The following is a 56,020-nucleotide window of genomic DNA, read 5'->3' as shown; positions in this document are numbered from 1 at the left end:
AGGGCCTCGGAGACGACCAGGCGGCGAATCTGCCCCGGCGTCGCCCCGGCCGTGCGCAACAACCCGAACTCGCGGCGGCGTTGAGCCACCGTGAAGGCGAAGGTCGACGCCACCACGAACACCGACACGAATCCCGTGACACCGCCCGCCGTGCCGAACAGGGCGTTCATCGCGGTGAGTTCCTCACTGTCCCGGTCGGGATCGGCATCGGCGTACCGGCGCGCGTCGCCGGTCAGGACCTGGACGCCGTCGCTGCCACGCACCGCCGTGCGTACGGCCACCGCTCCCGCGTCGACGACGAGTTGGACGCTGTGCGGTGCCAACTGCGCGGCGCGTGTGTCGGTGTAGAAGACGGCGTTCTCGAAGCCCAGCCCGGCCACGGTGCCGACGACCCGCACGGTGCCACCGTCGGTCCGCAGCCGGGTGCCCGGACGGAACCGGTCACCGGTGAGGACGACCTCGTCCGCGGCCTTCGGCGCGCGTCCCGCGTCCAGCCGGTACGGCGCGAAGGCGGCGATGGACCAGGGGTGGCCCACGAGATCGCCGACGCCGCCCCGGGCCCGTACGGCGAAGGAACGGTCCACGACGACGGTCCCGAGGTCCTTCAGCTTCGCGACGACATCGGCGGGCACGGCGCGCGGCCGCAAGAGCTTCCGGGTGCGGAGGCCGATCGCGGTGCGCACCCGCAGGGTGTCCATGCCCTTGACGACGACCGGTGCCGCGGCGAACCGCTCGGGCTTGCGGTCGGGTGCGTGCAGCGAGGACGCCAGGGCCAGCCCCATGACGGCGATCAGCGCCATGCCCAGGGAGAGGGCGACGAAGCTGCCGACGTAGGTGACCCAGCGGGTGCGCAGGGTGCGCAGGGCGGTGCTCAGCACGGCGCGGCCTCCAGCTTGGTCATGTGCGCGGCGATGTCCTCGGCGCCGGCACCGGTCAACTCGCCGTGGACACGGCCGTCGACGAGGAAGACGACACGGTCGGCACAGGAGGCGGCGAGCGGGTCGTGCGTGACCATGACGACCGTCTGCCCCTCGCGGTCCACCATGCCCCGCAGCAGGTCGAGCACCTCGCGACTCGTCCGCGAGTCGAGCGCGCCTGTTGGTTCGTCGCCGAAGAGCACCTCGGGTCGGGTGACCAGGGCCCGGGCCAGGGCGACGCGCTGCTGCTGGCCGCCGGACAGCTCCGTCGGCCGGTGCCGCGCCCGGTCGCCGAGTCCGACCTGTTCCAGCACTTCGCGGACCCGTGCCTTCGGCGGGCGGCGGCCGGCCAGTCGCAGCGGCAGGGCCACGTTCTGCGCGGCGGTGAGCGAGGGCAGCAGGTTGAACGCCTGGAACACGAAGCCGATCCGTTCACGGCGCAGCAGGGTCAGCTCGGTCTCGCTCAGCCCGGTCAACTCGGTCCCGCCGATGGTGACCGAACCCGACGTGGACCGGTCCAGCCCCGCGGCGCACTGCAGCAGGGTGGACTTGCCGGAGCCGGACGGCCCCATCACGGCGGTGAACGTCGCCTTCGGGAAGATGAGCGACACCCGGTCCAGGGCGGTGACGGACGTGGTGCCCGAGCTGAACTGCCGGGTCAACTCCCACAGTTGGACCGCGTCATTGCTCATGTGTTCCCCCACCGGTACCTGCTCCTCGGCTCGTCGGCTCGTCGATGTCTTCAGGACACCGTGGAAGCCCGTCGTGACGCACTACGGCCCGGACGAGACCTGGGGTAGGGCCAGGCCTACCCCCGATACGGACCCTGGACCGATGGCACCCGACCGGTGGAGCCGCTTACGGTCATGCCCATGCACCCTCGGAATGTGTGGCAGGCCATGTCCCGGCCGGGTTTCCTGCTGTCGGCCTGGCCCTGGCGGTCCGCCGCGTATCTCCTCACCGGCGCGATGACGGGCGCCGCCGCCCTGGTGGGGATCGTGACGGCGGCCGCGGTGTGCGGTGCGCTCGCCGTCGTCCTGGTGGGGCTGCCACTGCTCGTGCTGGTCGCTCTCGGCGGGATGCCGGTGGCCGTGGTGGAACGGTCCAGGCTGCGCCTGATCGACCGCGCCCCGGCGTCCGGGCGACACCGGGTGCCGACCGCGCCGGGATTGTGGGCGTGGCTGTCCACCCGGCTGCGCGAACAGGCGACCTGGCGGGAGCTCGGGTACGCGCTGCTGTTCGCGGGGCTGCTGTGGCCGGTCGACGCCTTGGCGGTCACGGTCGCCCTGCTCGTCCCGCTGTCCATGGTCGCCACCCCGTTGCTGCTGGCGACGGTCGGCGACGGCCACGAGGTGAAGGTGCTCAAGCAGTGGACGGTGACCACCTGGCCGACCGCTTTCGGCGTCGCCGTACTGGGCCTGCTCCTGCTGTGCCTGTGCGCCTATGTGCTCGGCGTCACGGCGGGCGCCCGCGCCGCGCTGACCCGGTTGCTGATCGCCTCCCGGGAGGGCGAGTTGGGCGCCAAAGTGGTCGAACTGGCCCGCTCCCGCGTCCGGTTGGTCGATGCCTTCGAGGCGGAGCGACGCCGTATCGAACGCGATCTGCACGACGGCGCCCAACAGCGCCTGGTGGCCCTGACGATGGCCCTCGGGCTGGCCCGTCTCGATACCCCGCCCGGCCCGCTCGCCGACCGGCTCACCACGGCCCATGAGGAGGCGGGCAAGGCGCTCGCGGAACTGCGCGAGCTCATCCACGGCATCCACCCCAGGATCCTCACGGACTACGGCCTTCAAGCCGCGGTCGGCGACGCCGCCGACAGGTGCGCGGTCCATGTCGACGTCGACCTCGAACTGGCGGGCCGGCCGACCCGGGCGGTCGAGTCCGCCGCGTACTTCGTGGTCTGCGAGGCGCTGGCCAACGTCGCGAAACACAGCGGGGCCACCCGTGCGCGGGTGAGCGGCGGTCATCGCGACGGACGGCTGTTTCTCGACGTGCGCGACGACGGACGCGGTGGCGCGGACGCCTCGCAGGGCAGCGGCCTCACCGGTCTCGCGGACCGGGTGTCAGTCCTGGATGGCAGACTTGCCCTGACCAGTCCGCCGGGTGGACCGACACTGCTGCACGTGGAGTTCCCTTGCGAGTTGACCGAGCCGGCCGCCCGCTCCGCGTAGTGCTGGCCGAGGACAGCGTGCTGCTGCGGGAAGGAATCGTCGGCCTGCTCGTTCGCTACGGTCACGAGGTGGCGTCGGCCGTCGGGGACGCGCGGGCACTGATCGCCGCGGTCGAGGAACACGCCCCCGACATCGTGGTGACGGACGTCCGTATGCCGCCCGGTTTCCAGGACGAGGGGCTGCACGCGGCAGTGCGGCTGCGGGAGAAGCGCCCCGCGCTCCCGGTCCTGGTCCTCAGTCAGTACGTGCAACGGACGTACGCCGCCGAGCTGTTGGACTCCGGCGACGGATCGGGCGTCGGCTATCTGCTCAAGGACCGGGTCGGCCAGGTCGAGGAGTTCATGGAGGCGCTGCACGAGGTGGCGGACGGCGGCACGCTGGTCGACCCCGAGGTGGTACGCCAGTTGCTGCGCCGCCAGCGCGATCCGCTGGAGCAACTCACCCCGCGCGAGCGCGAGGTGCTGGCACTGATCGCCGAGGGCAGGTCCAACGGCGCGATCGCCGCGGAGCTGGTGGTTTCCGAGGCCGCGATCGGCAAGCACATCGGCAACATCCTCACCAAGCTGGACCTGCCCCCGACGGCCGGCACCCACCGCAGGGTCCTGGCCGTCCTCACCTATCTGCGGGCTTGAGAGTGCGGGCGGTCGTGCCGGATCACGGACCGCCGTGTCCTCTGAACCCCCCGCGCAACCGCGCCTCCGCCCCAGGATCCGCTCGCGGATGCAGGTCCAGCGCGGCCAAGGCGGCACCGAGCAACGGCGGCTCCGTGCACACCACCGGCCGGACCCCCGGCACCGCCTCCGTGAGCCTGCGTTCGACGTCGTCCAGGAGCGCCTTGTGGCCGGCGGCCAACACGCTTCCGCCCAGGACGACTTCGGGGTCCGGGGTGACGGCGAGTTGGAGGCGGCACAGGACCGTGACCGCCATTCTCGCGATCTCCGCCGCGAGGCGTTCGACCAGCTCAGTCGCGATCTCGTCGCCCTCGTCGCCGGCCGCGAAGACCGCCGGGCAGAGTTCGCTGAGGCGGAGGGCGGCGAGGTCGCCTTTGTGCAGGGCGGCCGTGACGTCGGCGACCGTCGCCAGGCCGAAGTGGTCAATCACCGCCGTGAGGAGGGCAGTTCGCGGTCCGCGTCCGTCCTCCGCCCGCGCCGCGTGCCACAGCGCCGACGTCCCTACGTCGATACCGCCGCCCCAGTCCCCCGAGATCCCGCCCAGCGCGGCGAAGCCGGTGGTGCGGCCGTCGGGGGCCACGCCGACGCAGTTGATGCCGGTGCCGCAGACCACGCCGACGCCCCAGGGGCGGCTGGCGCCGGCGCGCAGGACGGCGTAGGAGTCGTTGTCGACGCGCTGGGTGACCGCCCAGCGGCGGGCGCCGACAGCCTCGCGCAACGCCTTGATCTCGTACGGCAGATCGGCCCCGGCGAGAAAGGCCGTGATGCCGTCCACCTCGACGTCGGCCGCCACGCCCGCCGACGCCATCGCCTCGGCGCGCAAGGCCGCGAGTACGTCCATCGCCGCGTCCACGCCCACCGCCTGCGGGCGGAATCCGCCGCCCCTCGCGCGGCCCAGGATCGTGCCGTCCGTCCTCAACACGGCAACGTCCGTCTTCGAGTTGCCGCCGTCGACGGCGAGCAGCAGGCCCGCCTTCATCAGGCCCACCAGAGGTGTTCGCGGTTGGCGGCGACGAGCTTCGCCGCCAACTCCTCGGCCGTCTTGACCTGTCCGACGAGGGGATGCGCCAGCAACGCCGTCGCGACCCGGTCGACCCCGCCGTGCAGGGCTGCTTCCAGGGCGAGTTCCTCGTAGGCCGTCACATGCGCGATCAGTCCGGCGAACAGCGGCTCTACGGCCGTGACGGGCAACGGAGTTGCACCCTGCGCGTCGATGCGCGACGGGACCTCGATGACGGCGTCGTCGGGGAGGAAGGGCAGCGTGCCGTTGTTGCGGACGTTGGCGACGTGGACGTCACCGGTGTCGGCGGTGAGGGCGTGCACCAGCTGGACGGCGGCCTCGGAGTAGTAGGCGCCGCCGCGCTTGTCCAGCAGGGCGGGCTTCTCCGTCAGGCCCGGGTCGGCGTACATCTTCAGCAAGTCGCCCTCCATCTCGGCCACTTGCTGGGCGCGGGAGGGTTGGCTCAGCTGCTCGCGCAGGACCTCGTCGTGGGCGTAGTAGTAGCGCAGGTAGTAGGAGGGGACGACGCCCAGCCTGCGGACGACGTCCAGCGGCATGCGCAGCCGGTCGGCGAGGGCCTGCCCGTGTTCGTCGAAGATGCGCGGGAGGACGTCGACGCCGTCGAGCCGCACCGCCCGTTCCCAGGTGAGGTGGTTGAGGCCGACGTGGTCCAGGGCGACGCGTTCGTGGTCGACGCCGAGCCAGTCGGCGAAGGTGCGCTGGAAGCCGATGGCGACGTTGCAGAGGCCGACTGCCTTGTGGCCGGCGTCCAGTAGGGCGCGGGTGACGATGCCGACCGGGTTGGTGAAGTCGACGATCCAGGCGTTCGGGGCGCGCTTGGCGACCCGTTCGGCGAGGTCGAGGACGACGGGGACGGTGCGCAGCGCCTTGGCCAACCCGCCCGCGCCGGTGGTCTCTTGGCCGATGCAGCCGCACTCGTGCGGGAAGGTCTCGTCGACGTGCCGGGCGGCCTGGCCGCCGATGCGGAGCTGGAAGAGGACGGCGTCGGTGCCGTCGATGCCGACGTCCGGGTCGGCGGTGGTGGTGACTTTGGCGGAGCTGCCCTGGCGGGCCAGGATGCGGCGCGCGAACGGGGCGATGACGTCGAGCCGGTCCGGGTCGGGGTCGACCAGGGCGATCTCGGTGACGGGAAGCCCCAACCGGGCGAATCCGTCGATGAGTTCGGGGGTGTACGTGGATCCGCCACCGACAACGGTGATCTTCAACCTTTGACTCCTGTCAGTGTGACGCCCTCGATGAAGGCCTTTTGCGCGAAGAAGAAGACGATGATCACCGGCGCCATCGCGATGAGGGTCGCCGCCATGGTGAGGTTCCACTGCACCGCATGGGAGGTCTTGAACGTGGCCAGGCCCAGGGCCAACGTCCAGTGGGCGGGCGTCTCGCCGGTGTAGATGAGCGGGCCGTAGTAGTCGTTCCAGGCGTTGAAGAAGGAGAAGAGGCCGACGGCGACGAGCGCGGGGCGCATCATCGGCAGCACCACCCGGGTGAGGACCCGGAGTTCGCCGCAGCCGTCGATGCGGGCCGCGTTGAGGTAGTCCTCGGGGACGGTGAGCAGGAACTGGCGGAGCAGGAACACCGAGAAGGCGTCCCCGAAGAGGGACGGGAGCACCAACGGCCAGATGGTGCCGGTGAGATGGAGCCGGGCCCACATCAAGTACATGGGGATGACGAGGACTTGGGGCGGCAGCATCATCATCGTGATGACACAGAGGAATGCCGTGTTGCGGCCCTTGAAGCGGAATCGGGCCAGCGCGTACGCGATGGGGACGCTGGAGAGCAGGGTGGTGGCGGTGGCGGCGACGGCGTAGATCACCGTGTTGGTGAGCCAGGTGCCGATCGGCGCGGTGCTGAAGACCGTGCGGTAGTTGGACCACTGCCAGTGGTGGGGCCAGAGGCTGGTGGTGAGGGACTGGCCGTCGGTCATGACCGAGGTCAGGAAGATGAACACGATCGGGCCGATGAAGGCGCAGGCCAGGCCGACGGCGATGGCGTGTTCGGCGATCCAGATCAGGGTCCTGCGGCGGCCGGCCCGGCCGCGCGCGGCACGGTGGGGCGAGGCGGCGCGGGTCTGCCGGGCGGGTGCCGGGGCGTAGGTCGTCGTCATCGTGGTGACTCCTCGGTGGCCAAGTCCCGCGCGGCGGTGGCGACTTGCCGATGGGCGGAGCGGTACGTCATCGCGGCGGCTCCTCGGTCCGGAGGATCTCGGCGTCGTACGTCATCGCGGGGACTCCTCTATGTCGAAGCCGGAGGCGCGGCGGAGCAGGACGACGGTGAAGGCCATCGCCACCACGAAGAGCACCACGGCCAGCGCGCAGGCGTAGCCCGCGTGGAACTGGTTGAAGCCGGCGATGTAGAGCTGCTGGGGGAAGGTGAGGGTGGAGCCGTCCGGATAGCCGGGCGCGGCCTGGATGTTGCCGTTGGCGACCTGGGAGGCGACCATCGCCTGGGTGAAGTACTGGAGTCCGGCGATGACCCCGGTGACGGTCGCGAACAGCACGACCGGGGAGATCGTCGGCAGGGTGACGTAGCGGAAGCGGTGCCAGGGGCCGGCGCCGTCCAGTTCGGCGGCCTCGTAGAGTTCGGCGGGGACTTCCAGCAGGGCCGCCAGGAAGATGACCATCATCATGCCGCTGCCCCACAGGGCGAGCAGGGTCAGGGCCGGTTTGGACCAGTCCGGCGAGTTGAACCAGAGCGGGCCGTGGATGCCGAGCAGGCCCAGGATCCGGTTCACCGGGCCGGAATTGGGGTTGAACATGCAGACGAAGGCGACGGTCGCGGCGACCGGCGGGGCCAGCGCGGGCAGATAGAACAGGGTGCGGAACAGGCTCGCACCGGCCTTGAGCCGGGCGGTGACCATGGCCACGCCGAGGGCGAAGAGCACCTGCGCCGGGACCATGATCACCACCAGCCAGGCGGTGTTGCGGACGGCGTGCCAGATCAGCGGGTCGCCGTCCAGCAGGTAGCGGTAGTTGCGCAGCCCCACGAACTGGGCCTGGGAGATCATGTTCGAGTTGGTGAAGGACAGCCAGACCGTCATCACCAGCGGGTAGATCAGGAAGACCGCGAAGCCGACCAGGCCGGGGGCCAGGAAGAGCAGGACGCGCAGCCGGTTGCGGCGCATCCGCGCTTTCAACGGAGCCGTGACGAGCGGGAGTTGGGTGATCTGGTGGGCGGTGGCCATGACGGTCACTGACCCAGCTTGAGCGCGGCGTTGTTCTGCTTGTCGACAGCGGTCAGGCTGGCCTTCAGGTCGGGTACGCCGCCGCTCTGCCACTTCTCCACGAAGTGACCGAAGTTGGTGAGATAGGCGCCGCCGTCGCCGCTCGCCGGAGTGGTGGTGGTGAGCGGATTCTTGTAGACCTCAAGGAACGGCGCGAAGTTGGGATCCTTGGAGAGGCCGAGCGAGGGCGAGTCCAGTGCGGCCGTGGTGGTGGGGACGTTGCCGATCGCGTCGGCCAGCGAGGTGAGCGCGTCAGTGTCGGTGGTGAGGAATTTGATCAACTTCCAGGCCGCGCCCGGGTGTTTGGCGCCGCGCGGCATGCCGATGACGTTCCCGCCGACGTAACCGGCGCCGTACAGCTCGGACTTGCCGTCGGCGGCGGGCACCGCGGCGGTGCCGTACTCGATGTCGGCCTTGTCGTTCTTGATGAAGGCGTTGCGCCACTCGCCGTCGACCATCATGGCCAACTTGCCGGTCTCGAAGGCGTTCTGGGCGGAGAACTCGTCGCCCATGCCCGCCTTGAAGGTGACGAGCTTCTTCGCGCCGAACCAGTCGACGAGGCTCTTCTGCCAGGTCAGTGCCTGGGCGAAGGCGGGGTCGGCGCCGACGTTGGACTGGCCGTCGGCGGTGAGCCACTTGCCGCCCCAGCTGGGGACGAGGTGCTCGGTGAGCATCTCGTAGGCGCCGAGGTAGGGCATGAAGCCGGCGGTCTTGATCGAACCGTCCGCGTTGAAGGTGGTCAACTTCTTGGCGTCCGCGGCCAGTTCGGACATCGTCCTGGGTGGGGACGTTATCCCGGCCTTCGCGAACAGCTTCTTGTTGTAGTACAGGCCGAAGGTGTCGGCGAGCCACGGCATCGTGCAGCGCTTGCCGTCGAAGGCGGTGTACGACTGGACGGCCTTCGGGATCTGGTTCAGGTCCACGTGGTCCGCCTCGATGTCCGGGGTGAGGTCCTGGAAGGCACCGCTGGAACACCAGCCGCCGACGTTCGCGGCGTTGAACGAGGAGGCCACGTCGGGGGCGGTGCCGCCGCGGATGGCCTGGTTGACCTTGTCGTCGGTCTGGGCGGCGATGGCCTTGACGGTGATGTACGGGTATTTCTTGTGGAACTTGGCCAGCACCGCGTCGACCGAGGCGATCTCGTGCGGGGAGCTGAGACCGTGCCAGAAGGTGATGGTGACCGGGGTGGTGTCGTCGGCGCCGGTGTCCGCCTTCGACGTGGTGCCGCCGGTGGTGCATGCTGCGGCCAGCAGCGCCGTTACCGCGAGCAGCGACGCGGCGACGGTACGGCGGGCGGTACGGGACTCGGACATGGAACCTCCGGCAACTTTGCTTACCACTTATTGACCAGTGGGCACATGTTGGGGCACCATTTGGGCACTGTCAAGCAAGCTTTCCCGAAGAAAAATGACCACCGGTATGGAAAGTTGGTAGGAATGGTCAGCGGTGAGAGCCGTTGGGAGAAGCGGGAACGCATCCGCGCCCACCTCCTCGACCTGGTCGAGGAGACCGGCCCCGGACGTCCCCTCCCGGGCGAGCGGCAGTTGTGCGAGGAACTCGGGGTCTCCCGCCCCACCCTGCGCGCGGTGGTCGACGACTTCGTCCGTGACGGTCTGCTGGTGCGGGAGCACGGGCGCGGTGTCTTCGTGGCCCGCGCCAAGGTCGCCCAGCACCTCAGCGGTTCCGCCCCCGGGCAGGCACCGGGCCTGGGCGTCGGCGGCGTGGACGGCACGTGGGTGAGCCGCACCCTGGACTTCAAGACCGTCGCCGCGGGACCGCGGATCGGCCGCCGGCTGGGCATCGCGCCCAGCGAGCAGATCCTGCGGATCACCCGGCTGCGGACGGTCGACGGCGACCCGATGTGCGTGGAGACCCTGCACGTGCCGCACGCGCTGGTCCCCGGACTGACCGCCCGCGACCTGGAGACCGACTCCTTCTACCGCATGCTCGGCCGGCGCTACGAGATCCTGCTGACCGACGCCACGCAGAGCATCGAACCGACCGTGGTCGACGAGTGGGAGGCCGAACTCCTCGGCGTCTCCGTGCACACGCCCGCCCTGCTCTTCGAACGCGCGGCGCGGGACGCTGCGGGCCGGGTCGTCGAGTTCACCCGCTCCGTCTACCGGGGCGACCGCTACCGCATCTTCACCAGGCTGTCGTTGGCGGCCCGGCCCGACGGCGGACGCGTCGTCGACGGCTCCTGGTCGGCGGCCACCACCGTCCCCGGCGCCGACACCCTGGTCTTCGACCCCTACTGGACCAACTAGCCACCCTCACCCACCAGTTCACCGCGCCGGCCCGCCGGCCGACGCGGCGATCCCGCACGCCCTCCCCACCCGAAAGACACGCCCCTCCTCACCAGAAAGGACCGCTCATGTTCCGTCACGCACTCACCGTGACCGGAGTCGTGGCCTCCACGGTCACCTCGCTGCTCGCCTGTACGGCCTCGGTCCCAGCCGGCGCCGCCTCCTCCGCCACTTCGGGCGTCCAGCTCCAGACCTGGCTCTACCCCGGGTCGACCGGCGACTCCACCTGCACCGCCAAGAGCGAGTACGCCGACAACAGGGTGAAGAACGGCGCCCTCAACCCCGAGTACTGGTCGGTCCAGAGCAACGGCTCGGCGAAACTGGAGACCACTGCCGACGGCAGCTGCAACACCTACAGCGCGGCCAACGTCGCCGACCTCAAGGCGCACTCGGCGTACCAGTACCCGACGCTCTCCGGCATGACCACCGCCGACGTCCATGCCCTGGTCAGCACCAACAGCGCCCGTACGGCGGCCGTCACCAAGGTCACCTCCCTCGTCAGCGACGCCGGGCTCAGCGGCGTCGACGTCGACCTGGAGGACTACTGGTCCTGGAGCACCGCCGACTTCACCAACTACAAGACGTTCCTGAAGCAGTTGGCCACCGCCCTGCACGCCAAGGGCAAGCGCCTCCAGGTCGACGCACCCGCGATGACCGAGGACGCCTCGTTCTACGACTACGCGGCCGTGGCCGCCACCGGCGCCGACGACGTGGTGATCATGGCGTACGACGAGGAGTTCGACACCGCGTCCGGCGCCCGCTGCCTGCCCATCAGCCCGTACGACTGGCTGAAGAAGGTCACCCAGTACGCGCAGAGCAAGATCCCCGACCCCAACCGCCTGATCATCGGCGTGCCCTCCTACGGCTACAGCGCGCCCGACCCGTGCGACCTCAACTCCGTGACGGGCAACATCCAGTTCAGCGACATGAAGAAGAGCCCCGGCTTCTCCAGCGACCCGGCGACCACAGAGAGCCGTCGCGACGCCTCCTCCGGCGAGATCCGCTGGGTCTCCGGCGGCGTCCTCTACGACTACGTCGACAGCGTCGCCATGGACCGCAAGCTCGCCGTCCTCAAGGGCCTCGGCGTCACCAAGGTCTCGGTGTGGTCGCTGGGCGGCGGGAACCCCTGGTTCTCCAACTGACCCATCTGGTACGGCTACCGCACTGATGCGGCGGGCACCCTCCGATTCGGGTGCCCGCAGCATCAACTCCCCTTACCTTGCTGGCGTGTTGAGCAAGTGGTCGCGAGAGGCGGCAACCTCGGCACGCAGCTCGGAAAGATTCACGTCGAGCACCTGACCATCCCACTTCCGCGGCTGCCCGTTGACGAACACGGCGGTGATGTTGCGCGCGTCGGAGCCCAACACCAGTGTCCCGACCGGGTCGTTGAGCGGCATGTTGTTGAGGTCCTCGGCCTGTACGACCAACAGGTCCGCCTTCTTGCCGACGGTGAGGGAGCCTGTGACCTCGCCGAGGCCGTTGGTCCGGGCGCCCTGGAGCGTGGCGAAGTCGAGGACGTCGTGCGCGGTGATGCGAGAGGGCTCGCCCCCGGTGCCGTAGGCCGCGTTGACCGCGCGCATCCGCTGGATCGCGAGCAGGACCCGCATCTGGGTGAACAGGTCGCTGGCGAGGGCGACTTCGACGTCGATGCTCAGGCCGGGGCGGATGCCGACAGCAAGGGCCTCGTCCACCGCGGGGATCGCCGTCTCCAGACCGATCTGCGCGTCCGAGGTGGGCGCGAGGGCCACCGTCGTACCGGACTCCCCCATCGCCTTCCACGCCTCGACGGTCAGTCCCGTGGAGTGGATCAGGGTGACGTCGGGGCCGAGGATGCGCCGAAGACCGCGTCGACGCTTACACCGATGCCCAAGTCGGCTGCCGTACGGGCGAGTTCGGGGCCGTAGGCGAGGGCGGGTCCCGCGATCTCGTCGGTGGCCAGGGTCGCCAGGCGCAGCGTGAGGAGCTGGTCGTCGCTGCTGAAGTACTGGCCCTTGAGGCGGTTCAGGTCGGCCGGCCACTGACGGTCCCAGCCCCCGAAGTGCGGGCCCATGGAGGCGTGGACGCCGCGGATGCCGGTGTCGCGGAGTGCCTCGATCGCCGCGTCGGAGTGCTCGCGGGTACGGGAGTTGTGCGAGAAGTCGAGCATGGTGGTGATGCCGCTGTCGAGCGCGGTGAGCGCCGCGAGTCTGGTGCCGACGTACATGTCCTCGGGCCGGTACACGGTGGCGTAACCGGCGAGCGTGGCCATCACATAGCCGCCGAGGTCGTCGACGTCGGGCATGATCCGGCGCAACTGGGCTTCCCAGGCATGCCGGTGGGTGTCGACGAGCCCGGGCGCGAGGATCGTGCCGGAGGCGTCGACGACCACCGCGCCCTCCGCCGCCAGGTTCGGCCCGATCGCGGCGACCGAGTCACCCTCGACGAGCAAGTCGCCCTGCGCCGTGCCCAGTTCGTGGTCCATGGTGACGATGGTCGCGCCGGTGAACAGGATGCGCCGCCTCGGGTCGGTGGACTGACGGCGCAACTGGTCGAGAAGGCCTGCGCTGGTGGTGTCGTTGGCGTTCATGAGAGTCCCTTTCGGATGACGTCGTAACGCGTCGTGACGTCGGTTATGTCGGGTGGCGTGTGGTGGTCCAAGATTCGATCCGCGTCCGCACGGCGACCAGGCCGCCGTTTCCCCAGGTGCGCCGCACCCAGGACGGCGTTCGCTCCCCTACCGCCTACGGCCGCCCCAGCCGGATCTCCTCCACGTCGAGGACCTCCTGCACGGCCCGCAGGACGATGTCGTCGATACGGCCGCTGTCCCGCAGGTCGGTGAGGGCGTCGCGTTTGACCTGGAGCAGGGCGAGTTGGAGACGCCGGGCGCTCTCGCGGCGGTGCGTGGAACCGGGTGCGGGGGTTGTGCGGTCCTCGATGTCCTGGACCATGCGCGAGGTGTCCTCCTCCGCGACCCCGAACCGCTCGGCCAGCGCGGGCAAGGCGTCCAGCGCGGCGCTGCTCAACCGGCAGCGGGCCAGGGTGAGTTCGGCGCTCTTGTCCTCGTCGGCCGGGAAGCGGGCCCGGCGGACCATGGCCGGCAGGGTGGGCCCGAGGAACGTGAGGGTGACGACGATGACGACCGCGGTGATGAACACGACGGCGTCGCGCTGCCCGACGATGCGCCCCTCGACGGTCGTGGCGGGCACGGTCAGCGCGGCGGCCAGCGAGATGGCGCCGCGCATCCCCGCCCAGGCCAGCGGCAGCCGCTGCGGGGCGGTGATCCGGCGGTCCCGCTGCTGCGGTCGCCGGTCCAGGAGCCGCACCAGATAGGGCACCGAGTAGAACCAGAGCAGCCGGGTCCCGAGCACCGCGACACTCACCGCGAGGGCGGCGACCGTCGCCTGCAGGAGAGAAACGGAGGTCAACGCCCGCACCGCAGCCGGTAGTTGGATGCCGACGAGGACGAACAGGGCGCCGTTCAGCAGATAACTCGCCACCTCCCAGAAGGCGACGGCCTGGATGCGGGCCTCGGACCCGATGACCCGCGGCCCGAACCAGGCGGACACCAGACCGCAGACGACGACCGCCAACACACCGGACACATGCAGGAGTTCGGCCGGCAGATAGGCGAGGAACGGCGTCGCGACGCTCAGCACGCTGTGCAACAGCGGTTCGGGAAGCCGACGCCTGACCGGGACGAGGAGCAGTGCGACCGCCGCGCCGATCAGGATGCCTCCGGCGTAGGACGCGACGAAGGCGAGTGCCGTGCCGGACCAGGAGAAGGGGTGTTCGCCGGTGACGACGTCGATGGTCACGGCGAGCAGGACCAGCGCGGTCCCGTCGTTGAGGAGGCTCTCGGTGCGCAGCACGGTGAGGATGCGGCGCGGCATGGCCTTGGCGACCGCGGCGACGGCCGCCGCGTCCGTCGGAGCGAGCACGGCACCGAGGACGAAGGCGATCGGCCGGCCGTAGCCCAGCGCGTGGGCCACGACGGCGACCGCGACGGCGGTGGCGAGGACCAGCCCGGTGGACTGGAGCGCGATGCTGCGGAAGTTGTCGCGGATCTCCCGCACCGAGGAGGTCAGCGCCTCCCAGTACAGCAGCGCGGGCAGGAAGAGGAACAGGACGACGTCCGGGGACAGCGCGAACGACGAGAAGGAGGGTGTCAGCCCCACGAGACACCCGACGGCGAGCAGCAGCAGGGGTTCGCTCAGGCCTGTGCGCCGCGACAGCCAGCCCATGAGCAGGACGGCGGCCGCGACGACGACGATCAGTTCGAGGCTGTCCATGGCCGTACCGGGTTACGCCCGGTATAGGACGAGGTGCTCGTGGAAGAGCACGCCGTCCCGGACGTCACCGGTGGCGGTGAAGCCGGTGTCGTCGACGTAGTCGATGTGGTTGCCGGTGACGGTGTAGCTGCCGGTATAGGCACTCTGCCGGTTCCCGCGGGCCTCGTCGTAGCGGCCGTCGGGGAGGAGTTCCTGCCGGATGTGCCCGTCGGCCGTGACCCACATGCCGACGAAGGGGTGCGGTGCTGCGTTCGTGTTCATGGCTCCACGGTCGCGTTCCCGCACACGGGTAACCAGGCCACGCCTCTCCTGGGTGTCCGGCACCCACCTTCAGATCGTCACTCAGGAAGGGCGGCTCTCCGAGGCGGGCGGGACCGGTCCAACGGCGGCGTCGAAAGCGTGGGTCACCTCGGGGGCGGTGCCGGGCAGGAGCAGGGCGCGGGCGCGGTCCTCGAAGCCCCGGTCGGTCGTGGTGAGCCGGTTGTGGTGCTGGGCGAGGTGCTCGGACCAGGTGCTGACGAGGTAGTTCTCGATGAACCGGCCGGGTTCGTTGCCGTCCTGGAAGAGGCCCCACGTGATGGCGCCGGTGCGGCGGCGGGAGTGGGCCACACGGTTCATGGCGTCGATGAACGCCGCGCTGTCGTCCGGTGCGACGCGATACTCGACGGAGACCAGCACCGGGCCGTCGGAGGGGCCGGGCACGAAGACCAGCGGCGGGGTCGGCCAGTGGTCGGAGAGGGTCGGATCGATGCCTTCCATGCCGTAGAGCCGCCATCGGTAGAGGCTGAGCGCGCTCAGCACCATGACGGCGGCGCCGATGAGGAGGGCGGTGGTCAGGCCCAGTCCTTGCACCAGGGCGCCCCACACGGGGGCGGCTACGGCCTGGCCGCCCTGGAAGACGAGCAGGTAGACGGCGAGGCCGCGGGCCCGGACCCAGCCGGGGAGGCGGGTCTGCATCGCCGCGTTGAGGGTGGACAGGACGCCGATCCAGGCCACCCCGGCGGGCAGCAGCACGAGCACCGCGAGCCAGGTGACGTGCACGGTGGCGAGGACCAGCAGGACGAGGGCGAACACGATGGCGCCGGCGCCCAAGATGCCGTTGATACCGAGGTGTTGGCGCAGCCACGGCAGTGCGAACGCGCCTGCCACCGCGCCGACACCGACCGCGCCGAGCAGCAGGCCGTAACCGCCCGAGCCCAGCCCGAGGGAGTCGGCGGCGATGAGCGGGAGCAGGGACCACAGGGCAGCCGCGCCGGGGATGAACAGGGCGGTGCGCAGCAGGACGCGGCGGATGCCTGGAGCGTTCCAGACGTAGCGGCGGCCCGCGTACACCGCGGTCAGGAGCCGTTCCTGCCGGTCGGCGGGGAAGGTGGTCTTCGGGCGGTGCCACAGCACCAGTACGGCGGCGATCCCGAGGAACGACACCGCGTTGAAGCCGAACACCCAGCCCGCGCCGGCCGCCGCTACCACGACACCGCCGAGCGCCGGACCGACCGCCCGCGCGAGGTTCATGTTCACCGCGCCCAGCGCGGACGCCTGCCCCAACTGCTCCCGCTCCACCAGCTCCGGCTGGATGGCCTGCCACGACGGCCCCATCAAGGCGGTCCCGCAGCCGAGAAGGAAGGTCAGGACCAGCAGGGGTACGGCGGACAGCTCGTCCGCGAAGGCCAGCACGGTCAACACCGCGGACACGGCGAACATCGCGAACTGCGCGACCAGCAGCAGCCCTCGTCGGTCGAACCGGTCCGCGAGCACACCCGAGGGAAACGCCAGCAGCACGATCGGCAGACTCGACGCCGTCTGGACCAGCGTCACCATGGTCGCCCCGTGCCCGAGCAGCAGCCACTGCGCGCCGACGGTCTGCATCCAGGTGCCGATGTTCGACACGAACTGGGCGATCCACAGCGCCCGGAACACCGGCCGGCCCAACGGCGCCCAAGCCGAGGCGGACCGCGCGCTGCTCCCCGTCGTCGTACTCGCGCTCATGCTGCTGCTCCCGGAGCGAGGTGTGCGGTCGGTCGAGAAGAAGGTACGGCAGCTCAGTGCGGGTCGGGCCACCAAGCCGCCGTAAATCCGGACCCGCCAGTGGACCGGTCCAGCAGTCGGTCAGAAGCAGCCGTCGAGCGGGTCGAGCGCGCCGCCGACCTGGTGCGGCACCTGCGGTACGCGCTCGAAGTCGCCGCGCCGGTCGCGCCAGGCGCGCTGCTCCTCCGAGTCGGCGGCGGCGTCGACGAAGGCTCGGGCCTGCCGGGCGCCCGATGCCTCTGACGCCCCGGTCAGCCCTGTTGCCCCGGCCCTCGCCTGGAATCCGCCGAAGCGGGCCACCGGGCTCCAGGCCGGGATGATCTCCGGGAGTGGGGCGGCGATGTTCTCGTAGTCGCCGACCGCGTGCACGACCTTGCCGCCGGCCACGGTGAGCAGGGCCTCGATACGGTCGATGTCCTCGTCGGCGACGGAGAAGTAGTCGGCGGAGAGCACGGCCAAGTCGCCGTACTTGCCCTCGGTGATGGTGCCCTTCACGTCGGCCTCGCCGGTGAGGTGGGCGCCCGCGGTGGTGTACATCTCCAGGGCTGTGGAACGGTCCACGCGGTTCTCGGCCGGGTAGAGGAGCGTGTCGCCGATGGTGCGGCCGGTGACCAGCCACGACAGGGACAACCACGGGTTATAGCTGGAGACGCGGGTGGCGTCGGTACCGGCGGCGACCAGCAGACCGGTGTCGCGCATGGCGCGGATCGGGGGCGCGGTCGCGGCGCGCTCGGCGCCGTAGCGGTCGATGAAGGCCTTGCCCTGGAACATCATGCGGTTCTGGACGGAGACGGCGCCGCCGAGGGCCTTGATCCGCTCCAGGCTGCTCCGGCTGACGGTCTCGGCGTGGTCGAACAACCACCTCGTCCCGTCCGGGAATCCGCCGTCCGCGGCGATCTTCTCGAAGACGTCGAGGTCCTGGCGGATCGTCTCGTCGTAGGTGGCGTGGAGGCGGAAGCCCCAGCCGTTGTCGAGCAGCAGCCGGGCCGCCGCGTCGAGGTCTTCCCTTGCGCGGGCGGTGAGTTGGGGGCGGGGCTCGGCGAAGTTCTCGAAGTCGGCCGGGGACCAGGCGAGGTTCTCGCCGGCGCCGTTGCAGCGCAGCCATTCGTCTCCGTCGCCGGGGCTGACCATGCCGATCCAGCGGCGCAGGTCGTCGAGTTCCTGCCCGGCGGTCTGCGGGAACAGGTGGTAGGCGATCCGGACCGTCAACTCCCCGCGCTCCGCAAGCTCGGTGACGGCCGCGTAGTTGTCGGGGAAGTTCTGGAAACCGCCTGCCGCGTCGATGGCGCTGGTGATGCCGAAGCGGTTCAGCTCGCGCAAGTAGTGCCGGGTGGAGCCGAGTTGGTCCTCGGAGGCGAGGATCGGGCCCTTGGCGAGGGTGGAGTAGAGCAGTCCGGCGGCGGGCGCGGCCAGCAGCACGCCGGTGGGGTTGCCCGCGAAGTCGCGGACGATCTCGCCGCCGGGCGGATTCGGCGAGTCCCGCGTGAAGCCGACGGCCTCCAGCGCGGCCCGGTTGAGGATCGCCGACTGGTACAAGTGCAGGACGAACACAGGGGTGTCGGGCGCGGCGGCGTTCAACTCGGACACGGTCGGCAGCCGCTTCTCCGCGAACTGCTCCCCCGTCCAGCCGCCAACCACCCGTACCCACTGCCCTGTTGGCGTGCGCTCGGCCTGCTCCCGCAGCATGCGCAGGGCGGTGCGCAACGACCGTACGCCGTCCCAGCGCAGTTCGAGCAGATAGTTCAACCCGCCCCGGATGACGTGCAGATGGGAGTCGTTGAGGCCGGGGATCACTCGCCGGCCGAGTGCGTCCACGACGCGAGTGGCGGGGCCGATGTGCGGGGCGACGGTCGCGTCATCTCCCACGGCCGTGAAGACACCGTCGGTGATGGCCACGGCGGACGCGGCGGGGCGGGCGGGGTCGCCGGTGTGGATACGACCGTTGCGGACGACGAGTTGCGCGGGGTGCTGGACCCCGTCGTAGGGGCGTATGCCACCTACGGGCATGGTGCCCGCGAGCATGGTGCTGCTGGACATGGAGGCTCCTCGGAACAGGTGAGGCGAGGGGAGGTGGAGGGCGGTCGTCCGGCGACACCCCAGACGCTAGGTCTGCGACAATGGATCGGTCCAACACATGGTTCTGCTTGCATCGATCTCCGAGGCAGCTGGATGGAAAGACGGGCGCGGGATGGACCTGAGGCACCTGAAGTACTTCCTCGCCGTCGCCGAGACCCGCAACTTCACGCAGGCGGCGGCCAGTTGCTATGTCGCACAGTCCGCCCTGAGCCAGCAGATCGCCCGGCTGGAGAAGGACGTGGGCGCCCAGTTGTTCAGCCGCACCAGCCGTTCCGTACGACTGACGGCCGCCGGGGAGCTCCTCGAACCGCTGGCCCGCCGCATCCTCGCCGACGTCGACAACGCCCGGGCCGCGCTCGACGCGCTCTCCGGGCTGCGGCGCGGGCGGCTGCGCCTCGGCCTCGTCCAGACGCGGGCCTCCTCGGTCGACCTGGTCGAGGTGATGGCCGACTACCACGCCCGCTACCCGGGCATCGACTTCCATGTCACCAACGCGCCCAGCGCGGAGATGGCCGCCGCGGTCCTGGCCGGGGACCTCGACATCGCGATCGTCGGCCTCGGCCCGCGGCAGATCCCGGACGGGCTCGACCACGAGGTCCTGGCGGCCGACCCGCTGGTCCTGATCGTGCCCGCCGACCACGCGCTGGCCGACAGCGGTGACGTCGTCGACCTCGGCGACCTGCCGGAGAGCCACCAGCTCATCCAGTTCACCCGGGGCAGCGGTCTGCGCCGCCAGGTGGAGGCCGCGTTCGCGCGCGCCGGGGTGGAACCGGGCCAGCACTTCCAGGTCGGCCAGATCCAGGACATGATCCGGCTGGCGGCACGGGGCATCGGCGTGACGGTCGTACCGCGGTCGTCGGTGTTCGACGACCCGGCGCCGGGCGCGAGCCTCCGGGACGCCCTGCCGTACGGCGCCCGCGCACTCCGCATCGCGGACGAGGCGGCGGTGCACACCATCTGCGCGGTCCACGACAGCAAGCGGCTGTCGCCGGCCGCGGCGGCGTTCCTCGACGTGGTCGAGCGGCACGCGATCAGGGACCGGGCCGATGGACCGGTCCAAGAAACCGATCGATCGGTTCAGGAAGCTGATCGATCTATTTAGGAGATCGCTGCACCCGCATCCATATGTTGGACGTACCGCTCCCGTGGCGCGACGCTCGGAAGAGAGAACGGAACCGGAAGAGGAAGCCGGGAGACCGGGTGACGTCCACCGAATGGGAGCAATGCCATGTCTGCCGTACTGCGCGACGCGTGGACCACGGTCGTCCCCGACATGGAGGACCGGCACGGCCCGCTCCCTCCCCTGATGCTCGCGCTCACGGTGGTGACCGGGCTCGTGGACGCCTTCAGCTACCTCGTCCTGGGCCATGTCTTCGTCGCCAACATGACCGGCAACGTCGTCTTCTCCGGCTTCGCGATCGCCGGCGCGGCGGGCTTCTCCCTGGCCGCCTCGCTCGCCGCACTGGCCGCGTTCGCCCTCGGCGCCCTGCTCGGCGGCCGGCTCGCGCACGGGGCCGGCGCCCACCGAGGACGGGTCCTGCACCTGGCACTGCTGCTGGAGACGACCCTGGTCCTGGCGGCGTACGTCGTAGCCCAGGTCGCCGACATCTCCCACGTGACCACGGCCGTCCAGTACTCGTTGATCGCCCTCCTCGGCCTGGCGATGGGCGTGCAGAACGCCACCGCCCGCGCCCTGGCCGTACCCGACCTGACCACGACCGTGCTGACGCTCACCATCACCGGAGTCGCTGCGGACAGCCGTCTCGCGGGCGGCAAGGGCAGCAAGGTCGGCCGCCGCGTGCTCTCGGCCGGAGCGATGTTCGCCGGCGGTCTGGCCGGAGCCGTCACGGTCGAGCACGGCGGCCGCGCCCTGCCCCTGCTGTTCGCCGCGGTGCTGCTGGTGGCGGCCTCCGTCACCGCGTTCGTCCTGACCCGCTCCGACGCCTCGTGGACGAAACCGCTGTGACCAGAGCCGTCGTGAAGGAACCCGCTGCGAAGGACGCGTCCGCAAGTCTCCGGTGGCGGCGCACACTTCACTCCGCGATCCTCGAACTCGCCCTGACCGCCCTCATGTTGTTCGTCGTGGCCACCACGGTCCGCTGGCTGATGGGCACCATCGACCCGGCTGACGGCGGCTGGTGGAACACCCCGGAGGGCAGACTCCTCGCGGTGGCCCCCCTCTCCGGCTACACGGTCACCGCCGTCATGCTCTCCCCCTGGGGCCGGCTGACCGGTGGCCACATCAACCCGGCGATCACCCTCGCGATGTGGCGCTACGGCCGTACCCCGGGCCGCGATGTCGCGCCGTACATCGCCGGTCAACTGAACGGATCGCTGCTCGGCATCGCGGCCGGACGACTGGTCTGGGGCCCGGCGTTCGCCTCCCCGGTCGTGGACTTCGCCGTCATCCGCCCTGCGCCCGGCTGGAGTTGGGCCTCCGTCGGCCTGATCGAGACCGCCACGATGTTCGTCATCGTCGCCGTCGCCGGAATCGCCGTCTCCAGCCGCCGACTCGGCCCGTTCACCCCGTGGGCGGTCGGCACGATGATCGCCGCCCAGATCATCGCGTTCGGCACTCTGTCGGGCGGAATCGCAAACCCCGCGCGGGAGTTCGGGCCGGCGGTGTTCGCGGGGGCGCCCTCCCTCCTGCCCGTCTATCTGCTCGCCCCGCCGCTCGGGGCGCTCGGGGCGACGGTCGTGATCAACCGGGTCCACGCCCGCCGCACGACAACGCCGGCACAGGCACCGGCCGCGAAGGAACCGGCGTCGGCTCCCCACCCGTAGCCGAAGGTCTCACGGCCGGGCCGCGCTCTTCCCTGGCGGAAGCGGCACGGTCACAATGGACGGCCTGTGCCGGCGGATCCGCGCCCTGGGAGGTCCCGTATGGCGTCGCAACCCGTGCCCCGGCCGAAGGCCGGGCCGGTGGATCGTGGGGCCGGGCCGCTTCCTGTTCCGGGACGCGCCGCGGAGGTGGACGCTCCGGTGCACGACGCCGCGACGCTCGGGTTGGTCGACCTGCCCGGCCGCGAGTACTGGTGGCGTGAGCTGAGCACGGCGGCCCGCGACCGGATGGTGACCCGGGTCGGTCCGATCGTCGAGTGGTGGGCGTACTGCCACCCCACGGACCACGAACGCCCGTACGCGGTGGTGTTCGGTGAGCGGGGCCTCGCGGTGGCCACGCCGACCGTCAACGACCGGGGCGGGCCCGCGCAGTCGATCACGGTCCTGCCGTTCGTACCGTCGTCGTTGCGGCACGCGGTGGTCGTGCAGAAGCCGAGACGGCCGCGCTCCGGCCGTCCCGCGTTGCCGGGCGGCGACGAGCAGCGGGAGTACGACGAGGAACTGCCGCTGCCGGCGCGCTTACGCGGATTTCTCGGCAATCTGCCCGTGGAGGCGCAGGCACGGTTGCAGCGGCCGTTCATCAACGGCGACACGTTCACCCAAGGGAACTGCTTCTACTCCGGCTACGACGACGAGTTGGACGTCTGGTGCTACCTGGCCGGGCGGCGGTGGGTGACCTTCGTGTCGGGGCACGGCTCGGGTCTGTCCGGTCCCGCGCACCGCGCGTCGTGGCGGCTGATCTGCCGGCAGGCCGAGGTCGCGGCGCGGTGACCGCGGCGGACGAACCGGACTTCTACGGTGTGCTCGGCATCCCGGCCGGTGCCACCAGGGCCGAGATCGTGCGCGCGTTCCGCCGACGGGCCCTGACCCACCATCCCGACCGCGGCGGCGACGCGAAAGCCTTCCAGGACGCGCGCCGGGCCTACGAGACACTGTCCGACCCGGTACGGCGCAAGGCGTACGACCGTCGCCGCGCGGCGCCGCCACGTGACGCGCCCGGCACCACCACCGAACCGCCGCCGGCAGCCGACCCCTTCGAGTGGGCCTCCGGTGCCGGCCCGAGCACCGGCGCCGGCCCGGGCCCCGTCCGTGACCAGGGGATGTACGCCGGTTCCTTCCCGGCGCACGATCCCGACTCCTCGTGGCGGCGGGCCGACCGGTTCGCCTGGTGGAAACCCGTCGACGAACCGCGGCCGAAGCGACGCCGGCGCTGACCCGCTTCGGTCACCGGCAGTCCGCTGCCACGATCCCGGAGCCCTTCCCCTCCGCCGGTACCAACAGCATCTGTCCCACGGTGAGATCGGTCCTCCTTCCCATGTCGTTGCGTTCCTGCAGGTCCTCGACGGTCGTGCCGTACTCGCAGGCGAGGGCGGACAGCGTGTCACCGCGTACGACGAAATGGATGCGGAAGTAGAGGGAGGGCGTCGGCCGCAGGATGGGCTCGGTGAAGACCGGCAGGGGCAGCCGCGCGGTGTAGCCCGGCGTCGGCAGGGCATCGGTGTAGCTGGGCCACGGCGTGTACCGCGAGGCCGCCGCCGTCGGCAGCCCGGGGCGGTAGGACTGCCCGTAGGGCTGGGAGGAGTCGGAGCCGAGCAGGGCGATCCCCCACACCATCCCCGTCACGATCACGGCGCCCATGGTCACCTTGGCGACCTTGCGCTGCCGCGCGAGTTCTTCGACGACCAGGTCCGGCGCGCTCCTGGTGCTCCTCCGGGCGGTTGTCCGTCCGGCCGGTGCGGCCACGGTACGCAGGGCCAGTACGACCGGCGCCTCGATGTCCAGTCCGAGGCGCGCGAGTTCGCCGCGCAGGGCCGGTACCGCCGTCTTGTCGCGTGCGGCGGCCGCGACGAGGTCGTCCAGGCGTCCGCGCGGGTCCTGGAGGCAGTCCAGGAGGTAGCCCTGGGTCCAGCTGAGCACCCAGCGCGCGCGGCCCGCGCCGGCCAGTGCCTGTCCGGTCAGCGCGTACAGGGCCTCGGCGAGCTGCTCCTCGGGCTCGGGTGCGTCGGTGAGACGGCGTATCAGCTGTGTCTGCTCTCCGCGTTCCAGCAGGCCGAGCACGGTGGCGAGAGTCGGGCGCGCGATCGCACGGGAGTCGCTCGCCGCGTCGAGCAGCAGGCTCGCGAGTTCGATGGCGAACGCCTCGGCGGCCAGGTCGGCCCACTCCGTCCGGGGCAGCGCTGTCGCCGAGTGCCCGAACTCGCCGAGCATCCTGCGCTGCACCCGGGGCACCGGGGACGGGTCGGCGACCAGCGGGCCCTCCTCGACGAGCGTCCCCCGGGGCCCGGCGGGCATCGCCTCGATCAGGGCAAGCCGTCGGGCCAGCGGTGGATGGGAGTCCAGCGGGGAACGGCCCGACTCGACCGGATGCGCGCGCAGTTCGGCCATCCGCTCGCGCACCAGCGGATCGCCCACCATGGCGGTGAACGCCTCGAACACGTCCTCGGGCACGAACCCGAGCCGCTGCACGGGCCGTAGATACCGGCTCTCGAACCCGGCCCAGGTGATGCCGAGCGCGTGGACGGCGCGCAGTGCCTGGGCGGTCACCTCGGGACCGACCGCGGCGGCCGCCTCCGCGTCCGCCTCCAACTCCTGGCGTCGGCGCACCGCCAGCGACAGGCGCAGATACACCCAGGCATAGGCGCCGATCGCCGCCTGGAACAGCCATGCGTACCCGATGCGGGCCTCGTCCGACCGCGCGGTCATCCGCAGCCGGAACAGGGTGGAGCGCAGCGACGCGGCCCCTCTGTAGGTGATCGCGCCGAACTGGGTGTGCCGGCCCGCGTAGTGCCCGAGTTCATGGCAGAGCACGGCCCGCAGCTCCACGGGCTTCAGCCAGAGGAGCAGCGGCACACCCAGGTTCATGGTCCGCTCACCGACCGCGAACCCGAGCAGCCGCGCGTCCTCCGACACCGACGCGTTGGCCTGCGACGTCAGGTGGATCCGGCTGGGCGGCCGGGTGCGCAACTGCCCGGCCAGCTCCTCGACCAGCCGCCACAGGCCGGGCGCGTCGGTGCGGCGCAGGAGAACCGCGTCGGGCGGGGGCTCCTCCGTGCGGCTCACCGTGGCTATCCCGTACACCAGGGCGGAGGCCGCCGGGATGCTGCTGCCCACGACGAGCGCCCAGTTGCCGCCCTGTGAAGGGAGTTCGACGATCCCCCACAGCATGAAGCAGACGAGTGCCGCGTCGGCCGCGAGGAGGGTGAACGCCACGACGTAGAACCCGGCGAGCATCCCCACGGCGAACAGCCCGCGCAACCACGCCAGGACAGTCGTCACCGGCTCTCTCCCCGTCTGCGGTCCAGCGCGGCCCGCGCCCGGGTGAGCGCCTCCGGGTCCGCCTCGACGGCCGCCCGCAGCCATGCCTCCGCGGTGCGCAGGGCCATGACGACGGGGTCACGGCCGAGGCCGATCCGGCTCGCGTCCATGCGGCCCGGCCGGGCCGGCTGCGGGCCGGACATGAACGGGTCGTGCCTGCTCGTGTCGTCCGCGGCCATGTCCAGCGCCTCCTTGAGCGTCCGGCGCGCCTTGGAGACGTTCGCGGCGACGCCGCCGCGCGTCATCCGCAGCGTCTTGGCGATCTCGTTCTGGGACCAGCCGTGCAGACAGAACAGCACCATCGTGACCCGCTGCCGCGGCGGCAGGGCGGCCAGCAGCCGCAGCGCCTCGCGCGCCTCCGCGCTCTGTTCGGGGCTCGCCCGGACCGGCACCGGCACATCCGGCAGCCGGTCCTGACCCGTTCTGCGCCTGCGCTGGGTCTTCCACAGCCGCTGGACCGAGACCCGGTACACCCACGCCTCGGGCAGCTCGTACCCGGCGATGCGGTCCCAGGCCCGGTAGGCCTCCAGGAACGCCTCCTGGGTGACGTCCTCGGCGTCCTCGCGGCTGCCGCAGAGCATGATCACCTGTGCCAGGACACGTCCGTACGCGCACGCGAAGAAGGTCTCGAAGTCCCGTTGCCCCGGGGCCTGTTCGGTGCTCACCGGTGCTCCGCCCCGGCCCGCTCGACGGCCGCCGCCGAGCGCGCGACCAGCGTCTCGCCGTCGGCGCGCGTGACCTCGACCGTGCCGCCGGGCCCGGCCGCCCGCACGACCGTGGCCAGCGCGTGCGCCCGCGCACGCTCCCGCACCGGCTGCGTCCACAGCGCCGCCAGCGCGTACACCAACTGTGCACAGGCCGGCACCACGACCACCACCACAGGTTCGACAACCATGTCAGGGTCCCTTCCACAGGATCACAGCAGCGACACCCTGATACAGCCGTCAGTGCCCAACTGGTTTACCCGGTACGGGAATTCCGGGACCTGGACCCATGACGGCGGCACCGTCGAGCTCGTACGGCCGTCGACCGGTGCCGCGTTGTCGCGGCCGGGCGCACAGGCACTTCCCGCACCCCCTTCCGTGACGCGGAAGAGCTCTTGCGGCGCCGTGGCGCCCTTCCGGACGATGTCGCCATCACCCAACGACGGGAGCCGCAACGATGCCGCACACCACCGCCTTCGCCAGGAACCAGTGGTACGTCGCCGCCTACAGCCACGAGGTCGGCCGCGACCTGCTCGGCCGGACGATCCTCGGCGAACCCCTCGTCTTCTACCGCACCGAGGACGACGGCACCGCCGTGGCGCTGCACGACCGGTGTGTGCACCGGCGGTTCCCGCTCTCCGAGAGCCGCCTCGACGGGGACCGGATCGTGTGCGGGTACCACGGCTTCACCTACGACACGACGGGCACCTGCGTGTACGTGCCGGGGCAGAAACGCATCCCCCGCACCGCTCGCGTCGCCTCGTACCCGGTGGTCGAGCAGGACGCGCTGGTCTGGGTGTGGATCGGCGACCCGGCGCTCGCGGACCCGCAGGTCATCCCCCGCGCCCCGCACCTCGCCTCCCCCGACTGGGTCACCGTCAGCGGCATGGAACCGATCGACGCCGACTACGGCCTCCTCGTCGACAACCTCCTCGACCTCTCCCACGAGACGTATCTGCACGGCGGTTACATCGGCTCCCCCGAGGTCGCCGAGACGCCGATCACCACCGAGGTCGACGAGGGCGCCGGCGTCGTACGGGTGAGCCGGCACATGGACGACGCCGAGTGCCCGCCGTTCTACGCCAGGTCCACCGGGATACAAGGGCGGATCACCCGCTGGCAGGACATCGAGTACCACGCGCCGTGCCTGTATCTCCTGCACAGCCGGATCGCCCCGGTCGGTGTCCTCCCCGAGGAGGACGGCAGCGACCCGAACGGTTTCCACACCGAGATCACCTACGCCATCACGCCCTCGTCGGACGGCAAGGTGTACGACTTCTGGGCGGTCTCGCGCGACTGGGCCACCGGCGACGCCGAGGTCACCGAGTTCCTGCGCGGCAACAACCACACGGTCGTCATGCAGGACGTCGACGCGCTCAACCTCCTTCAGAAGACGCTGGGTTCGGAGCGCGGCGGCTACCAGGAGCTGAGCATCAACATCGACACCGGCGGTCTCGCGGCCCGCCGTATCCTCGCCCGGCTGGTCGAGGAGGGCGCCAAGCCCGTGGAGAAGGTCCAGTGACCGCTCCGACCGGCGAGGTCTACCGCATCGACTGGCTGCCGGGGACGGACATCCTGCACGGCACCTGCCACTGCGGCCGCGAGCACACGTCGCAGGACCCGATCGAGATGTGGGAGTGGATGCTCGCCCACCCCCGCGGCCACGCCGTCGACGATGCGCAGGGAGCCGACGCATGACCACTTACGAGGCCGAACTCGTCGTGGAGGGAAGGGAGTTCGCAGCCGACGGTGTCCTCGCCCTCACCCTGCGCCACCCGCTCGGCGAGCAACTCCCCGCCTGGGAACCGGGCGCCCACATCGACGTCGTCCTCGGCCCCGACCTGGAGCGCCAGTACTCACTGTGCGGCGACCCGGCCGACCGTACGGCATGGCGGATCGCCGTGCTGCGGGAGCCGGACGGGCGGGGCGGATCGGCGTACGTGCACGGGCAGTTGGGGCAGGGCGACAAGGTGCGGGTACGCGGCCCGCGCAACCACTTCCGGCTGGAGCCCGCCCCCCGCTACCGCTTCGTCGCGGGCGGCATCGGCATCACACCCATCCTCCCGATGCTGGCCGCGGCCGAGGCGGCGGGCGCGGAGTGGAGCCTGCTCTACGGCGGCCGCACCCGCAACTCCCTGGCGTTCACGGAGGAGTTGAGCCGTTACGGCGACCGCGTCACCGTAGCTCCGCAGGACAAGGCCGGGCTGCTCGACCTGCCGTCGGTCCTGGACGACGTCCCGGACGGCACCCTCGTCTACTGCTGCGGTCCGGGGCCGCTGCTCGACGCGGTCGAGGCACGGTGCCCCGGCGGCATCCTGCGCGTCGAGCGGTTCCAGCCGAAGGCCCAAGTGGCGGGCGCCGACAGCGAGTTCGAGGTCGTGCTGGAGCAGAGCGGGAAGACGATCACCGTCCCGGTGGGCGTGTCCGTGCTCGACACCGTGCGCGCCGCCGGTGTCGAGGTGCTGTTCTCCTGCACCGAGGGCACCTGCGGGACCTGCGAGACCGATGTCCTCGAAGGCACCCCGGACCACCGCGACTCGGTGCTGAGCGAGGAGGAACGGGCGGCTGGCGAGACGATGCTCATCTGCGTCTCGCGCTGCCGGGGAAAGCGGCTCGTACTGGATCTGTGACGACGCATTCCGGATCTGTGACGACGCGGGCCGGATCCGTGATGACGCCGGACGACACGCCAACAGCGCACTTCGGTAACTGTCAACAATATTGTGAGCACTAGGCATTGACCTGGCCGCGACGGGGCCTTACGTTCCCGCTCAACACCAATTGAGCACCACTGTGCGGTGTGCGCACAGCCTGTCGGAACACCGTCGTCTGCACAGGAGTTGCCATGCGTCGTCTGCTCGTCGGCCTCGCGGCCGGATCCATGCTGGTCGCCGCGTCGGCCTGCGGTTCGTCCGGCAACGGAGCGTCGGACAACACGAGTTCGTCCACCGGCACCACCACGGTCAAGGTGGGGGTCATCCCCATCGTCGATGTCGCGCCGCTCTACCTCGGCCAGAAGGAGGGCTACTTCAGCAAGCACGGCCTGAAACTGTCGATGACGCTCGCGCAGGGCGGCGCGGCCATCGTGCCGGGTGTGGTCAGCGGCCAGTTCCAGTTCGGCTTCTCCAACATGACCTCCCTGATGCTCGCCGAGTCCAACAGCGTTCCCGTGAAGGCCATCGCCAACGGCGTCGCCTCAACGGGCGTCTCCGGCAAGGACTTCGGCGCCCTCGTCGTCAAGAAGGGCAGCACCCTCAAGTCGGCGAAGGAGCTGGAGGGCAAGAAGGTCGCGGTCAACACGCTGAAGAACATCAACGAGACGGCCGTACGCGAATCCGTCCGCAAGGCCGGCGGCGATCCCGACAAGGTCAAGTTCGTGGAGCTGGCCTTCGACCAGATGCCGGCCGCGCTCGACAAGGGCCAGATCGACGCCGCCATGGCCGTCGAACCCGCGCTCACCACCATGTTGAACCAGGGCGCCCAGCAGATCGCCTGGCCGCTGGTCGACGTCGCGCCGAACCTCACCGTCGCCATGTACTTCACGTCGACGGCGTACGCGACCAAGAACCCGGACGTGGTCAAGAAGTTCCAGGAGGCCACCGCCGAGTCGCTGGCCTATGCCGACGCGCACCCGGACGAGGTCCGGCAGATCGTCGCCACCTACACCAAGGTCCCCGCGAGCGTGCTGGCCAAGGTGATCCTGCCCAAGTGGCCCGCCGATCCCAACCGTTCGTCGATCGAGGCGCTGGAGAAGCTGAGCGTGACGGACGGTCTCTTCAAGACGGCCCCCGACCTGGACAAGCTGCTTCCGTGAAGGGACTGAACACCGCACTCGGTGCGGCCGGACTCGCGGCCTTCCTCGCGCTCGGCGAGGTCGTGCCGCGCGTCGGCATCGTCAAGGAAGCCTACTTCCCGCCGACCAGCAGGATCGCGTCCGCGTTCGGGGACGAACTCAAGGACGGTGCGTTCTGGTCGGCGCTCGGCGACACCCTCACCGGCTGGGCCCTGGGCCTGGCGATCGCCGTCGGGGCGGGCATCGTCGCGGGCGTCCTGCTCTCCGTCGTCCCGTACCTCCGCGAGGCGACCGCGTCGACGATCGAGTTCCTGCGCCCGATCCCGTCCGTCGCCCTCATCCCCCTGGCAGTGCTGTTGTACGGCACCGAACTGAAGTCGGTGCTGTTGCTCGTCGTCTACGCCTCCTTCTGGCAGATCCTGATCCAGGTCCTCTACGGCGTCCAGGACGTCGACCCGGTCGCCGAGGAGACGGCACGCTCGTACGGTCTCGGCACCTGGGCCCGGGTCCGCCACGTGCTGTGGCCGAGCGCGCTGCCGTACGTCATGACGGGCGTACGGCTGGCGGCGGCCGTCGCGCTGATCCTCACCATCACCGCCGAACTGGTCATCGGGGCACCGGGGTTGGGCAAGACCATCGCCATCGCGCAGGCCTCCCAGGCGGTGCCCGACATGTACGCCCTGATCGTGGTGACCGGTCTGCTGGGCCTGCTCATCAACGTGGGCGCGCGTACCGTGGAACGGCGGGCACTGGCCTGGCACCAGTCGGTGCGCGGGGAGGTGGCGGTGTGAGGCGGACTCTGCTCCGACTGCTGTTCGCGGTCGCGCTGCCGGCCGTACTGATCGCCCTGTGGTGGCTGGCGTCGGACGGCAGCACCAACGTGTACTGGCCACCCCTGCGCACAATCCTGAAGACCTTCCCCGACGTGTGGACCGGCGACCGCCTCAAGACGGACGTCCTGCCCAGCGTCCTTCGGCTCGCGGCCGGTTACGCCACGGCGGCCGTCGTCGGCGTCGCGCTCGGCACGGTCATCGGCTCGTACCGGCGGGTGCGCGCGGTGTGCGAACCGGTCCTGGAGTTCCTGCGGGCCGTACCGCCACCGGTGCTGGTCCCGGTCATCATGCTGTTCGCGGGCATCGGCGACACGATGAAGATCGTGGTCATCGCGAGCGGCTGCGTCTGGCCCGTCCTCCTCAACACCGTCGAGGGCGTCCGCGCGGTCGACCCGGTCATGAAGGAGACGGCCCTCTCCTACGGCGTCACGGGCGTCGCCCGGCTGCGCACGCTGGTGCTGCGTTCGGCGAGCCCGCAGATCTTCGCGGGGCTGCGCCAGGCGCTGTCCATCGGGATCATCCTCATGGTCATCAGCGAGATGTTCGCGGCCACCGACGGGCTGGGCTTCACCATCGTCCAGTTCCAACGCAGCTTCGCCATACCGGACATGTGGACGGGCATCCTCGTTCTCGGGATCCTGGGGTTCCTGCTCTCCGTCGTCTTCCAGGTGGTCGAGCGGCGGGTGCTCGGCTGGTACCACGGCCTGCGCGCGGCCTCCCGCCGGTCCTCGTGAAGCTCATGAAAGGGCGGTCCATGCACGCGCAACTTGACGTATCCGGCCTGCACAAGGTCTACGAGGGTTCCGGTCGCCGGGTGGAGGCGGTGCGGGACCTCACCTTCACCGTCGACGCCGGCGAACTCGTCTGTCTCGTCGGCCCGTCGGGCTGCGGCAAGACGACCCTGCTGAAGTGCATGGGCGGGCTGCTCACCCCGACCGCGGGCGAAGTCCTCCTGGGCGGAAGGAAGGTGAGCGGTCCGCCGCCCGGGATGGCGTTCGTGTTCCAGGAGTACGGGCGCAGCCTCTTCCCCTGGATGCGGGTCGGCGAGAACGTCGAACTCCCTTTGAAGCAGAAGAACTTGTCGAAGGCCCGACGGCGTGAGCTGGTCGCGGACGCACTGGAGTCGGTGGGGCTGACGGAGGCCGCGGGGGCGTATCCGTGGCAGTTGTCCGGCGGGATGCAGCAGCGGGTCGCGATCGCGCGTGCGCTGGCGTACGAGCCCGAAGTCCTGCTGATGGACGAGCCGTTCGCGGCGGTGGACGCGCAGACCCGGGCCGATCTGGAGGACCTGGTACGCGGGTTGTGGCGGGAGCGCGGCATCACGATCCTGTTCGTGACCCACGACATCGACGAGGCCGTGTACTTGGGCGAGCGTGTGGTCGTGCTGTCCGCGTCGCCGACCGTCGTGCGGGAGCAGCTGAAGGTCGATCTGCCCGCGGAACGCGACCAGTTGCACACCCGGGTCGCCCCGCGCTTCGCCGAACTGCGGACCCACGTCTACGAGCAGATCCAGGCGGCGAAGCGCGGGACACTCCCGGTCCAGGACCGGCTCACGAAGTGAGATACGCCTCCACTTCACTCAACTGTGCCGCGGGCCAGCCGGTGTTGGCGGTGACGTTGAGCCGCAGGTAGCGCAGGTTCGTACTGCTCGGCAGGGCTACGGTGACCGTGTTTCCGGTCGCCGGGTCGAAGCGGTAGCCGGTGAAGCCGACGACGGTCGAGTAGGTGGAACCGTCGGTGCTGCCCAGCACGGACAGCGTCTGCGTGCGCGCACCCCATGCGGAGGACGGCGGCAGCTTCAACACCAGCCTGCGTACTGCCTGGTTGGAGCCGAGGTCGACCGTCCAGGCCTGCGGGAAGGCGTTGTTGGCGGACTCCCAGTAGGAGTTCGTGTCGCCGTCGACCGCCTTGCCCGGCGTGTAGACGTCCTGCGAGCCGGTCGCGGTGGCCGGGCGGCCCTTGGCGAGGTTGGCGTTCTGGTCCGGGGGCGGGTTGCCCTGACCGGGCTGCGGCCAGGTCGAGCAGTCCGACCATGTGCTGCTCCAGCCGGAGTTGCCGCCGCCGTCGGTGACGGTGAAGACCCCGGAGCCGGACGGGTAGGGGCAGTTGTAGATACCGGCCGCGCCGACGCCGGTGGCCTGTACGTTGCTGAACCTGGCCGCGCCCTGCGCCTCGGCCTGGACGACGACCGTGCCGGTGTTCTGCACGGTGGCGCCGCTGACGGTGACGTTGCCGGTCGAGTAGCCGTGGCCGCCGCCGGACACGAACTCGAAGGCGCTGTAAGGGCTGTTGGTGATCGTCGTGTTGGTGATGTTGACGGTGGCGTTGACCGCGCTGTCGTAGGAGTCGACGCGCAACGCGCCCATGGGATGGCCCCAGTTGGGGTTGATCGCGCCGGTGCGGACGAGGGTGTTGCCGTCGACCGTGATGGTCCCGGCGAGTGGCGAGAAGGGGTCGAGGAACTTCTGGTTGGAGATCGCGATGCCGCTGCCGAGGGCGTTGGTGTCGGAGACCAGGTTGTTCCTGACCGCGATGTTCGTGCCGCCGTAGATCGCGATGCCATTGGCGAGGTTCGGCTGCGAGATGGTGTTGTTCTCGAAACTGCTGTTGGTGTCCGGGGAGTTGAGCGACCACATGGCGAGGGAGTCGTCGCCCTGGTCGCGGAGGAAGTTGTTGCGGACGATCACGCCGTGAGCGCTGCCGTTGAGGTTGAGGCCGTCGGCGGTGGTGTCGAGGATGCGGTTGTTCTCGACGACGAGGTTGTCGTTGTTGCCCGTCAGCCAGAGGCCGACCTTCAGGTGCTGGATCCACATGCCGGAGACCGAACTGCCCGGACCCAGCAACCCGTTGACGAAGTTGTCCGGGTTGGAGTCGACGCGTTCGGTGACCTCGCCGATGACGGCGAAGTCCTTGATGTGGACGCCGCCGGAGGAGCTGGACTGGTCGATGAAGCGCGAGGTGTGCACGACCGAGTACCACTGGCCGGCGCCCTGGAGCGTCACGTTCTGCACACCGCTGAGGGAGGAGGTGAGCCGGTAGTCGCCCGGGGGAATCCACACCACTCCCCCTTGGGCGGCGGAGATGGCGTCGCGGAAGGCCTGGGTGGAGTCACCCGCGCCGCTGGGGTCGGCGCCCTTGGAGACCACGGACACGGACCCGGCGGGCTGCGCGGCGGCCCCGGCGACCTGCTCGAAGTCGGCCACGTCCACGGTGACTTGGGTGCCCGTCGACACGAACGCGACCTTGTCGCCCTGCTGCACGTTCTGGCCGAGCAGGAGCCGGGAGTTGTCGAAGAAGTGGTGCGTCTTGGCGCCCGCGATCCAACTGGTGTCGACGTAGGAGTACTTGGACGTGACGGCGAGTGTCTTGCTGATCTTGACGCCGTTCACGTACACGTCGAGGCTGCCGCTCTGGCCGTCCGGGACGCTGTAGGACACGTTCACGGCGTTGGCCGCGCGCGGCACGGTGAACTCGACGCGCTGCCCGGAGGTGAGCCGTACGGCCTGCCGTCCGGAGGCCTCGGAGGCGAGGGTCCCCTGGGTGTAGTCGGGGCCGATCTTGGTGCCGGTGGTGGTGGCCGACTCGGCCTCGACGGAGGTGAAGGGGAGGGAGGCGCCCGAGGCTGCGTGGGCGGCGGCGGGGGTCAGGGCGACGAGCGTGCCGGCGGCGAGCGCGACGGCCGCACCGATCATTGGCATGCGCCTGACAGATCTGAAGGTGGTGCTGTGCATGTGCTGATCCCTTCGAGGTGGGGGTGCGGGGATAGCGGATGCAGGGTGACGGCCGAGGGCCGGCGGCTATACGGTGCGCAGCCAGGCGGCCGTGTCCCGCGGCAGGCGTCCCTGGTCGTCCAGGGGGCCGCTGGTCAGCAGGAGGTGGGTGTGCGCCGGAAGGTCGGCGGGTGTGCCGGCGAGGTTGACCACACAGGTCACGCCTTCCGCGCGGGCGAAGGCGAGCACACCGTCGGGGGCGGGCAGCCAGGTGAGGGGGCCGTCGCCGAACACCGGCCGGAGGTGGATCGCCTCGCGATAGAGGTTGAGTATGGAGTCGCCGGTCCGCTGCTGACGGTCGACCGCATACGATGTCCAGCCGACCGGCTGCGGCAGCCACGGCTCACCGCGCGAACCGAAGCCCGCGTACGGTGCGCCCTCGACCCAGGGCAGAGGCACCCGGCAGCCGTCGCGGCCGGGGTCGGTGCCGCCGGACCGGAGGTACATCGGATCCTGTATGCGGTCGACGGGCAGCTCGACCTCGGGCAGTCCCAGCTCCTCCCCCTGGTAGAGGTAGACCACTCCGGGCAGGGCCAGCGAGAGCAGGGCGGCCGCCCTGGCGCGCCGGGTGCCCAGCGCGAGGTCGGTCGGGGTGCCGAAGGCCTTGGTGGCGAAGTCGAAGCCGGTGTCGGCGCGGCCGTAGCGGGTGACCGTGCGGGTCACGTCGTGGTTGCAGAGGACCCAGGTGGCGGGCGCGCCGACCGGGGCGTGCTCGGCGAGGGTCTCGTCGATCGAGGCGCGCAGTCGCTCCGGGTCCCAGGGGCAGGACAGGAAGGCGAAATTGAAGGCGGTGTGCAGTTCGTCGGGGCGCAGGTAGCGGGCGAAGCGTTCGGTGTCGGGGAGCCAGACCTCGCCGACGAAGACGGCGCCGTACTCGTCGGCGACGGCCCGCCAGGAGCGGTAGATGTCGTGGAGTTCGTCGCGGTCGACGAAGGGGTTGGGGTCGCGGCCCTCGACGAAGTCGGGGAGGTCGGGGTCCTTGGCGAGCAGCGCCGCCGAGTCGATGCGGACGCCTTCGACGCCGCGCTCGAACCAGAAGCGCAGGATGTCCTCGTGCTCCTGACGCACCGCCGGGTGGGCCCAGTTGAGGTCGGGCTGTTCGGGGGTGAACAGGTGGAGGTACCAGTCGCCGTCGGGGAGGCGGGTCCACACGGGTTCGGTGGAGCCGGCGAACTGCGACGGCCAGTCGTTGGGCGGGAGTTCACCGTGCTCGCCGCGTCCCGGACGGAAGTGGAACAGCTCGCGCTCGGGGCCGCCGGCGAGCGCGGCGCGGAACCACGGGTGCTGGTCGGAGACGTGGTTCGGCACGATGTCGACGATCGTGCGGATGCCCAACTCCCGTGCCTCGGCGATGAGTTTCTCCGCCTCGGCGAGCGAGCCGAAGGCCGGGTCGATGGCGCGGTAGTCGGCGACGTCGTAGCCGCCGTCCTTCATCGGTGACAGGTACCAGGGGTTGAACCACAGGGCGTCCACGCCGAGTTCGGCGAGATACGGCAGTCGGGAGCGGACGCCCGCGAGGTCGCCGGTGCCGTCGCCGTCGCCGTCCGCGAAGCTGCGGACGTAGACCTGGTAGATGACGGCGGTGCGCCACCAGTCGTCCTGGCTCTGGGCAGGGGTGGGCTGTCCCACGGTGCTGGCCTTTCTGTCGGGGGCGTCGAAGGGGGCGGTGTCAGCCCTTCGTGCTGCCCGCGCTGATCCCGGCGATGATGTGCCGCTGGAAGACCAGGAACATCGCGACCATGGGGATGCTCGCGATCACCATCGCGGCGATGAGCACGGTCAGTTGGATGTTCTGGGACAGCTGGACGAGTGCCACGCTGATCGGCTGTTTGTCGGTGTCGGAGAAGACCATCAGCGGCCACAGGAAGTCCTGCCAGACGGCGACGAGCGCGAAGATCGACACGACGCCGAGGACCGGGCGGGACATGGGCAGCACGATGGACCACAGGATGCGGAGCTTCCCGGCGCCGTCGATCTCGGCTGCTTCCATGACGTCGCGCGGGAGCTGGTCGAAGAACCGTTTGAGGAGATACAGGTTGAAGGCGTTGGCGACGGCGGGGAGCCAGATGCCGAGCGGGCTGTTCAGCAGGCTGGTGTGGATCAGCGGGAGGTCGGCGACGGTCAGGTACTTGGGTACGACGAGTGCCTGCGCCGGGACCATCAGCGTCGCCAGGATGCCGCCGAGGATCAACTTGCCGAAGGCAGGCTTGAGTTTGGACAGGGCGTAGGCGGCGGCCGTGCAGAGGACCAGTTGGAACGCCCAGGCGCCGGCGGCCTGGACGACCGTGTTCCACAGGTGCTCCGGGAGCTGCATCAGGTCCCAGGCGTCGGTGTAGCCGCTGAGGTGCCAGTGGTGGGGCACGATCGTGGGCGGGGTCTGCGCAATCTCGTCCGGCGACTTCATCGCGCCGGTGACCATCCAGTAGACGGGGAAGAGGAAGGCGAGCGCGAAGAGGACGACGACGCCGGTGAACACCGTCCAGTAGACGGCCTTTCCGCGCGGCCGGGCGAGGCTTGCCGGGGAGAGCAGCGTGCGGGTGGTCACAGGTCGTCCTCTCCGGAGCGGGTCAGCCGAAGATAGAGGGCCGAGAAGACGCCGAGCAGCACGAGGAGCATCACGCTGAGCGCGCAGGCGCCGCCGAAGTCGTTGTAGAGGAAGGCGTATTTGTAGATCAGGTAGAGGACGGTGACGGTGGCGCTCTCCGGTCCGCCGCCGGTGATGACGAACGGTTCGGTGAACACCTGCATCGTGGCGATGATCTGAAGGAGCATCAGCATCAGGATGACGAACCGGGTCTGAGGGATCGTCACGTACCGGACGCGTTGCAGGAGGCTCGCGCCGTCCAGTTCGGCGGCCTCGTACAGCTCGCCGGGGATGGACTGGAGCGCGGCCAGGTAGATCAGGACGGTGCCGCCGAGGTTGGCCCAAGTGGCCACGATCACCAGGGAGATGAGGGCGGTGTCGGTGCCGTTGGACCAGTTCGAGGTGGGCAGGTGCAGGAAGCGCAGCGTCTCGTTGGCGAGGCCGGCTCCCGGGTCGTAGAACCACTTCCACAGCAGGGCGGTGACCACCGGCGGGATCATCACCGGGAGGTAGACGACGACCCTGAAGAAGGCCTTCCAGTGCCTCAACTCGTTGAGGACCAGGGCGAGTACGAACGGTATCGCGAAGCCGATGAGCAGGGCCAGCGCGGTGAAGACGAGGGTGTTGCGCCAGGCGGCGGCGAACTCGGGGTCGTGCCAGACCTGGGTGAAGTTGTCGGTGCCGACCCACTCGGGCGAGGAGCCGGGCGTGTACTTCTGGAAGGCGATCACGACCGCGCGGATCGCCGGGTACCAGGAGAACAGGGCGAAGCAGATCAGGCCGCCGATGAGGAAGGCGTAGGCGCGCGCCTGGTCGAGGAGGCGGCGCCGCCCCAACCCCCTTGGCGGGGGCGGCACCTCGACCTGTCGAACTGCCGTCGTCTCGACGGGACTCCGGGTGGCCGTCCGGGTCATCGGGTCAGCCCCGGGCCAGGATGCCGTCGATCTTTCCGGAGGCGTCCTTGAGGAGTTGGTCGATGTTCGCGTCCTTCTTGGTGAGGACGGCGGAGACGGCTCCGTCGAGCACGGAGTAGATCTGCTGGGCGTCCGGCGGCTCGATCTTCATCTGGAGGGACTGGTTGCCGTCGAGGAAGGTCTGGTAATTCGCCACCGGGACATTGGAGTTGGCCTTCTTGACCTGCTGGTCCTTGGCGTCGGCAGCGCCGGTGAACAGCCGCGGTTCGGGCAGGCCGACGGGCGCGTTGGCCTTCTTGGCGCGGGCGTAGTCGCCGAGGAAGCCGCTGCCCGGGGTGAGGAACATGCTGTCGAGCCACTTGAGGCCGGCGCGGATCTGGGCGGGCGTGTCGTGCTTGTTGAACATGTAGCCGTCGCCGCCGATGAGCGTGCCCTGGCCGCCGGGCATCGGGCCGAGGGCGAGGTCGTCGTAGTTGCCGCCCTTCTCCTTGACCAGGATCGGGATGTTGTCCGGCGCGGAGAGGTACATACCGAGCTTGCCCGAACCCATCAGCTGCTGCACGTCGTTGATGACGAGGAGCTGCTTGCTGCCCATCGAGTTGTCGGTCCAGCGCATGTCGTGCAGGTTCTGCAGGACGGCGTGACCCTGCGGGGTGTCGATGGTCGCCTTCTTGCCGTCGGCGCTGACGACGTCGCCGCCCTGGGAGTACATCTCGGCGGTGAAGTGCCAACCCCCTTGGTTCTGGGCGCTGTAGTCGGCGTAGCCGATGGTGCCGTTGCCGAGCGCGGCTATCTTCTTGGCGTCGGCCCGGACCTCGGCCCAGGTCGTCGGCGCCTTGTCGGGGTCGAGACCGGCCTGCTGGAAGAGCTTGCGGTTGTAGATCAGGCCCATCGAGTAGCCGGTGCGCGGGATGCCGTAGATCTTGCCGTCGACGGTGTAGATGTCACGCAGCTGCTTCTGCAGCGTGTCGTAACTCTTCAACTCCTTGATGTACGGCGTGAGATCGGCGGCCTGGTTGATGTCGACGACGTGCTTGGCGTCGGTGAAGTACGTATAGAACACGTCCTCCATCTGGCCGCCGGCGAGTTTGGCGTCGAAGGTCTTCGGGTCCTGGCAGGGAAACGCGTCGTGGGTGACGACGTCGATGTCGGTGTTCTTCTTCTCGAAGGCCGCGACGTCGGAATCGAAGAACTTGCGGTCGACCTTGGCGCTCTTGGGCGGCTCGCAGTTGACCGTGATGCGCGTCTTGCCGCTCGCCGAGTCGTCGCCGGACCCGCAGGCGGAGGCAGTGAGCGCGAGAGAACAGACGCCGATCGCGGCGAAGGTGCGGCGGAACCCGGTGCTTCTCATCGGTGGACCCCTCTGGGCAGGAGCGGTGGGCGCCGCACACTCAAGCACCGCCGACACCTGTCCGCAAGATGTCGCGCAGAATCTGTAATTATTCGACAGCGCGCTGACGCTCAGCCGCGCGGGGCTTGCGCGGTGGAACCACGCACTACCAGTTCCGGTTCGAAGAGCAGCTCTTCGGCCGGTACGGCGGTTCCGCCGACCTGTGAGTTCAGCAGCTCCACGGCGGCCCGGCCCATGGCCTCGATGGGCTGGCGGACGGTGGTCAGCGGGGGCTCGGTGCAGTTCATGAAGGCGGAGTCGTCGTAACCGACGACAGAAATTTCTGACGGGACGTCAAGTCCCTTGCGGCGTGCGGCCCTTACCGCGCCCAGGGCGAGGGGGTCGCTGGCGCAGATGATGCCGGTGACGCCCCGGTCGATCAGCCGGGAGGCCGCGGCGTGACCGCCCTCGATGGAGAAGATGGCGCGGGCGACGAACTCGTCGGGCAGGTCGTTCGCGAGGGCCCGCGCGGCGGCCAACTTCCGTGCGGACGGCATGTGGTCGGCCGGACCGAGGACGAGCCCGATGCGCTCGTGGCCGAGGGAGGCGAGGTGCCGCCAGGCCTGCTCGACGGCGACCGCGTCGTCGCAGGACACGGCGGGGAAACCGAGGTGGTCGATGGCCGCGTTGACCAGGACGACCGGGATGTTGCGCTCGGCGAGCAGCCGGTAGTGGTCGTGCGGCGCGTCCGCCTGCGCGTAGAGCCCGCCGGCGAACACGACGCCGGAGACCTGCTGTTGCAGCAGCAGGGTCACATAGTCGGCCTCGGAGACGCCGCCCTTGGTCTGGGTGCACAGCACCGGGGTCAGGCCGAGTTGGGCGAGCGCGCCGCCGATCACCTCGGCGAAGGCGGGGAAGATGGGGTTCTGCAGCTCGGGCAGCACCAGACCCACGAGCCGCGCGCGCTCCCCGCGCAACTGCGTGGGCCGCTCGTAGCCGAGAACGTCCAGGGCGGAGAGCACCGCCTGCCGGGTGGGCTCGGAGACTCCGGGTTTGCCGTTGAGCACCCGGCTGACCGTGGCCTCGCTGACCCCGACCTTCTTCGCCACCTCAGCAAGTCGTCGCGTCATGTGCGCAAGAATAGCGCAAGATACGCAAGTGGTTTGCGTTATGGCTGAGCCGGATCCGGCGACCGGCGGCTCCCCGAGCCGGTCAGCGGCTCCTGGCGCCCGTCAACGGCTCTCGGCTCCGGTCAGTCCTGGGCGGCCCACAGTCCGCGCACGTGCCCCAGGTGCCGGGTCATGATCTCACGCACGGCCCCCTTGTCACGGTCCAACAGCGCGTCCAGAAGCTCCAGATGCTCCTGCGCGGAGGCCAGCAGGCGTCCCGCCCGGACGAGGGCGGTCAGCCCGTAGAGGCGGGAGCGCCCCCGCAGATCACCGACGACCTCGACGAGGTGGGCGTTGCCCGCGAGCGCGAGCAGTCCGAGGTGGAAGCGGGTGTCGGCCTCGACGTACGCGATGAGGTCACCGGCCACGGCCGCGTGGACGATCTCCCGGGCGGCCGGACGCAGCGCCTCCAGCGAGACCGGGTCGGCGGTCCCGGCCAGCCCCACCACCGTGGGGATCTCGATCAGGGCGCGGATGTGGGTGTACTCGTCGAGCTGCTTCTCGGAGACCGCCGTGACCCGGAACCCCTTGTTCGGGACGGTGTCGACCAGCCCCTCCTTGGCCAGGTCCAGCATGGCCTCGCGCACCGGGGTCGCCGAGACACCGAAGCGGGCGGCGAGCGTCGGCGCGGAGTACACCTCGCCCGGCCGCAGCTCCCCCGCGATCATCGCGGCCCGCAGGGCGTCGACGACCCGCTCGCGATAGCTGCTCTTCTTGCCGCCCAGCGTGGGCAGATCCGGAGCGGTGGCCGGCGGGGCGCCGGCGCGTTGGACGGCCATCGGAAGTCTCCTAGTGGTGCAAGGTCCCACACGGTGCAATGTCACGCGTGACCGGCCATTATCCCCGGTCTAGAGGATGAATCCGCCCGGGAACGGATCGGCGGGATCGAGCAGGTACTGGGCGGTGCCGGTGATCCAGGCCCGGCCGGTGAAGCTGGGCAGGACCGCGGGGAGACCGGCGACCTCGGTGGTGTCGAGGAGCCGTCCCGTGAACTGGGTGCCGATGAAGGACTCGTTCACGAACTCGGTGTGCAGCGGGAGTTCACCGCGCGCGTGGAGCTGCGCCATGCGGGCGCTGGTACCCGTGCCGCAGGGTGAGCGGTCGAACCAGCCCGGGTGGATGGCCATCGCGTGCCGGGAGTGCCGGGCGGTGGCGCCGGGCGCGTACAGGTGGACGTGATGGCAGCCGCGAATGGAGTCGTCCTCGGGGTGGACGGGCTCGTCCCGGTCGTTGATCGCCTCCATGAGGGACAGGCCCGCCTTGATGATGTCGTCCTTGCGGGACCGGTCGAAGGGCAGCTCGAACTGGTCCAGCGGCAGGATGGCGTAGAAATTGCCGCCGTACGCCATGTCGTATGTCACCGTCCGCCCGTCGGCGAGTGTGATCTTGCGGTCCAGGCCGACGGAGAACGACGGGACGTTCTTGAGGGTGACGTTCTTCGCGGCGCCGTTCGCTACGGCGACTTCGGCGACGACGAGCCCGGCCGGGGTGTCGAGCCGGATCGTGGTGACCGGCTCGACGACCTCGACCATGCCCGTCTCGACGAGCACGGTGGCCACGCCGATCGTGCCGTGCCCGCACATCGGCAGATAGCCGGAGACCTCGATGTAGACGACGCCCCAGTCGCAGTCCGGGCGGGTGGGCGGCTGGAGGATGGCTCCGCTCATCGCGGAGTGGCCGCGCGGCTCGTTCATCAGGAACTGCCGGATCTGGTCGCGGTGTTCGCGGAAGTACAGCCGCCGCTCGTTCATGGTCGCGCCGGGGATCGTGCCGATGCCGCCGGTGATCACGCGGGTGGGCATGCCCTCGGTGTGCGAGTCGACGGCGTGCAGGACGAGTTTGCTGCGCATGACGCTCCTGATGAATGCCGGTGAACCATTGTGCCGTTGTCTACGCCAGCCCGGCCGCGACCGCCTTCTCGGTGGCGGCGCGCACCGCGGCCTCCTGCTCGGGCAGCAGCGGGACGCGCGGCGGACGGACCGGGCCGCCGTGCCTGCCGACGATGTCCATGGACAGCTTGATGGCCTGCACGAACTCGACCTTGGAGTCCCAGCGCAGCAGCGGGTGCAGCTGCTCGTACAGCTTCTTCGCCGTGGCCAGTTCACCGTCGACGGCCGCGTGGTACAGCTCGACGCTCGCGGCGGGCAGCGCGTTCGGGTAGCCGGCCACCCAGCCCTTCGCACCCGCGAGCGCGAGCTCCAGCAGGACGTCGTCGGCACCGATCAACAGATCGAGTTCCGGGGCGAGTTCGGCGAGCTGGTACGCGCGGCGGACATCGCCGGAGAACTCCTTGACGGCGTGGATGTACCCCTCGCCGTGCAGCTTCGCGAGCAACTCCGGCACCAGGTCGACCTTGGTGTCGATGGGGTTGTTGTACGCCACGATCGGCACGCCCGCCTTCGCGACCTCCGCGTAGTGCGCGAGGACCGAACGCTCGTCGGCGCGGTACGCGTTGGGCGGCAGCAGCATCACGGAGGCGCAGCCGGCGTCACGGGCCTGCTCGGCCCAGCGGCGGGACTCGGCGGAGCCGTAGGCGGCGACACCGGGCATCACGCGCGCGCCGCCGATCGCGGCGACGGCCGTCTCGACGACCTTGGCGCGCTCCTCGGGCGTGAGCACCTGGTACTCGCCGAGCGAGCCGTTCGGCACGACACCGTCGCAGCCGTTCTCCACGAGCCAGGCGCAGTGCTCAGCGAACTTGTCGTAGTCGACGGCGAGTTCGTCGGTCAGCGGGAGCGCGGTGGCGACGACGACGCCGCGCCAGGGGCGGTTCGGGGCGGTGGTCATATGGAGTCCTATCTCAAGAGCGCGTGTCTCATTGGCGCGTGACATTTCACTGATGAACAGGGCTTACGGTCAGTCCGGCCCGGCTTCGGGCTCTCCGGCACGGGCCAGCACCCCGAGCGGTACGGGCCGCGCGAACGGCCGCCGGGACGGGGTGAGTTCGCACCCGGCCAGCCCCGCGACAGCTGGCCCGCACATCCGCCCCTGGCACCAGCCCATCCCGGCCCGCGTCAGCAGCTTCACGGTGCGTACGTCACCGGCGCCGAGCCCGTCCACGGCCTCGCGGATAGCGCCCCCGGTGACCTCCTCGCAACGGCAGACCACGGTGTCGTCGGTGACGAGATCGGTCCAACGGGCGGGCGGTGCGTACACGGTGTCGAGGGCGGCGAAGAACTCCCGCAGTTTCCTACGGGACTTGGCGGCCGGCGCCCAGGTACGCGGGTCGGGTTCGGTGCCGTTCAGGCGTGCTGCGGCAGAGCGTCCCGCGATGTGGCCCTCGGCGAGGGAGAGGGCCGCGCCGCCGATGCCGGTGGTCTCGCCGGCCGCCCAGACGCCGGTGACGTCGGTGCGCTGTTCGTCGTCGACGTGGACGTCGGTCCCGTCGAGCCGACAGCCGAGGGTCTCCGCGAGGTCGGTGTGGGGAAGCATGCCGTGACCGACGGCAAGGGTGTCGCAGGCGATACGGCGTTCCGTGCCGGGCCGGACGCGCCCGTCGGTGTCGAGTGCGGCGACGGTCACCGCCTCCAGCCGCTCGTCACCGTGAGCCTCCACGACGGTGTGCCGGGTGAGCAACTTGGCCCGGTGACGCAGGAGTTGAGCCGCGTACTGGGCACCCTCGGCGACCTTGCCGGGCTGTGCGGCGAGCGCGCGGGTCCGTCGTACGAACGCCTTGGGGTCGGCGGACTCGACGAGCGCGGCCACCTCGACACCGGCTGCCGCGAGGCCGGTTGCCACGGGGAGGAGGAGCGGGCCGGTACCGGCGACCACGGCGGTGCGTCCGGAGACGGCGAGTGTGCCCTTGAGCATGGCCTGGGCGCCGCCCGCGGTGAGGACTCCGGGAACGGTCCAACCGGGGAACGGGAGGACCTTCTCGTAGCCGCCGGTGGCAAGGAGGACGGCGTCGGCGCGTACCTCGCCCGGGGCCTCCTGGGCGGGGCCGAGGAGGGCGTGCACGGTGAAGGCGTTGCGGCCGGCATCACCGGCCTGTTGCTTCAACCTCCGCTCCACCAGCCACACATGATGGCCCGTCAAGTGCGTTGCGCGGCCAGCCTCTACGTGTCGCGCGAGGGCGTCCTTCAGTCGCTCCCACGTCCGCCACTGGTGGTGCAGGGTCTGCGGGCGTCCGGCGTTCAGTTCGGCGGCGGGCTGTCGGTAGAACTGGCCGCCCGCCCGCGCCGCCGAGTCGATCAGGGTGACGCGGACGCCGTAAGACGCGGCGGCCACCGTGGCGGCGAGTCCTGCCGGGCCCGCGCCGATCACGGCGAGGTGTGGTCGGTCGTCAGTCATCGTGGCCCGTCCCCTCCTGCGTACGGATGGCGTCGCCCGGGTGCACGGACACCAGGCAAGCCCGTTGGTTGGGGCGGGAGTTGACGGTGACGAGGCAGTCGTAGCAGACGCCGATCCCGCAGAAGACGCCGCGTGGGCGGCCCTCGCCCCGGGTGGTGCGCCAGGAGGTCACGCCCGCGGTCCACAGTGCGGCGGCGACGGTCTGGCCGGGGAGGGCCTCGATCTCGCGGCCGTCGAGGGTGACGGTGAAGGCCGGGCCCGGGTGGGCGTCGGCGAGGTCCAGCGGGGCGTTCACGCGCTCTCCTTCTCGGGGGACTCGGGGAAGCGGTCGGGCCGGAAGGGCGCCAGGGCGAGGTCCGGGGTCCTGTCGCCCAGCAACTGGGCGATCAAGTGCCCTGTGCCGGTGGCGAGTCCGATGCCCGCGCCCTCGTGTCCGCAGGCGTGGACGAGGCCGGGGACGCGGGGGTCGGGGCCGATGGCGGGCAGGTGGTCCGGCATGTACGGGCGGAAGCCGAGGTAGGAGCGCATCGCGTGGACGTCGGACAGGAACGGGAACAGTGTCGTCGCGCCCGCCGCCAGCGCGCGTACGACCGGCAGCGAGAACTCCCGGTCGAAACCGACGCGTTCACGGCTCGCGCCGATCAGGACCGGTCCAGCGGCGGTTCCCTCCACGACCGGTGCGGTCTGCAGGGCGGCCGAGTCGCTGGCCACGTCGGCCACGTAGTCGGCGGCGTACACCTTGTGGCGGACCAGGCGCGGGAGCGGTTCGGTGACGAGGACGAAGCCGCGGCGCGGGAGGACGGGGAGGTGGACTCCGGCGAGGGCGGCGACTTCTCCGCCCCAGGTGCCGGCGGCGTTGACGACCGTGGAGGCGAGGATGTCGCCCCGGTCGGTGCGGACGCCGTGGACCGTTCCATCTGCCTTGAGGAGTACGTCCGTCACCGTACGGCCGGTGAGCAGGCGGGCGCCCGAGGCGCGGACGAGGTGGGCGGCGGCCAGGGCGGGCATCACCTGGCAGTCCTGGGGGTAGTACACGCCGCCCGGGAGGCCGGGGGCGAGGTGGGGTTCGAGGGCGTACAGGGCGTGGCCGACGACCGGCTCGGCGACGACTCCGGCGATGCGCTGCTCGTCGGCGAGGCGTTCCAGCGTGGCGAGCCCTTCGGGTGTGGAGGCCACGACGAGGCCGCCCTTGTCCTCGTACTCGACGAACTCCCCGAGTTCCTCCGCGAGTTGTGCCCACAGGCGGCCGGAGAGAAGGGCGAGGTCGAGTTCCGGGCCCGGCTCCTTGTCGGAGACGAGCAGGTTGCCCTCGCCGGCGCCGGTCGTGCCGCCGGAGACCGGGCCGCGGTCCACGATGACGACGTCGAGGCCCGCCCGGGCCGCGTAGAGGGCGCAGGCCGCGCCCACCATTCCGGCTCCGACGACCACGACATCGCAGGTCAGTCGCTTGCTCACAGCAGTACTATGTCACATGACTCCCTAGCTGGGTATGTTCACGTGTATCTCCCCACGCGCATGTCACCACACACGGAAGAGGTGCCCGACGTGGCCAAGGGCCGAAAGAACGGTCTGTACCGAGGAATCCCCGACGAGCTGTCCGCCCTGATGCGGACCGGTTGGGCCGACACCGAGCGCACGGATCTGGAGCCGGCCGAGCAGGCGCCGCACGCGGCGCGTCGTCGGGCCGCGCTGTCCGCGCTCTTCCCGGGCGAGCGCCTCGTCGTGCCGTCCGGGAACCTCCTGATCCGCTCCAACGACAGCCACCACCCGTTCCGTCCGTACTCCGGCTATGTGCATCTCACCGGCGACCAGGCACGCGACGGGGCCCTGGTCCTGGAGCCCCGCCCCGACGGAGGCCACGACGCGCACTGCTACCAGCTCCCTCGCGACAGCCGGGACACCGACGAGTTCTGGACCGGCTACACCGCCGAGCTGTGGATGGGCCGGCGCCGCTCGCTCGCCGAGTCGGCACTGGTGCTCGGGCTGCCCTGCCGTGACATCCGGACGATCGCCGAGGACCTGGCGAAGACCTCCGGGACGCCCACCCGCATCGTCCGCGGTGTCGACCCGGCCCTGGACGCGGCGCTCGACACCGACGAGGAACGCGACGACGAGTTCGAGTCGGCCGTCTCCGGGCTGCGGCTGATCAAGGACGCGTGGGAGATCGGCGAGATGCGCCGGGCCGTCGACTCCACGGTGCGCGGATTCACCGATGTCGTACGGGAGTTGTCGCAGGCGGTCGCCACCTCGGAGCGATGGATCGAGGGCACGTTCTTCCGCCGGGCGCGTGTCGAGGGAAACCATGTCGGCTACGGCTCGATCTGCGCCGCCGGTGAGCACGCCACGATCATGCATTGGACCGACAACGACGGCCCGGTCCGCCCCGGGGAACTCCTCCTGCTGGACGCGGGAGTCGAGACGCATAGCCTCTACACCGCCGACGTCACCCGCACCCTCCCGATCAACGGCACCTTCTCCCCGGTCCAACGCACGGTCTACGACGCGGTGTTCGAGGCCCAGGAGGCCGGCGTGGCGGCGGTGAAACCGGGTGCGCACTACCGGGACTTCCACGAGGCGGCCCAACGGTCCCTGGCCGAGCGGCTGGTGGAGTGGGGCTTCATCGAGGGGCCGGCCGAGCGGGCGTACGAGCTGTCGCTCCAGCGGCGGTTCACGATGGCGGGCACCGGACACATGCTCGGGCTGGACGTGCACGACTGCGCGCAGGCGCGGAGCGAGGAGTACGTGGACGGGGTCCTCGAACCCGGCATGGTGCTCACCGTCGAGCCGGGCCTGTACTTCCAGCCCGACGATCTGACGGTGCCGGAGGAGTGGCGGGGCATCGGCGTCCGGATCGAGGACGATCTGCTGGTGACGGCGGACGGTTACGAGAACCTGTCGGCGGGACTGCCTCGCTCGGCCGACGAAGTCGAGGCGTGGATGCGGGAGTTCGCGGGCTGAATGCGTCGACTGGTCACCCCGGCCGGCGGGGTGACCAGTCGTCAGACGCGGCTGGCGGTGGCCGTGTCGGCGGACAGTCGCTGGGCGACGTAGATCGGGAGCACGGAGAGCAGGACGAGCACCGCGGCCACCACGTTGACCACGGGGGCCTGTTGGGGCCGGGTCATGTTGTTGAAGATCCAGATCGGGAGGGTCTCGATGCCGGGCCCGGCGGTGAACGTGGTCACCACGATCTCGTCGAAGGACAGCGCGAACGCGAGCAGTCCACCCGCGAGGAGCGCCGAGCGCACCAGCGGGAAGGTGACGTCGACGAAGGCGCGGAAGGTGTCGGCGCCCAGGTCCATCGCGGCTTCCTCGTACGACCCGGAGGTGCGCCTGAGCCGGGCGACGACGTTGTTGAAGACGACGACGATGCAGAAGGTGGCGTGGCCGACGATCACCGTGAACAGCCCGAGGCCCCCCCCGAGCGGCTCAAGTACCGTACTGAACGCCGAGTTGAGGGCGATGCCCGTGACGATGCCGGGCAGCGCGATCGGCAGCACGACCACGAAGGAGATGGCGTCGCGGCCGAAGAAGCGGTACCGGGCGACCGCGAAGGCGATCAGCGTGCCGAGCACGAGGGCGATGGCGGTGGCGCCGAGGCCGGCCTTCACGGAGACCCAGAGGGCCGCGCGGGCACCGGAGTTCTGCCAGGCGACCGACCACCAGTGCAGGGTCAGGGTGGACGGCGGCCAGCTCGCGCTGCGGTCCGGGTTGAGGGAGTTGACCAGGACGAGCAGGAGCGGGACGTAGATCACCGCGAAGCCGAACCCGGCGGCCACGCGCAGGGCGATACGCGCGGAACGGGAGAGCTGCATGACATGTCACCCCCTTCGGAGGCGGTCGAGAAATTCTGAAGGGTTCCGAGGGTCTTCTACAGGCTGCTGAGTGCGCCCGTGCGGCGCATCGCGAGCAGGTACACCACGATGACGACGACGGGAACGGTGCCGAGGGCGGCGGCCATGGGCAGGTTGAGCTCGATGTTGGAGTAGACGAGGTTGCCGATGAGCTGGGTCTTGCCGCCGACGATCTGCACGGTGATGTAGTCGCCGAGGCTGAGCGAGAAGGTGAAGATCGAGCCGGCGGCGACGGACGGCAGCACCATCGGCAGCACCACCGACCGGAACGTCCGCCCGGCCCGCGCGCCCAAGTCCGCTGACGCGTCAAGGAGGTTCGCGGGCAGCTGCTCCAGCGCGGTGTGGATCGGCAGGACCATGTACGGCAGCCAGAGGTACGTCAGGGTGAGGACGGTGGCGGGGAGTCCGAACCCGGGTCCGCTCAGGCCGAACGGCTTCAACACCCAGTCGGCCAGGCCGCCTTGGGACAGGATGAGCCGCCACGCGTACACCTTGACCAGGTAACTGGCCCACAGCGGCGTGAGGATGGCGACCACCAGCAGCGGGCGCCACCGCGGCTTCGCGACGCGGGCCGTGTAGAAGGCGAGCGGGAACGCGATCACCGCGCACAGGACCGTGACGGCGAGCGCGACGCCGATGCTGCGCAGGATGACCTGCCGGTACACGGGCACCGTGAACAGCTCGTGGAAGTTGTCGGTCGACCAGACCTTCACCACCTCGGAGGTGAAGGAGTCCGTCGTCCAGAACGCGGAGACGAACAGCACGCTGAGGGAGCCGAGATAGAGCACGGCGAGCCACAGCAGCGGTGCGGTGAGGAGCAGGGAGAGCCGCAGCCGGGGGCGCCGGTACAGCGCCCCCGCGGTCCGGTTCAGCAAGGACATGTCTCAGCCCTTGATCTCGGTCCAGGCCTGTACCCACTTGGCGTACGGCACGCACTTCACGTCCGTGCGGCCGTCGAGGCACTGCGCGATGGGCGTGTTCCAGAAGGCGATGTTCTTCCAGTACGCGGTGTCGGCGGCGTGGTACGTGGTGCAGAAGTTCTTGTCGCTGGTCTCCGCACAGGCCTTCGCGTTGGCGGGGGCCTCGCCGAAGTACTCGGCGACCTGGGCGTTGACCTTCGGGGAGACGATCCAATTGAGCCACTGGTAGGCGCAGTTGGGGTGCTTGGCCTTGGCGGAGATCATCCAGGTGTCGGACCAGCCGGTCGAACCCTCCTTGGGCACGAAGGCCTTGATCTTGGCGCCCTCGTCGGCGGTGAGGTTGGCGATGACCTGCCAGGTGGTGCCGACCACGGAGTCGCCGCTCTTGAAGGCGGAGATCTCCTTGAGGTAGTCGCTCCAGTACTCGCCGATGTCCGCGTTCTGCTTCTTCAGCAGGGCGACGGCCGCGTCGAACTGCTTCTGGTCGAGCGCGTAGGGGTCCTTGATCTTCAACTCGGGCTTGGTTGCCTTGAGATAGAGCGCCGCGTCGGCGATGTAGATCGGCGAGTCGTACGCGGTGACATGGCCCTTGTACTGGGAGGCGTCGTCGAAGACCGCGGCCCAGGAGGCCGGGGCGGGCGTGACCTTCTGGGTGTTGTACATCAGCAGGTTGGCGCCGCGGCCGTGCGGGATGCCGTAGGCCTTGCCCTTGACCGAGTTCCAGGCCTGGAGCTTCAAGTCCGGGAAGATGTCCTTGTAGTTGGGGACCAGGCCGGTGTTGACGGGGGCCGCGTCGCCGGAGGCTATGAGGCGCAGGGAGGCGTCGCCGGAGGCGGAGACTGCGTCGTACTCGCCGGTCTTCATCAGCTTGACCATCTCGTCGGAGCTGGCGGCGACCTTGGAGTTGACCTTGCAGCCCGTCTGCTTCTCGAAGTCGCTGACCCAGTTGACCTTGGGGTCGTTGGAGCCGTCCTCGACATAGCCGGCCCAGGCGATCAGGTTGACCTCGCCCTCGCTCTTGCCGAGCTTCGACTGGGCTTTCAGATCAGGGGGGTTGAGGCCGCCGGACGAGCTGCCCGTCGAGTCGGAGGAGCCGCAGGCGGTGACGGCCAGCACGAGCGTGGCCACGGTGGCGGCGGCCTTGAGGGTTGGGGTGAGGCGCACGACGTTCTCCATACGTGAAAGGACGTGGGAGGAGCGGGGTCGGGGTCAGCGGGGGTCGGGAACATGCACCGTGTGGCGCCGGTGCCATTGCAGTCGCACGCGGCTGCCGCGGTAGGCGGCGACGTCCTCGGCGGAGGTCTCCAGGTTCTGCTGGAGTGCGGTGAGCCGGCCGCCGGCGTCGAGGTCGACGAGGAAGCGGGTGGAGTCCCCGAGGTAGACGACCTCCGCGACGGTGCCGGCGGCGCTCTCGTGGTCCGGGTCGTCGGGTTCGGCGGAGTCCTTGAGGACGCGGATCTTCTCGGGCCGGATGCTGTAGGTGCCCGGGGTGCCGACGACGCGCTGGGCGGACTCGCCCTCCAGCAGGTTGGAGGTGCCGACGAAGGACGCGACGAACGGGGTCGCGGGGCGTTCGTAGACCTCGGCGGGGGTGCCGACCTGCTGGATGCGGCCCTGGTCGAAGACGGCGATGCGGTCGCTCATCGTCAGGGCCTCCTCCTGGTCGTGGGTGACGAAGACGAAGGTGATGCCCACTTCCCGCTGGAGCGCCTTGAGTTCGACCTGCATCTGCTCGCGCAGTTTGAGGTCGAGGGCGCCGAGCGGTTCGTCGAGCAGCAGCACCCGGGGGCGGCCGACGAGGGCGCGGGCGAGGGCGACGCGTTGCCGCTGGCCGCCGGAGAGCTGGGCGGGGCGGCGGTTGCCGTAGCCCTCAAGTCGCACTTCCACCAAGGCCTTTCGGGCGCGGACGAGGCGTTCGGACTTGGGGACCTTGCGGACCTTCAGGCCGTAGGCGACGTTCTCCTCGACCGTCATGTGCGGGAAGAGGGCGTAGTCCTGGAAGACGGTGTGGACGTCCCGTTCGAAGGGGGCGAGGCCGGTGACGTCCTGGCCGGCGAGTTCGACGGTGCCCCCGGTGGGGCTCTCGAAGCCGGCGATCATGCGGAGCACGGTCGTCTTGCCCGAGCCGGACGGGCCGAGCATCGAGAAGAACTCACCGTCCCTGATCTCCAGGTCGACCCCGGCCACCGCGGTCGTCTCCCCGAACGTTTTCCGCAGATCCCGCAGCCGGATCGCAATCCCCTCCATGGGCGGGAACCTTTCTGGTGCTCTGTAACGTTGCACGGAAACATATGAAGTCATAGTTCAAATCTCAAGACCCCCTTAAGGTAAAGCTTGAGTCAACGTGCAAGGTGGTGGCCGTGAACCAGCAGCAGCACATGAACGGCGGCGCCCGGAAAGCCGTCTTCGCCCCGGTCGACAACCGGGCGCGGGTCGACGCCGTCGTCAGCCGGCTCGGGGACGCCATCGAACTCGGACTGCTCTCCGACGGTGAGCAGCTCCCGGGCGAGAGCGAGCTCGCCGGGCAGCTCGGGGTGTCCACGGTGACCCTGCGGGAGGCGCTGATGGCGCTGCGCCAGCAAGGGCTCGTCACCACCCGCCGGGGGCGCGGCGGCGGCAGCTTCGTGTCGCTGCCCGAAGTCCCGGGCGAGGAGCGGCTGAAGGTGCGGCTGCGCGGCTGGAGCACCGAGGAGCTGCGCGACCTCGGCGACCACTGGGCGGCCCTGTCCGGCACCGCGGCCCGGCTCGCCGCACAGCGCACCGAGCCGGAGGACCTGGTCCAACTCCGGCGTACGGCCGAGGAGTTGACGCACGCCGAGCACGCGGCGGCGCGTGGCCGGGTGTACGGCCGCTTCCATGTCGAGCTGGCCGCCGCCGCGCAGTCCGCCCGGCTCACCCGCGAACAGGTCGCGTTGCAGACCGAGGTGGGCGCACTGCTGTGTCTCGTGCTCGGGAGCGACGAATATCGTGAAGAAGCCGCAGCCCGTCACCGCTCCGTAATCTCGGCCGTGCAAGATGGGGACCACGATTCGGCCAGGGAGCTGGCCGAGCGGTGCGTGCAGGAATCCACGGCGCGGCTCATCGCCGAGCGGCTGGCCCTGTAGCCGTCACCGCGTCCGCTCCCCGTCTGCTGGAGGGCACGCATGAGCCTCGCGACGGCAACACCGGCCACGGCACCCGAGCAGTCCGTCGCGGCCGGGGTCCGCTCGGCCCTGGAGTCCGTGTTCGACGCCGTGGCCGCCACCCGCGCCGACACGACGGCACTGCTGGCCAAGGTGGCCGCACAGGGCAGCCGCCCGGCGACCGTCGACCTCGCCGCACTGCGCCCCGGCCTCCATCTCCGGCTCGCCCGGCACGAGTTGGTGTCCGGCGTCGGCTTCGTCGCGGCGCCGGGCCTGCTGAGCGACGTACCCGCATGGCTGGAGTGGTGGCAGTCCACCTCCGACGGTGGCATCCGGCCGCTGCTGCTCGACCTCGACCCCGAGCACTCGGCGTACGCCGACTACACGCACTGGGACTGGTTCGCGCTGCCCCGCGACACCGGGGAGCGGGCGGTCGCCGGGCCGTACGTCGACTACCTCTGCTCGGACGAGTACAGCCTCACCCTGTCCGCGCCGGTCCTGATGGAGGGCCGGTTCGCCGGGGTGGCCGCGGCGGACGTGTATCTACGGCACTTCGAGGCGGCCGTGATGCCGATGCTGCACCGGCTGCCGGGACCGGCCCGGCTGGTGAACGCCCGTGGCAGGGTGGCCGCTTCGACCGATCCCCGGCACCTGGTCGGTTCGCTCAGCAAGGGACCGGACTTCGCGGAGGCTCTCGCGGCGGGCCGGGCCGGGTTCGCGCAGGGGGCGCGGCTGGTGCCGTGCGACGGGGTGCCGTTGGTGTTGGTGGTCGCGGAGCGGTGACCGAACCCTTCCGCGCGGGTACCGAGTTGGGGTCGGCCGCGCCGAACTCAGCCGCCGGGGTGCCGAGTTGAGGCGGGCCGCACGGCTCCCGCGTTCACTCGGCCGCGGAAACCACCCTCAGGTGTCCGGCCCCGCGACCCGCCTTGCGGACCCTGGGCGGTGGAACGCGGCGGGCCTCGCGCAGGACCAGTGTCAGACGCGTATAGCCCATGTTCTCAAGGGTCTTGGGGGTCTCGCCGACGACACGGCAGTCGGTGGCGCCCCACCGCGGGTCGGGGTGCAGCAGCGGGCGGACCGCGCCGTCGTGCTCCACGGCCGCCTGCTCGCCGACCGCGCGGATCCAGTGCGGCAGGCCCTGACGGTAGGCGGCCTCCATGATCGGGTCCTGGGCGATGTCACGACGGATCGCCTGCAGGCCGTGGTCGTGCCCGTGGCTCTCCACGGCGGCGGCGAAGTGGGCCAGCATCGGCAGGCACCAACTCGACTCGTGCTCACCGAGAACGGTGCTCGCGTCGGGGTGGAAGAGCACGAAGCGAAGGAAGTTGTCGCCCGGCATCGCCGTCGGATGCGGGCCGACCGCCCGGAAAAGTGACTTGAACGCGCCGTTGGTCAACACCACGTCCCAGCGGTGGTCCATGACGACGGAGGGGAAGGTGACGGCCTCCAACAGCGTGGCGTAGTCCAGCAGATACGCCTGGGCCTCGGGACTCTCGGGGACGGGCCGCGGCGCGGACCGCTGCCCACCTGCCTGATATGCCATCGGGAGGTCACCCCTCTTGCCTATGCGGCCTTCTCGCGGCGCCTTGATCCTGGTGCCCCGACGCGAGCCGTGTCAACTATCGTGGCATTTCATGCTTGTTGACGGCTGAAATTGGCCACAGTTGTGGCGAGACCTGGATGCGAGTTCGAACCAACCGCTACTCTCCGGGATGTTCACAGCCGCCGTTTGTGAGAAGCCTGTGAGAGACGTATAGGAGATCTGTCGGTGTCGGATGGCTTCGAGGTACCGGGCACGACGCCGACCGCTCTGCTGCCCGCCGTCGTCGACCGCGTCACCGCCCTCGCCGAACGGCTCGGTGTGCCCCAGGCCGAGGTCGTCCACATCGGCCGGCTGTCGGTCGCCTGCGGTGTCCCGGAGTCCGTGGTCAGAGCCCTGCTGAGCGGCCGCCCCGCGGGCGAGCCCGATGTGCAGGCCCGGTTCCTGCAACGCCTCGACCTGCTGCGCCGCACCAGACTCAAGCCCAACGGGCGCAAGTACACCCAGCAGGAGATCGCCGACGGCGCGGGCATGTCCCGCCAGCAGGCGGGCGCCCTCATCAACGGCGACCGGCGTCCCACCATGGAGCACTGCGACGCCCTCCAGCGCTTCTTCCGCGTGCACGCCGGATTCCTCACGGCCGAGGACCCCGAAGCCCTCGCGGGTGCCCTCCAGCGCACCGAGCAGGAGCTGTTGCAGAAGCTCGCGGACCGCGAGCGGGCGGCCGCCGAGGCCGCCGACGACCCGCTGGAGCGGCTGCTCCAGGACCACGGAGTGCGCGGCATCGCCTGGCGGGCCGCGCAGTTGCCCACCGACCAGCACCGCGACAAGGTCGCCGAGTGGCTGGACATGCTCCTGGAGAGCGTGAAGCGGCCCGAGTCGTGATCCGGGGGAGAACTGTGGGCATCGGACGGCAGATGCGCCGCCTGTGCGGTGAGTTGGTCGCGGAGCTGAGCCTCGGCGCACCCGCGCGCCCCCACGACCTGTACGCCGCGCTGTGCGACGCGATGAGCCGCCGCAGAGGCCGCCCGGTCCAGTTCCGTACGGCCGCCTTCCCGGCCTGCACCGCGAGCGGGCTGTGGCTCGACATGGCCGACCAGGACCTCGTCGTGATCGAGGAACGCACCGCCCCCGACCACCAGTTGGTGATCCTGGGCCACGAGCTGTGGCACATGAAGGCCGGGCACTGCGGCCCGCACCTGGAGGGCACCGCGGTCGCCGCCCGGCTCCTCGGCGACACCGTCGACGAGGCCGCGCTGCGTGCGACCGTCCTCAAGGTGGCCGCCCGCAGCCGGTTCGAGCGCGCCGACGAGCGGGAGGCCGAGAGCTTCGGTCTGCTGCTCGCCAGCAAGTGCCGTACGTGGCTGGCCGGTTCGTCCCACAGGGGGCCCGCGCGGCACGACCATCTGGCGGGGCGGATCGAGGCGGCGCTGGGGTATCCGGGGCCGCGGAGCTAGGAATTGACGGCCCGTCAAACGGGCCTGTCGGCAGGCGGGCCCGTCTCACGTGGCGCTGCGTTCGCTCGCCTCCCGAAGGTCCCGTTCCGTCGCGCCGCTCTGGGCCGTGACGCCGGGGCGGCCCTCGCACAGGAGGTCGCGCCAGTGCTCGCGGCTCCAGTGGGCGGGGGTGGTGGTGCCGGTGAACTCCTCGACCAGGGTGAGGAACCGTGCCGGGTCGGTGTGGAACGGGAAGTGCCCCGCGCCCTCGAAGATCTCCAGTCGGCTGCCGGGCATGGCCTCGTGGGCGCCGTAGGCGTGCCGTACCGGCACCACGCTGTCCCGGTCGCCCCACAGCAGCATGGTCGGCATGCCCTCGGTGAGATAGCAGCGGTCGAGCATGGTCACCACCTGGCCGCGCCAGTCGACGACCGCGCGCAGGGTGCGGATGAAGGCGTTGCGGGCGGTCTCGTCGGGCAACGCGTCGACCAGGGTGAGGAGTTCGGGGGCGTCCCGGCCGAGGTCGGTGTCAAGGAGCCGCAACAGCCCGACGGTGAGGCCGACTTGGAGGCGCATGCCGGGCAACCTGAGCGCGGACAGGGCGAGATGGGACCCCGGGAGCGAGACGAGCCGTAGCACCGGATTGACCTCGCGGCCCACGCCGCCCGCGCTGACGAGGACGAGGCGTTCGGTGCGCTCGGGGAACTGGTAGGCGAACTGCATCGCCACTCCCCCGCCCAGCGAGTGCCCGAGCAGGGTCGCGGACTCGATGCCGAGCGTGGTGAGCAGATCGCGGACGCCGTTGGCGTAGGCGGCGACCGAGTAGTCGGCCCGGGGTTTGTCGGAGGCGCCGTGGCCGAGGAGGTCGGGCGCGATCACGGTGTGGGTGCGGGCGAGGTCGGGGATCAGGTCGGTCCAGGTGGCGGAGGA

General features: G+C 70.4%; 54 protein-coding genes and 1 pseudogene (2 of these 55 running past the window's edge). 22 read left to right on the top strand and 33 right to left on the bottom strand.

Features of this window, described 5'->3' with window-relative positions:
* Both ACGFY9_RS25865 and ACGFY9_RS25860 read right to left on the bottom strand, forming a co-directional pair.
* Positions 1-878, bottom strand: the 5' end (the start) of a protein-coding gene (locus ACGFY9_RS25865; RefSeq protein ID WP_393757849.1) for an ABC transporter permease. 1,609 nt of this gene lie to the left of the window's left edge; 878 of the gene's 2,487 nt are visible here — the first part of the coding sequence; its start codon is at positions 876-878; the stop codon falls past the left edge of the window.
* Positions 872-1,609, bottom strand: coding sequence for an ABC transporter ATP-binding protein (locus tag ACGFY9_RS25860; RefSeq protein ID WP_393757847.1), 738 nt, complete (start codon positions 1,607-1,609; stop codon positions 872-874). The genes ACGFY9_RS25865 and ACGFY9_RS25860 overlap by 7 nt, the downstream gene beginning before the upstream one ends.
* A gap of 207 nt (positions 1,610-1,816) precedes the next feature.
* On the opposite strand from ACGFY9_RS25860, the gene ACGFY9_RS25855 reads away from it, so the two are divergent.
* Positions 1,817-3,088 (top strand): sensor histidine kinase, encoded by a 1,272-nt coding sequence (locus ACGFY9_RS25855; RefSeq protein WP_393757998.1) that lies wholly within the window; start codon positions 1,817-1,819, stop codon positions 3,086-3,088.
* Positions 3,088-3,720 (top strand): response regulator, encoded by a 633-nt coding sequence (locus ACGFY9_RS25850; RefSeq protein ID WP_393757996.1) that lies wholly within the window; start codon positions 3,088-3,090, stop codon positions 3,718-3,720. The genes ACGFY9_RS25855 and ACGFY9_RS25850 overlap by 1 nt, the downstream gene beginning before the upstream one ends.
* Positions 3,721-3,742: 22 nt before the next feature.
* Here ACGFY9_RS25850 and ACGFY9_RS25845 read toward each other — a convergent pair whose 3' ends face one another.
* From ACGFY9_RS25845 to ACGFY9_RS25825, 5 genes are all read right to left on the bottom strand, one after another.
* Positions 3,743-4,738, bottom strand: coding sequence for an N-acetylglucosamine kinase (locus tag ACGFY9_RS25845; RefSeq protein ID WP_393757845.1), 996 nt, complete (start codon positions 4,736-4,738; stop codon positions 3,743-3,745).
* On the bottom strand, positions 4,738-5,985 hold the full coding sequence (locus ACGFY9_RS25840; RefSeq protein WP_393757843.1) for a 6-phospho-beta-glucosidase: 1,248 nt from the start codon (positions 5,983-5,985) through the stop codon (positions 4,738-4,740). The genes ACGFY9_RS25845 and ACGFY9_RS25840 overlap by 1 nt, the downstream gene beginning before the upstream one ends.
* Positions 5,982-6,884, bottom strand: a complete 903-nt coding sequence (locus tag ACGFY9_RS25835) for a carbohydrate ABC transporter permease (RefSeq protein ID WP_393757841.1) — start codon at positions 6,882-6,884, stop codon at positions 5,982-5,984. Before ACGFY9_RS25835 ends, ACGFY9_RS25840 begins: the two co-directional genes overlap by 4 nt.
* A gap of 111 nt (positions 6,885-6,995) precedes the next feature.
* Entirely contained in the window at positions 6,996-7,961 is a 966-nt protein-coding gene (locus tag ACGFY9_RS25830; protein ID WP_393757995.1) for a carbohydrate ABC transporter permease, read from the bottom strand.
* Positions 7,962-7,966: 5 nt separating this feature from the next.
* Positions 7,967-9,313: an ABC transporter substrate-binding protein gene (locus ACGFY9_RS25825; RefSeq protein WP_393757840.1), complete on the bottom strand. Its 1,347-nt coding sequence runs from the start codon at positions 9,311-9,313 to the stop codon at positions 7,967-7,969.
* 123 nt (positions 9,314-9,436) lie between these two features.
* Here ACGFY9_RS25825 and ACGFY9_RS25820 point away from each other — a divergent pair, with 123 nt between their 5' ends.
* Positions 9,437-10,267 (top strand): GntR family transcriptional regulator, encoded by an 831-nt coding sequence (locus tag ACGFY9_RS25820; protein ID WP_393757839.1) that lies wholly within the window; start codon positions 9,437-9,439, stop codon positions 10,265-10,267.
* 107 nt (positions 10,268-10,374) lie between these two features.
* The gene (locus ACGFY9_RS25815) at positions 10,375-11,448 is read left to right on the top strand and encodes a glycosyl hydrolase family 18 protein (RefSeq protein WP_393757838.1); all 1,074 of its coding nucleotides are present in this window, start codon (positions 10,375-10,377) and stop codon (positions 11,446-11,448) included.
* A gap of 72 nt (positions 11,449-11,520) precedes the next feature.
* On the opposite strand, the pseudogene ACGFY9_RS25810 reads toward ACGFY9_RS25815, so the two are convergent.
* From ACGFY9_RS25810 to ACGFY9_RS25795, 4 genes and pseudogenes are all read right to left on the bottom strand, one after another.
* Positions 11,521-12,872, bottom strand: a pseudogene (locus ACGFY9_RS25810) (amidohydrolase family protein).
* Positions 12,873-13,026: 154 nt separating this feature from the next.
* Positions 13,027-14,574: a Na+/H+ antiporter gene (locus ACGFY9_RS25805; protein WP_393757837.1), complete on the bottom strand. Its 1,548-nt coding sequence runs from the start codon at positions 14,572-14,574 to the stop codon at positions 13,027-13,029.
* Positions 14,575-14,586: 12 nt separating this feature from the next.
* Entirely contained in the window at positions 14,587-14,835 is a 249-nt protein-coding gene (locus ACGFY9_RS25800; RefSeq protein ID WP_019069808.1) for an Atu4866 domain-containing protein, read from the bottom strand.
* Positions 14,836-14,916: 81 nt separating this feature from the next.
* Positions 14,917-16,461 (bottom strand): MFS transporter, encoded by a 1,545-nt coding sequence (locus ACGFY9_RS25795; RefSeq protein WP_393757836.1) that lies wholly within the window; start codon positions 16,459-16,461, stop codon positions 14,917-14,919.
* Between ACGFY9_RS25795 and ACGFY9_RS25790 the strand changes: the two genes are divergently transcribed.
* Entirely contained in the window at positions 16,451-16,645 is a 195-nt protein-coding gene (locus ACGFY9_RS25790) for a hypothetical protein (protein WP_393757834.1), read from the top strand. The two genes, ACGFY9_RS25795 and ACGFY9_RS25790, sit on opposite strands and share 11 nt — an antisense overlap.
* Positions 16,646-16,680: 35 nt before the next feature.
* Here ACGFY9_RS25790 and ACGFY9_RS25785 read toward each other — a convergent pair whose 3' ends face one another.
* Positions 16,681-18,636, bottom strand: a complete 1,956-nt coding sequence (locus ACGFY9_RS25785; protein ID WP_393757832.1) for an amidohydrolase — start codon at positions 18,634-18,636, stop codon at positions 16,681-16,683.
* Positions 18,637-18,787: 151 nt separating this feature from the next.
* On the opposite strand from ACGFY9_RS25785, the gene ACGFY9_RS25780 reads away from it, so the two are divergent.
* From ACGFY9_RS25780 to ACGFY9_RS25760, 5 genes are all read left to right on the top strand, one after another.
* On the top strand, positions 18,788-19,777 hold the full coding sequence (locus ACGFY9_RS25780) for a LysR family transcriptional regulator (protein WP_393757831.1): 990 nt from the start codon (positions 18,788-18,790) through the stop codon (positions 19,775-19,777).
* A gap of 126 nt (positions 19,778-19,903) precedes the next feature.
* A complete protein-coding gene (locus ACGFY9_RS25775; RefSeq protein ID WP_393757829.1) occupies positions 19,904-20,641 on the top strand; it encodes a YoaK family protein in 738 nt (245 codons plus the stop codon).
* On the top strand, positions 20,638-21,459 hold the full coding sequence (locus tag ACGFY9_RS25770) for an MIP/aquaporin family protein (RefSeq protein ID WP_393757827.1): 822 nt from the start codon (positions 20,638-20,640) through the stop codon (positions 21,457-21,459). Before ACGFY9_RS25775 ends, ACGFY9_RS25770 begins: the two co-directional genes overlap by 4 nt.
* 99 nt (positions 21,460-21,558) lie before the next feature.
* On the top strand, positions 21,559-22,287 hold the full coding sequence (locus tag ACGFY9_RS25765) for a hypothetical protein (RefSeq protein ID WP_393757825.1): 729 nt from the start codon (positions 21,559-21,561) through the stop codon (positions 22,285-22,287).
* A complete protein-coding gene (locus ACGFY9_RS25760; protein WP_393757823.1) occupies positions 22,284-22,730 on the top strand; it encodes a J domain-containing protein in 447 nt (148 codons plus the stop codon). The genes ACGFY9_RS25765 and ACGFY9_RS25760 overlap by 4 nt, the downstream gene beginning before the upstream one ends.
* Positions 22,731-22,740: 10 nt before the next feature.
* On the opposite strand, the gene ACGFY9_RS25755 is transcribed toward ACGFY9_RS25760, so the two are convergent.
* From ACGFY9_RS25755 to ACGFY9_RS25745, 3 genes are read right to left on the bottom strand one after another with little or no spacing between them, the layout of a single operon-like run.
* Positions 22,741-24,792: a M48 family metalloprotease gene (locus ACGFY9_RS25755; protein WP_393757821.1), complete on the bottom strand. Its 2,052-nt coding sequence runs from the start codon at positions 24,790-24,792 to the stop codon at positions 22,741-22,743.
* Positions 24,789-25,496 (bottom strand): RNA polymerase sigma factor, encoded by a 708-nt coding sequence (locus ACGFY9_RS25750; protein WP_393757819.1) that lies wholly within the window; start codon positions 25,494-25,496, stop codon positions 24,789-24,791. The genes ACGFY9_RS25755 and ACGFY9_RS25750 overlap by 4 nt, the downstream gene beginning before the upstream one ends.
* On the bottom strand, positions 25,493-25,726 hold the full coding sequence (locus ACGFY9_RS25745) for a hypothetical protein (protein ID WP_393757817.1): 234 nt from the start codon (positions 25,724-25,726) through the stop codon (positions 25,493-25,495). Before ACGFY9_RS25745 ends, ACGFY9_RS25750 begins: the two co-directional genes overlap by 4 nt.
* A gap of 266 nt (positions 25,727-25,992) precedes the next feature.
* Here ACGFY9_RS25745 and ACGFY9_RS25740 point away from each other — a divergent pair, with 266 nt between their 5' ends.
* The 7 genes from ACGFY9_RS25740 (at position 25,993) to ACGFY9_RS25710 (ending at position 31,722) form a co-directional block, all read left to right on the top strand.
* Positions 25,993-27,057, top strand: a complete 1,065-nt coding sequence (locus tag ACGFY9_RS25740) for a Rieske 2Fe-2S domain-containing protein (RefSeq protein ID WP_393757815.1) — start codon at positions 25,993-25,995, stop codon at positions 27,055-27,057.
* Positions 27,054-27,233, top strand: coding sequence for a hypothetical protein (locus tag ACGFY9_RS25735; protein ID WP_327399957.1), 180 nt, complete (start codon positions 27,054-27,056; stop codon positions 27,231-27,233). Before ACGFY9_RS25740 ends, ACGFY9_RS25735 begins: the two co-directional genes overlap by 4 nt.
* Positions 27,230-28,165, top strand: coding sequence for a PDR/VanB family oxidoreductase (locus tag ACGFY9_RS25730; protein WP_393757813.1), 936 nt, complete (start codon positions 27,230-27,232; stop codon positions 28,163-28,165). Before ACGFY9_RS25735 ends, ACGFY9_RS25730 begins: the two co-directional genes overlap by 4 nt.
* A gap of 215 nt (positions 28,166-28,380) precedes the next feature.
* A complete protein-coding gene (locus ACGFY9_RS25725; protein ID WP_393757811.1) occupies positions 28,381-29,349 on the top strand; it encodes an ABC transporter substrate-binding protein in 969 nt (322 codons plus the stop codon).
* Positions 29,346-30,119: an ABC transporter permease gene (locus ACGFY9_RS25720; RefSeq protein WP_393757809.1), complete on the top strand. Its 774-nt coding sequence runs from the start codon at positions 29,346-29,348 to the stop codon at positions 30,117-30,119. The genes ACGFY9_RS25725 and ACGFY9_RS25720 overlap by 4 nt, the downstream gene beginning before the upstream one ends.
* Positions 30,116-30,895 carry an ABC transporter permease gene (locus ACGFY9_RS25715; protein WP_393757807.1) on the top strand — a complete coding sequence of 260 codons (780 nt, stop codon included), beginning with the start codon at positions 30,116-30,118 and terminating at the stop codon, positions 30,893-30,895. The genes ACGFY9_RS25720 and ACGFY9_RS25715 overlap by 4 nt, the downstream gene beginning before the upstream one ends.
* A 20-nt stretch (positions 30,896-30,915) precedes the next feature.
* The gene (locus tag ACGFY9_RS25710) at positions 30,916-31,722 is read left to right on the top strand and encodes an ABC transporter ATP-binding protein (protein WP_393757805.1); all 807 of its coding nucleotides are present in this window, start codon (positions 30,916-30,918) and stop codon (positions 31,720-31,722) included.
* Here the strand turns inward: ACGFY9_RS25710 and ACGFY9_RS25705 are convergent.
* The 12 genes from ACGFY9_RS25705 to ACGFY9_RS25650 all read right to left on the bottom strand — a co-directional run bounded on the left by ACGFY9_RS25705 (position 31,712) and on the right by ACGFY9_RS25650 (position 45,673).
* A complete protein-coding gene (locus tag ACGFY9_RS25705; RefSeq protein WP_393757803.1) occupies positions 31,712-33,892 on the bottom strand; it encodes a discoidin domain-containing protein in 2,181 nt (726 codons plus the stop codon). The two genes, ACGFY9_RS25710 and ACGFY9_RS25705, sit on opposite strands and share 11 nt — an antisense overlap.
* 66 nt (positions 33,893-33,958) lie before the next feature.
* Positions 33,959-35,560, bottom strand: a complete 1,602-nt coding sequence (locus ACGFY9_RS25700; protein ID WP_393757801.1) for an alpha-amylase family glycosyl hydrolase — start codon at positions 35,558-35,560, stop codon at positions 33,959-33,961.
* Between the two features lie 40 nt (positions 35,561-35,600).
* Positions 35,601-36,476, bottom strand: a complete 876-nt coding sequence (locus tag ACGFY9_RS25695; RefSeq protein WP_393757800.1) for a carbohydrate ABC transporter permease — start codon at positions 36,474-36,476, stop codon at positions 35,601-35,603.
* Positions 36,473-37,429: a carbohydrate ABC transporter permease gene (locus tag ACGFY9_RS25690; RefSeq protein WP_393757798.1), complete on the bottom strand. Its 957-nt coding sequence runs from the start codon at positions 37,427-37,429 to the stop codon at positions 36,473-36,475. Before ACGFY9_RS25690 ends, ACGFY9_RS25695 begins: the two co-directional genes overlap by 4 nt.
* A gap of 4 nt (positions 37,430-37,433) precedes the next feature.
* Positions 37,434-38,780, bottom strand: a complete 1,347-nt coding sequence (locus ACGFY9_RS25685) for an ABC transporter substrate-binding protein (protein ID WP_393757796.1) — start codon at positions 38,778-38,780, stop codon at positions 37,434-37,436.
* A 110-nt stretch (positions 38,781-38,890) separates the two neighbouring features.
* The gene (locus ACGFY9_RS25680) at positions 38,891-39,889 is read right to left on the bottom strand and encodes a LacI family DNA-binding transcriptional regulator (protein WP_393757794.1); all 999 of its coding nucleotides are present in this window, start codon (positions 39,887-39,889) and stop codon (positions 38,891-38,893) included.
* 122 nt (positions 39,890-40,011) lie between these two features.
* Positions 40,012-40,707 (bottom strand): GntR family transcriptional regulator, encoded by a 696-nt coding sequence (locus ACGFY9_RS25675; protein WP_393757792.1) that lies wholly within the window; start codon positions 40,705-40,707, stop codon positions 40,012-40,014.
* Between the two features lie 69 nt (positions 40,708-40,776).
* A complete protein-coding gene (locus tag ACGFY9_RS25670) occupies positions 40,777-41,778 on the bottom strand; it encodes a proline racemase family protein (protein ID WP_393757790.1) in 1,002 nt (333 codons plus the stop codon).
* A gap of 40 nt (positions 41,779-41,818) precedes the next feature.
* Positions 41,819-42,715, bottom strand: a complete 897-nt coding sequence (locus tag ACGFY9_RS25665; protein ID WP_393757788.1) for a dihydrodipicolinate synthase family protein — start codon at positions 42,713-42,715, stop codon at positions 41,819-41,821.
* 69 nt (positions 42,716-42,784) lie between these two features.
* A complete protein-coding gene (locus tag ACGFY9_RS25660) occupies positions 42,785-44,218 on the bottom strand; it encodes an FAD-dependent oxidoreductase (protein ID WP_393757786.1) in 1,434 nt (477 codons plus the stop codon).
* Complete coding sequence (locus tag ACGFY9_RS25655; protein ID WP_393757784.1) at positions 44,211-44,513, bottom strand: (2Fe-2S)-binding protein; 303 nt, start codon at positions 44,511-44,513, stop codon at positions 44,211-44,213. The genes ACGFY9_RS25660 and ACGFY9_RS25655 overlap by 8 nt, the downstream gene beginning before the upstream one ends.
* Positions 44,510-45,673 carry an NAD(P)/FAD-dependent oxidoreductase gene (locus tag ACGFY9_RS25650; RefSeq protein ID WP_393757782.1) on the bottom strand — a complete coding sequence of 388 codons (1,164 nt, stop codon included), beginning with the start codon at positions 45,671-45,673 and terminating at the stop codon, positions 44,510-44,512. The genes ACGFY9_RS25655 and ACGFY9_RS25650 overlap by 4 nt, the downstream gene beginning before the upstream one ends.
* A gap of 90 nt (positions 45,674-45,763) precedes the next feature.
* Between ACGFY9_RS25650 and ACGFY9_RS25645 the strand changes: the two genes are divergently transcribed.
* The gene (locus tag ACGFY9_RS25645) at positions 45,764-47,176 is read left to right on the top strand and encodes an aminopeptidase P family protein (protein WP_393757780.1); all 1,413 of its coding nucleotides are present in this window, start codon (positions 45,764-45,766) and stop codon (positions 47,174-47,176) included.
* 41 nt (positions 47,177-47,217) lie between these two features.
* Here ACGFY9_RS25645 and ACGFY9_RS25640 read toward each other — a convergent pair whose 3' ends face one another.
* Genes ACGFY9_RS25640 through ACGFY9_RS25625 form a run of 4 tightly spaced genes read right to left on the bottom strand, consistent with a single transcriptional unit; the run spans position 47,218 to position 51,239 of the window.
* Positions 47,218-48,033 (bottom strand): ABC transporter permease, encoded by an 816-nt coding sequence (locus ACGFY9_RS25640; RefSeq protein ID WP_393757778.1) that lies wholly within the window; start codon positions 48,031-48,033, stop codon positions 47,218-47,220.
* A 56-nt stretch (positions 48,034-48,089) separates the two neighbouring features.
* Positions 48,090-48,953, bottom strand: coding sequence for an ABC transporter permease (locus ACGFY9_RS25635; protein ID WP_393757776.1), 864 nt, complete (start codon positions 48,951-48,953; stop codon positions 48,090-48,092).
* Positions 48,954-48,956: 3 nt separating this feature from the next.
* The gene (locus ACGFY9_RS25630; RefSeq protein WP_393757774.1) at positions 48,957-50,168 is read right to left on the bottom strand and encodes an ABC transporter substrate-binding protein; all 1,212 of its coding nucleotides are present in this window, start codon (positions 50,166-50,168) and stop codon (positions 48,957-48,959) included.
* A 33-nt stretch (positions 50,169-50,201) separates the two neighbouring features.
* Positions 50,202-51,239, bottom strand: coding sequence for an ABC transporter ATP-binding protein (locus tag ACGFY9_RS25625; RefSeq protein ID WP_393757772.1), 1,038 nt, complete (start codon positions 51,237-51,239; stop codon positions 50,202-50,204).
* Between the two features lie 131 nt (positions 51,240-51,370).
* On the opposite strand from ACGFY9_RS25625, the gene ACGFY9_RS25620 reads away from it, so the two are divergent.
* Both ACGFY9_RS25620 and ACGFY9_RS25615 read left to right on the top strand, forming a co-directional pair.
* Entirely contained in the window at positions 51,371-52,096 is a 726-nt protein-coding gene (locus tag ACGFY9_RS25620) for a FadR/GntR family transcriptional regulator (RefSeq protein ID WP_393757993.1), read from the top strand.
* A 39-nt stretch (positions 52,097-52,135) separates the two neighbouring features.
* Positions 52,136-52,897, top strand: coding sequence for a cache domain-containing protein (locus ACGFY9_RS25615; RefSeq protein WP_393757770.1), 762 nt, complete (start codon positions 52,136-52,138; stop codon positions 52,895-52,897).
* A gap of 94 nt (positions 52,898-52,991) precedes the next feature.
* Here ACGFY9_RS25615 and ACGFY9_RS25610 read toward each other — a convergent pair whose 3' ends face one another.
* The gene (locus ACGFY9_RS25610; RefSeq protein WP_393757768.1) at positions 52,992-53,657 is read right to left on the bottom strand and encodes a hypothetical protein; all 666 of its coding nucleotides are present in this window, start codon (positions 53,655-53,657) and stop codon (positions 52,992-52,994) included.
* 225 nt (positions 53,658-53,882) lie between these two features.
* On the opposite strand from ACGFY9_RS25610, the gene ACGFY9_RS25605 reads away from it, so the two are divergent.
* Both ACGFY9_RS25605 and ACGFY9_RS25600 read left to right on the top strand, forming a co-directional pair.
* Entirely contained in the window at positions 53,883-54,539 is a 657-nt protein-coding gene (locus tag ACGFY9_RS25605) for a helix-turn-helix domain-containing protein (RefSeq protein WP_393757767.1), read from the top strand.
* Between the two features lie 32 nt (positions 54,540-54,571).
* On the top strand, positions 54,572-55,111 hold the full coding sequence (locus ACGFY9_RS25600; RefSeq protein ID WP_393757991.1) for a toxin-antitoxin system, toxin component: 540 nt from the start codon (positions 54,572-54,574) through the stop codon (positions 55,109-55,111).
* Between the two features lie 45 nt (positions 55,112-55,156).
* Here the strand turns inward: ACGFY9_RS25600 and ACGFY9_RS25595 are convergent, their stop codons facing one another.
* Positions 55,157-56,020: the 3' portion of an alpha/beta hydrolase gene (locus tag ACGFY9_RS25595; RefSeq protein ID WP_328676365.1), read on the bottom strand. 162 nt of this gene lie beyond the right edge of the window; the window shows 864 of its 1,026 coding nt (coding positions 163-1,026); its start codon lies beyond the right edge, outside the window; its stop codon occupies positions 55,157-55,159.

The organism is Streptomyces sp. NPDC048504 (assembly GCF_043200035.1).
In the GTDB taxonomy this organism is placed as follows: Bacteria; Actinomycetota; Actinomycetes; order Streptomycetales; family Streptomycetaceae; genus Streptomyces.
This window is presented reverse-complemented; position numbering and strand designations above follow the sequence as displayed.

Coding starts and splice junctions, on each gene's coding strand:
- ACGFY9_RS25860 (WP_393757847.1), bottom strand. CDS start 1,609: ATGAGCAATGACGCGGTCCAACTGTGGGAGTTGACCCGGCAGTTCAGC.
- ACGFY9_RS25855 (WP_393757998.1), top strand. CDS start 1,817: ATGTCCCGGCCGGGTTTCCTGCTGTCGGCCTGGCCCTGGCGGTCCGCC.
- ACGFY9_RS25845 (WP_393757845.1), bottom strand. CDS start 4,738: ATGAAGGCGGGCCTGCTGCTCGCCGTCGACGGCGGCAACTCGAAGACG.
- ACGFY9_RS25835 (WP_393757841.1), bottom strand. CDS start 6,884: ATGACGACGACCTACGCCCCGGCACCCGCCCGGCAGACCCGCGCCGCC.
- ACGFY9_RS25830 (WP_393757995.1), bottom strand. CDS start 7,961: ATGGCCACCGCCCACCAGATCACCCAACTCCCGCTCGTCACGGCTCCG.
- ACGFY9_RS25825 (WP_393757840.1), bottom strand. CDS start 9,313: ATGTCCGAGTCCCGTACCGCCCGCCGTACCGTCGCCGCGTCGCTGCTC.
- ACGFY9_RS25820 (WP_393757839.1), top strand. CDS start 9,437: ATGGTCAGCGGTGAGAGCCGTTGGGAGAAGCGGGAACGCATCCGCGCC.
- ACGFY9_RS25815 (WP_393757838.1), top strand. CDS start 10,375: ATGTTCCGTCACGCACTCACCGTGACCGGAGTCGTGGCCTCCACGGTC.
- ACGFY9_RS25805 (WP_393757837.1), bottom strand. CDS start 14,574: ATGGACAGCCTCGAACTGATCGTCGTCGTCGCGGCCGCCGTCCTGCTC.
- ACGFY9_RS25800 (WP_019069808.1), bottom strand. CDS start 14,835: ATGAACACGAACGCAGCACCGCACCCCTTCGTCGGCATGTGGGTCACG.
- ACGFY9_RS25790 (WP_393757834.1), top strand. CDS start 16,451: ATGTTCGACACGAACTGGGCGATCCACAGCGCCCGGAACACCGGCCGG.
- ACGFY9_RS25785 (WP_393757832.1), bottom strand. CDS start 18,636: ATGTCCAGCAGCACCATGCTCGCGGGCACCATGCCCGTAGGTGGCATA.
- ACGFY9_RS25780 (WP_393757831.1), top strand. CDS start 18,788: ATGGACCTGAGGCACCTGAAGTACTTCCTCGCCGTCGCCGAGACCCGC.
- ACGFY9_RS25775 (WP_393757829.1), top strand. CDS start 19,904: ATGTCTGCCGTACTGCGCGACGCGTGGACCACGGTCGTCCCCGACATG.
- ACGFY9_RS25765 (WP_393757825.1), top strand. CDS start 21,559: ATGGCGTCGCAACCCGTGCCCCGGCCGAAGGCCGGGCCGGTGGATCGT.
- ACGFY9_RS25745 (WP_393757817.1), bottom strand. CDS start 25,726: ATGGTTGTCGAACCTGTGGTGGTGGTCGTGGTGCCGGCCTGTGCACAG.
- ACGFY9_RS25740 (WP_393757815.1), top strand. CDS start 25,993: ATGCCGCACACCACCGCCTTCGCCAGGAACCAGTGGTACGTCGCCGCC.
- ACGFY9_RS25730 (WP_393757813.1), top strand. CDS start 27,230: ATGACCACTTACGAGGCCGAACTCGTCGTGGAGGGAAGGGAGTTCGCA.
- ACGFY9_RS25725 (WP_393757811.1), top strand. CDS start 28,381: ATGCGTCGTCTGCTCGTCGGCCTCGCGGCCGGATCCATGCTGGTCGCC.
- ACGFY9_RS25710 (WP_393757805.1), top strand. CDS start 30,916: ATGCACGCGCAACTTGACGTATCCGGCCTGCACAAGGTCTACGAGGGT.
- ACGFY9_RS25705 (WP_393757803.1), bottom strand. CDS start 33,892: ATGCACAGCACCACCTTCAGATCTGTCAGGCGCATGCCAATGATCGGT.
- ACGFY9_RS25690 (WP_393757798.1), bottom strand. CDS start 37,429: ATGACCCGGACGGCCACCCGGAGTCCCGTCGAGACGACGGCAGTTCGA.
- ACGFY9_RS25685 (WP_393757796.1), bottom strand. CDS start 38,780: ATGAGAAGCACCGGGTTCCGCCGCACCTTCGCCGCGATCGGCGTCTGT.
- ACGFY9_RS25680 (WP_393757794.1), bottom strand. CDS start 39,889: ATGACGCGACGACTTGCTGAGGTGGCGAAGAAGGTCGGGGTCAGCGAG.
- ACGFY9_RS25675 (WP_393757792.1), bottom strand. CDS start 40,707: ATGGCCGTCCAACGCGCCGGCGCCCCGCCGGCCACCGCTCCGGATCTG.
- ACGFY9_RS25670 (WP_393757790.1), bottom strand. CDS start 41,778: ATGCGCAGCAAACTCGTCCTGCACGCCGTCGACTCGCACACCGAGGGC.
- ACGFY9_RS25665 (WP_393757788.1), bottom strand. CDS start 42,715: ATGACCACCGCCCCGAACCGCCCCTGGCGCGGCGTCGTCGTCGCCACC.
- ACGFY9_RS25660 (WP_393757786.1), bottom strand. CDS start 44,218: ATGACTGACGACCGACCACACCTCGCCGTGATCGGCGCGGGCCCGGCA.
- ACGFY9_RS25640 (WP_393757778.1), bottom strand. CDS start 48,033: ATGCAGCTCTCCCGTTCCGCGCGTATCGCCCTGCGCGTGGCCGCCGGG.
- ACGFY9_RS25635 (WP_393757776.1), bottom strand. CDS start 48,953: ATGTCCTTGCTGAACCGGACCGCGGGGGCGCTGTACCGGCGCCCCCGG.
- ACGFY9_RS25630 (WP_393757774.1), bottom strand. CDS start 50,168: ATGGAGAACGTCGTGCGCCTCACCCCAACCCTCAAGGCCGCCGCCACC.
- ACGFY9_RS25625 (WP_393757772.1), bottom strand. CDS start 51,239: ATGGAGGGGATTGCGATCCGGCTGCGGGATCTGCGGAAAACGTTCGGG.
- ACGFY9_RS25620 (WP_393757993.1), top strand. CDS start 51,371: ATGAACGGCGGCGCCCGGAAAGCCGTCTTCGCCCCGGTCGACAACCGG.
- ACGFY9_RS25615 (WP_393757770.1), top strand. CDS start 52,136: ATGAGCCTCGCGACGGCAACACCGGCCACGGCACCCGAGCAGTCCGTC.
- ACGFY9_RS25610 (WP_393757768.1), bottom strand. CDS start 53,657: ATGGCATATCAGGCAGGTGGGCAGCGGTCCGCGCCGCGGCCCGTCCCC.
- ACGFY9_RS25600 (WP_393757991.1), top strand. CDS start 54,572: ATGCGCCGCCTGTGCGGTGAGTTGGTCGCGGAGCTGAGCCTCGGCGCA.